Raw genomic sequence first — 57,671 nt, 5'->3', positions numbered from 1 at the left:
GGGGGCGTGAGGGGGCCGGTCCGGTCCGCCGTGCCGACGGTGACCGGGCCGTGCGGGCCGGCGCTGCCGACGGCCTCCACGGAGACGGCCTCCACGACGAGCGGCCGGTCCAGGGTGAAGGCGTATCTCGCCCGGTGAATCGCCGTGAACGCGGTTTTCATCGAGTCGGCGGCGGCGAGGTCGACCTGAAGGCTCGCGTCCGTGCCGGCGTAGCGCAGGAGCACGCGCGCGTGCGTGGTGATCGCCTCGTCGGGCACCCCGTCGGTACGCAGCTCCTCGCGGGTCCGGTCGGCGAGTTCGGCGCAGAGGGCCGTCACGCGCGGGTGGGTCCCCGGGTCGTCGAGCGCGGCCTCGACGGACCGCTCCCGCATGGCGGTGGCGTCGGCGAGCCCGATGCCGTAGGCGGAGAGCACACCGGCGAGCGGGGGGACGAGGACGGTGTCGATGCCCAGGGCGTCGGCGACCGCGCACGCGTGCTGGCCGCCGGCGCCGCCGAAGCTGGTGAGGGCGTAGCGGGTGACGTCGTGGCCGCGCTGGACGGAGATCTTCTTGACGGCGTTGGCCATGTTCAGGACGGCGATCTCCAGGAAGCCCGCGGCGACCTCCTCGGGGGTGCGGCCGTCGCCGACGTCCGCCGCGAGGGCCGTGAACCGCCGGCGTACGACGTCGGCGTCCAGCGGACGGTCGCCGGTCTCGCCGAAGACGGCGGGGAAGTGGGCGGGCTGGACCCGGCCGAGCATGACGTTGGCGTCGGTGACCGTGAGCGGTCCGCCCCGGCGGTAGCAGGCGGGCCCGGGGACGGCGCCCGCCGAGTCGGGGCCGACGCGGTAGCGGCGGCCGTCGTAGTGGAGGACGGAGCCGCCGCCGGCCGCGACGGTGTGGATGCTCATCATCGGGGCGCGCATCCGCACCCCGGCGACCTGGGTGCCGAGTTCGCGTTCGAAGGTGCCGGCGTAGTGCGAGACGTCGGTGGAGGTGCCGCCCATGTCGAAGCCGATGACCCGGTCGTATCCGGCGGCGGCCGAGGTCCGGGCCATGCCGACGACACCGCCCGCCGGGCCGGACAGGACGGCGTCCTTGCCCCGGAAGTGGGCCGCCTCGCGCAGTCCGCCGTTGGACTGCATGAACATGAGGCGGATCCCGGCGAGTTCACGGGCGACCCCGTCGACGTACCGGCGCAGCACCGGGGAGAGGTAGGCGTCGACGACGGTGGTGTCGCCGCGCGGGACCAGCTTGATGAGCGGGCTGACCTCGTGCGAGCAGCTGACCTGGGTGAAGCCGGCGGCGCGGGCGGCCGTCGCGACGCGGGTCTCGTGCTCCGGGTGGCGGTAGCCGTGCAGTAGGACCACGGCGGCGGAGCGGAAGCCGGCGCGGCGGGCGGCGGCCAGGGCCTCGGCGACCGCCGGCTCGTCCAGGGGGCGGACGACGTGCCCGTGGGCGTCGACCCGTTCGGGAACCTCGATCACGCGCGCGTACACCGGCTCGGGGAGGACGATGCGGCGGTCGAAGAGCCGGGGCCGGTTCTGGTAGGCGATGCGCAGGGCGTCGCGGAAGCCCTCGGTGACGAGGAGGACCGTCGGTTCGCCGCGCCGCTCCAGGAGGGCGTTGGTGGCGACGGTGGTGCCCATCTTGACGACGGCGATCCGGTCGGCGGGCACGGGTTCGCCGGGCTCCAGGCCGAGGAGGAGGCGGATGCCCGCGACGGCGGCGTCCTCGTGCCGCGCGGGGTCGTGGGAGAGCAGCTTGCGGGTGACGAGCCGGCCGTCGGGCCGTCGTCCGACGACGTCGGTGAAGGTGCCGCCCCGGTCGATCCAGAACTCCCAGCGCCCGTTCATCTCCCCATTGTGGCCGCGAGCGCGGCGGCGAGGGCGGCGTCCGCGCGCGCGTCGAGGGGTGCGGTGCCGGTGCCGTCGGCCCAGTGGCGCAGCTCGGCACCGGCGAGCAGGACGAGCTGCGGGAGCAGGTCGCGGCTGCGGCGCAGGACCCAGCCGGTGCCGGCGGTGGCGAGCCAGAGCAGGGCGTCGGCCCGGGTCGGGGCCGGCTCGGCCGGCTCCCGGGCGGGCGGCGTGCCGTGGGCGAGCCCCCGGGCGGCGAGCAGCTCGTGGAAGCCCGCCGCGACGGCCCGGTGGCCGCGCTCGCCGGGGTGGAGCCGGTCGGCGCTCCACAGAGTGCGGTCGTCGGTCCAGGCGGGGTCGGCGAGGTGCAGATGGACGGCTCCGTACCGGGCGGAGAGCGCGTGCACGACGGCGTTGACGGAGCGCTGGCGGCGGGCCAGCGGGCGCGCCAGGGGTGGCGGCAGGCCGAGCATCCGGCCCGGGTCGGGGAGGCAGGCTGTCAGGAGTACGGCCCCGAGGGCGTCGAGGTCGGCGCACACCCGGTCGAGCCGGCGGGCGAGGAGCCCGATGTCGAAGGTGCGGCGCAGGGTGTCGTTGACGCCGACGACGACGGAGGCCAGGTGCGGCCGGAACGCCAGGGCGCGAGGGGTCTGTTCGCCCTCGACGTCGGCGCTGAGGGCCCCGCTGACGGCGAGGTTCCGCACCTCCGTCGCCGCTCCCCCGGCCGCGAGTCCCTCGGCGAGCAGTGCCGCCCATCCCCGCCAGGCCCCGCCCACCCGGTCGCCGACCCCCTCGCTGAGCGAGTCGCCCAGGACCGCGAACCTGAGGGACCCGCCGGGTACGGGCCCCGGGACGGCGCGTGTCCCGGGGGCCGCGATCGCGGGGACGGGCAGCGGGACGACGGGGGCCGGCCCGGCAGGCACCGGGACGACGGGGACCGGCACGGCAGGCACCGGAACGGCAGGCACCGGAACGACCGGGACCGGCACGGCAGGCACCGGGACGGCGGGGATCCGCCCGGCAGGCACCGGCACGGCGGACACCGGGACGGCAGCGACTGGCGCAGCGCGCCGGATCGCCGGCGCTTCGGCCGCCGCTGCCGCCCGTGTGGGCGCGGTGGTCTCCTCCGACGCGGCCGTCCCCGCCGGGCCCGTCCCCCCTCCCGCGGACAGCGCCCCCGGCCGGGTGCCCGCGGTTCTCTCCGTCATCGGAGGGTCTCCTCGGAGCGGCGGGGCGCGGGAGCCGGGAGGGCGTCGTGGGCGCGGAGGAAGGCGGCGACGGAACGGTCCCAGGAGAAGTGCTCCGCACGCGCGCGTGCGGAGCGGCGGCGCTCGGTCTCGGGGGCGGCGAGGAGCTCCCGGACGGCGGCGGCGAAGGCGGCCGGGGTGTCGGCGGCGGAGGCCCCGGCGGTGCCGACGACTTCGGGGAGGGCGGAGGAGGCGCTGACGACGACCGGGGTGCCGCAGGCGAGGGCTTCGAGAGCGGAGAGGCCGAACGTTTCCGCGGGCCCCGGGGCCAGGCACACGTCGGCCGCCGCCTGGAGGTCCGCCAGGGTCTCGCGGTCGGCGACGTGGTCGAGGAACCGCACCGGCAGCCGCCGCTCGCGCGCCCGGCGCTCCAGGGCGCCCCGCAGGGGCCCGTCGCCCGCGACCACGAGCGCCGCCGCGACGCCCGCGGCCCGCAGCTCCTCCAGGGCGTCCAGGGCCGTGCCGGGCCGTTTCTCGACGGAGAGGCGCGAGCAGAGCAGGAGCAGCACCCGCTCTCCGTCGGCGTACCGGGCGCGGAGCACGGTGCTGCGGCGGCCGGGCCGGCAGAGGTCCAGGTCCACGCCGAGCGGCGCCCGGACGACGTTGCGGGCGCCGATCCGCACGAACTCGCGCTCCGCCCACTCCGTCGTGCAGACGATCCGCGCGAAGGCCCACGCCGTGCGGCGGTTGAGCCGGTCCGCCGCGCGGGCCGCGAGCGCGGGCGGCACACCCCAGGTGCGCAGGACCCCGTCCGCCGTCTCGTGGGAGACCATCACCGCCGGTACGCGGGCGCGTCGCGCCCACTCCCCCGTCCACCGCAGGGTGGTGCGGTCCGAGACCTCGATCCGGTCGGGGGCGAGCTCGTCGAGGAGCCGGCGCACCCGGCGCCGGTCGGCGAGGACCCGGTAGCCGCCGGTGCCGGGCAGGACGGGCCCGGGCAGTGTGATGATGCGTCCCTGGTCGGTGTGGTGGTCGCTCGCGACGTCGCCGGGGACGACGAGGACCGGCTCGTGCCCGGCCGCCAGGTACCCGCGGCCGAGCCGGTCGAGGGCGGTGCGCAGACCGCCCGAGGTGGGGGTGACGAAGTTGGCGAGCCGCACGATCCTGAGCCCGCCGCCGGTACCCCGGGCACTGCCGGAGGCACCCATGGCACCGCCCCCGGGACCCCGGGCACCCCCGAAGGCATCCGGAGGCCCGCCCCGGGCACCCCGGGCATCGCCGGAGGCACCCCCTGCACCACCGAAGGCGCCCCCGGCACCGTCGACGGCGCGTGCGCCGTCCTCCGTACGGATGCCGCTCATGCCGCCACCGCCGTCCGCTCGCGCAGGACTTCCCGGTAGTGGCCGATCAGCTCGTCGCCGAGGGCCTCCCAGGTGCGGCCCTGGACGGCGGCCCGGCCGTTCAGGCCGAAGGCGGCCCGTCGCTCCGGTGCGGCGGCGAGCGAGGCGACGGCGTCTCTCAGCGCCTCGGGGTCGCCCGGCGGGACGAGCAGCCCCGTACGCCCGTGGTCGACCAGGTCGAGGGGCCCGCCGGCGGCCGGGGCGATCACCGGGACCCCGCTCGCCATGGCCTCCTGCACGGTCTGGCAGAAGGTCTCGTGGGGGCCGGTGTGCGCGAAGACGTCGAGCGAGGCGAAGATCCGGGCGAGGTCGGGGCCGGTGCGGCGGCCGAGGAAACGGGCGCCGGGGAGCGCGGAGCGGAGCGCGGGTCCGCTCGGCCCGTCGCCGACGACCACGACCCGGACGCCGGGGAGCGCGCAGGATCCGGCGAGCAGGTCCACCTGCTTCTCGGGGGCGAGACGGCCGACGTAGCCGACGAGGAGTTCCCCGCCGGGGGCGAGTTCACGGCGCAGGGCGGCGTCGCGCAGCTCGGGGCGGAAGCGGTCGGTGTCCACCCCGCGCCCCCACAGCCGGATGCGGCCGATGCCGTGCTCCTCCAGGTCGCGCACGGCGGCGGACGAGGGGGCGAGGGTGCGGTCGGCGGCTCCGTGCACGGCGCGGAGGCGGCGCCAGGCGGTGCCCTCGCCCGCCCCGACGTACGTGCGCGCGTAGCCGGCGAGGTCCGTCTGGTAGACGGCGACGGCGGGAATGCCGAGCCGGGCGGCGGCCGTCATCCCGCGCACGCCGAGGACGAACGGCCCGGCGAGGTGGACGATGTCGGCGCGGTGTGCGGCGATGGCGGCGGCCACCCTGCGGCTGGGCAGGGCGACGCGTACCTGGGGATAGCCGGGCAGGGGCAGGGAGGGCACCCGGACGACGGCGCAGGGGGCGTCGGCGTCCTCGGCCGGGTCGGGGACGGCGGGGGCGATGACGAGCGGGGCGTGGCCCCGCCGGACGAGGTGGCGCGCGGTCTGCAGGGCGCAGTGCGCCACTCCGTTGACGTCGGGAGGGAAGGATTCGGTGACGATGACGACACGCATACGGGTGTTGTCGTCGCGCTTGGCGTGTACCCGCCGACGTCGATCTGGACGGGGAGGGAACGTCCCGTGAGCGTTTCGCCGCGGGGTGCCGGCACGACGGCCCGGCAAGGCGCCGGGGGCACCCTCGGGCCCCCGGTGGGGCACCCGGACGCCGGGCGCCGTTCGGACGCCGTACGCGGAACGCCCGGACACCCGGGGCGGGGCCACGGTCGGCGGGGTCTCCGCCGCAGGCCGCGCCGCTCCGGGGTCCGGGCAGCGGGACGGGATGGATCAGACCTGGGGAGGGGTCAGGTCTGGCAACGGGTCAGACCTGGAGGTCGGGCCCTATCCGGTTGCGTACCGCGGTCTGCACCTCGGCCTCCTCGGCCGGGTCGGCGGCGAGGCGACGGAGGCGCTCGGCGACGCGCACGTCACCGGTCTCGGCGTGCAGGGCCGCGACCTCGCGCGTGGTCTCCTCGCAGTCCCAGAGGCATTCGACGGCGAAGCCGGTCGCGAAGGTGGGGTCGGTGGCGGCGAGCGCGCGGGCCGTGCGGCCGCGCAGCTGGGAGGAGGCCGTCTCGCGGTAGACGTGCCGCAGGACGGGGGCCGCGCAGGCGATCCCGAGGCGCCCGGCCCCGTCGACCAGGACGGCGAGCTCGGGAGCGTCGGGCCCGGCGGAGCGTACGGTCCCGCGCAGGGCGCCGAGGACGAGGGTGGCGTCCTGGGCGGTGCCGCGGCAGGCGAGGACCTCGGCGGCGGCGGCACCCAGGGCGTCGGTGCGCCGGACCCACGCGCGGGCGCGGGCGACCGCGTCCTCGCCGCACATGCGCCGGTAGGCGGCGACGGCGGTTTCGGCGGCCGCGGTGGAGTCACCGTCGGCGGCGGCCTCGACGAGGTCGAGGACGGCGGGGTCCCGTGACGCGGCGAGGTGGTGCAGGGCGGCGCCCCGTGCCCCCTCGGCCCCGTTGCGGGCGGCGGCGAGGAGCTCGGGACGGTCCTCGGGCCCGGCGACGGCGGCGAGGCAGCGGGCGGCGGGCCCGGACAGCTCGGCGCCGCGCTCGTACCCCTCCTGCGCCCAGTCCAGGACGGCCCGGACGCTCCAGCCGGGGCGGGGCCCGGCGGGGCGCATCTGGCGCTGCCAGCGGTCGAAGGAGCCCTGTTCCCTGGCGGCCCTGACCCGGGCGCCGACGGCGTCGCGCGCGTCCTCGGCCCACAGGCGCCAGGGGCGGGGCTCGAAGGCGTCCCGCACGGTGGCGGCCAGCTCGGCGTCGCCCTCCGGACCGGCCGGGAAGCGGGCCAGTACGGGCAGGGCGAGCGCGCGCAGCCCGGCGTCGTCGTCGCGGAGTGCCAGCTCGTCCAGGGCCCAGGCCCAGTTGGTGCCGGTCGCGGCGTAGCGCCGGAGCAGCAGCAGGGCGTCCTGGCGCCCGTAGGAGGCGAGGTGTCCGAGGACGGCGAGCGCGAGCCCGGTCCTGGCCTCCTCGGTGTCGAGGTGGTCCTCGGCGCCGAAGAGGTGCGCCTGGATCTCTTCGAGACCTCCGTGGAGGTCCAGGTAGAGCCGGGCGTAGTAGAGGGAGCGGTTCTCGACCTGCCAGTCGTGGCGGGGGTCGTCGAGAACGCAGTGGTTGAGGGCCGCGAGGGCCTCGGCGCGTGGCGCGGCGAGCGCGTGCAGGGTGCCGTCGCCGCGGCCCCGCTGCAGCAGGCCGAGCAGGGTGCCGCTCGGCGCTATGACTGGTTCGAACATGGGAAGACGCCTCACATCAAGCTGTCGACACGACCGGGGGGTACCGGGATGACCCGGGTCAGGCTGTACATCGCTGTACGCCTAGGCCGTGCGGCGACATGTCGGGCCGCTCGTCGTCCTGCGCTTGCCAGTGACCATCTTCCTCTGCCTCTCGTCGGTGGCCCGATTTGCCGGGCCCGACGTCATGATGACCCACCCATTTCGCCGCCGCGACCACATTTACGATGCCGCTCTCACCTGGGGTTCAGCGCCCGTTCACCGGGATCCGAAGAGCTCCAGGAGATCTGCCTTGCCGAACATGCGGGCGGTGTCGACGGCGGACGGAGTCCCGGCTTCCGGATTTGCGCCGCCGGCGAGGAGCGCGCGGATCACGGCGTCCTCGCCCTTGAAGACGGCACCGGCGAGCGGGGTCTGGCCGCGGTCGTTCGCGCGGTCGGCGTCGGCGCCGCGCTCCAGGAGGGCGGAGACCGCGGCGGCGTGGCCGTGGTAGGCGGCGAGCATGACGAGGGAGTCGCCCTTGTCGTTGGTGAGATCGGCGGGCGCGCCCGCGTCCACGTAGGCGGCGAGGGTGTCGGCGTCCCCCGTGCGCGCGAGGTCGAAGACCTTGGACGCCAGCTCGATGACCTCGGGGTCCGGAGTCTCGCTCATCGGATGGTGCCGCCTCTCCTGCCGTGCCGACGTCGTGCCGCCGAGGCGGCCGCGCCGGGAATCACCGTGTTGACCTGCGCACGGCAAGCGCCGCCGTACGAGTGAATCGACAGGGTACTGCCCGTTCGGTGACATGACCGCGCCCGTCCACGGCAAAGATCACCGCAGTCCGTCCCCGGGACACCCCTAGCGCACCCGGGGCATTTCGCCACCCGGCGCGGTGCCCGGCGTCCGCCGGTCAAGTGAAATCCCCATTTTTTCACCCATATGCACCTTTAGTCACATAGATACTTGCTGTGAACTTGGAAGGACTCATGGTGACTGTCCCCTCAACCAGGAGAACAACCAATGATCCTGTCCATCTCAGGCGTGGTCCTGCTCGGCATCATCTGCTTCCTGTTCTTCAAGAAGGACGGGATGAAGGCATCACACGCCCTCGTCAGCGCGCTGTTCGGCTTCTACCTCGCAGGCACCGCCATCGCCCCGAGCATCACGGCGGGCGGGCAGAGCCTCGCCGGCCTTCTGGGCGGGATCAAGTTCTGACGCCCTTCCGTCCCTTCCACCCCTTCAGGAGTACTTCGTGGCCCGGCGACCACTCCCCCGCATTCTGAGCAGCGGCAGCGCACAGATCGCTCGTAGTCGAGAGATCGCGCGCACGGCCGCCGACAGCGCCACCGACGTGCTCCATCCACTGATCACGGTCTCCCGTGGTCTGCGGAAGCTGGCCGCGACCGCGCGCGCCAGGTGGGCCGCGACCCCCAAGGAACGGCGTGGTCCCACGTTGCTCCTGGTCGCGGCCTGCGTCCTGGTCGTCGCCCTCATGCCGTACGGGCCTCTCCTCGCCCTCGTCGCGCTCATGGGCGCGGCCGCCTGGAAGGGCCGGGAACGCCCGGTCGTCAAGACCGGCCCCGACGAGGCCGAGATCGCCCGGCTCAAGGGCCTGTACGAGGCCCTCGTGCCGTACTTCTCCGTACCCGAGGACCCCTCCCCGCTCTTCTCCCACGGCGGCGAGTGGAGCGGCGCCTTCGGGGAGTACGCCTTCGACGACGACGGGCGGCTCACCCGGCTGCGGATCGCCTACCCCCCCTACTTCACCGACGGCGAGCCGGCCGCACGCGCCCGCATCGAGCAGCTGCTGCACGCCAAGTCGGGGCGGGGCCGCGAGTACCGCTTCGACTGGGACGAGGAGGGCAACCGGCTCGTCCTGAGCGTGCTGCCCGCCCTGCCCACCACCATCGCCGCCCAGCGCTTCGTCACCGTGCCGGGCGAGACCGTCCTCGGCTTCACCGACGCGGACGCCGTGCAGCGGACCGTGCCGGTGGTCGCCTCCGACGGCACGGAGGACGCACCGGCCGTCGTCTGGCGCACCGGACCCCGCTCCACCGAGCCGCACCTGCTGGTCGTGGGCCAGCCGGGCAGCGGCACCACGTCCCTGCTGCGCTCGATCGCCCTCCAGGCCCTCCCCCACGGCGACGTGCTGATCGTCGAGGGCGCGGGCACCGGCGAGTACGCCTGCCTGACCGGCCGCGACGGCGTCCTCGCCGTCGAGTGCGGGCTCGCGGGCTCGCTGGCCAGCCTGGAGTGGGCGGCGCACGAGACGGAACGGCGGCTGATCGCCGCGAACCGGGCCCGGCAGGCGGGCCACCCGGCGCCGGAGGACACCCGGCGGCCGCTGTGGATCCTGTTCGACCGGCCCAGCGTCCTCGGCCACCTGGCCGCCGCCGACGGCCGCCCCGACCCGCAGGAGCTGCTCCAGGTGCCCCTGCGGCACGGACGCGCGGCGCACGTCACGGTGGTGGTCGCCGAGCAGTTCGACAGCACGGACTCCCTGGGCGAGGCCGTACGGGCCCACACCAGGGCCCGGATCGTCCTCGGCCCGGCCGCGCCGGAGCAGATCGCCGCCGTGCTGGGCTCCGCGCCGCACACCACGCCCACGCCCGACGTCCCGCCCGGCCGGGGCTACGCGCGCCTCGGCGCGGGCCCGGTCCTGCGCCTCCAGGTGCCGGCGACGCCCGACCCGTACGACGACGCGACGAGCGAGGCGCACCGCAAGGCGGTCCTCGACCTGCTCCCTGAGCGCGGCACGGCCGAGGTCGCCGGGACGATCCCCGGCATCGCGCCCGAACCGGCCCCGGCACCCCGCGCCGAGGCCGAACCGGCCACCGCGCCGCTGACCCGGCCGGACCCCGGCCCGGCGCCGCTGCACGCCCCCGTCCCGGCGGAGGGCTGAGCACCGCCCCCACGCGCGGGAGAGGCCGGTACGGACCCAGCGGTCCGTACCGGCCTCTCCCGCGTCGTACGCGCGCTACGCCACGAAGGACCGCGGCGACTCGGCTCCGCCGACCCCGCCCGACTCGACCAGCCGGGCCGCGGCGGCCAGCCGTGCGGCCGCCTCGTCGGCGACCGGCCCGCCGACGGTGAAGGGCAGCCGGATGAACCCCTCGAAGGCGCCGTCGACGCCGAACCGCGGACCGGAGGGGACGCGGACGCCGACCCGCTCGCCCGCCTCGGCGAGGCGGGAGCCGGAGAGGCCGCCGGTACGGACCCACAGGGTCAGCCCGCCGCGCGGCACGGCGAACTCCCACTCCGGGAGTTCCCTGCGGAGCGCGGTGACGAGCGCGTCCCGGTTGTCCCGGGCCTGGTCGCGGCGGAGGGTCACGGCCTCCTCCCAGCCGCCGGTCCGCATGAGCCAGTTCACCCCGAGCTGTTCCAGCACGGGGGTGCCGAGGTCCGCGTACGCGCGCGCGGCGACCAGGGAGCGGATGACGTCGGGGGCGGCACGGACCCAGCCGATCCGCATGCCCGCCCAGAACGCCTTGCTGGCGGAGCCGACGGTCAGGACGGTGGAGCCGGCGGGGTCGAAGGCGCAGACCCGCCGGGGCATCCGCAGGTCGTCGTCCAGGTGGAGCTCGGTCATCGTCTCGTCGACGACGAGCACGGTGCCGGCCGAGCGGGCCGCCTCCACCAGCCCGCGCCGCTGGTCCTCGTCGGCGAGCGCACCGGTCGGGTTGTGGAAGTCGGCGACGACGTACGCGAGGCGGGGCGCGGCGTCGCGCAGCACCTGGCGCCAGCGGCCCAGGTCCCAGCTGCCGAGGCCCTCGGACATGGCGACCGGCACGAGCCGGGCGCCGGCCTCCCGCATGAGCTGGAGGATGTTGGCGTACGAGGGCGACTCGACGGCGATGCGCTCGCCGCGTCCCGCGAAGAGGTGGCAGATGGCGTCGATGGCGCCCATGGCGCCGGTCGTGACCATGATCTGCTCGGGCATGGTGGGGATGCCGCGCGCGGTGTAGCGGTCGGCGAGCATCTGCCGCAGCGCGGGCAGCCCGGCCGGGTAGTCCCCGTGCGTGTGGGCGTACGGCGGCAGCTCCTCCAGGGCGCCCTGGACACCCCGGGTGAGCCAGGGTTCGGGTGCGGGCAGGGCCGCGCAGCCGAGGTCGATCATCGAGCCGAGGGCCTCCGGCGGCAGCGGTTCGAGACCGCGCGCGGGCAGCGGGTTCCCGGCCGGTACGGCGGTCCAGCTGCCTGCCCCCCGCCGGGATTCGAGGAAGCCCTCGGTGCGCAGCGCCTCGTAGGCTGCGGCCACCGTCGTACGGCTGACGGTGAGGGCGACGGCGAGTTCCCGCTCGGCGGGCAGCCGGGCGGCGACCGGGACGCGGCCCTCCAGGACGAGCAGGCGGATGCCGTCGGCCAGGGCGCGGTACGCGGGCGGCTTGCGGGCGCCGGGTCCGGCGGGCCGCGGCTGCTGCGCCTGGAGCTGCCGGGCAAGCTGGGCCGGCCCCACAGCCGAAGTCCACTGAGCCATCGAAATCAGTCCACCTTCATCGAATTGGCCATGGTTGGCACCCGATCCCCCGCCACAGAGTGTCACGAGCCAGTCCACTACCACCACCCTGGGGGGCAGTCCCTTGTCCATCGCCTCCGGCCTCCACGGCCGGCACCTCACCCGTCGGCTCGTCCAGCTGTACGTCGGGCTGACCCTGTACGGGGTCAGCTCGGCGCTGCTCGTGCGCAGCGGTCTCGGCCTCGAACCCTGGGGCGTCCTCCACCAGGGTCTCGCCGAGAAGACCGGGCTGACGATCGGTGTGGTGTCGATCGTCGTCGGGGCGGCGGTGCTGCTGCTGTGGATCCCGATCCGGCAGCGGCCGGGGCTCGGCACGGTCTCCAACGTCTTCGTGATCGGCCTGGCGATGGACGGCACCCTGGCGCTGGTCCCGGACGTCCACGGGCCCGCCGGGCGGATCGCGCTGCTCACGCTCGGCATCCTGCTCAACGGGGTGGCGACGGGCCTGTACATCGCGGCCCGCTTCGGGCCGGGTCCGCGCGACGGCCTGATGACCGGTCTGCACCGGCTCACCGGCCGTTCGATCCGGCTGGTGCGGACGGCGATCGAGATCGCCGTGGTCGCGACCGGCTTCCTGCTCGGCGGCTCGGTCGGCGTCGGCACGGTGCTGTACGCACTCGCGATCGGGCCCCTCGCCCAGTTCTTCCTGCGCTGGTTCGCCGTCCCCGAGCCGGGGTCCGTGAGCCCGGAAACCGCCCCGGAGGCGGGCTCGGAGCCCTCCGCGGTCGCCCCGGACGCGGGCTCCGCCTCCTCCCCGGCCGCCCCGGAGCCGGACGCCGGCCCCTCCGCGGTCGCCCCGACGACACCGGGACAGGCCATACTGCGGCGGTGACTCGCGTACACCACCCTTATCTCGACCATCCCTCCCCTCTCGCGTTCGCCCATCGCGGCGGCACGGCGAACGGCCTGGAGAACACCGCGGCCGCCTTCCGCCGGGCCGCCGCGGCGGGCTACCGCTACTTCGAGACGGATGTGCACACGACGGCGGACGGGGCCCTCGTCGCCTTCCACGACGCGACCCTCGACCGGGTCACGGACACCTCGGGCCGCATCCGCGACCTGCCCTGGGACGCGGTCCGCGAGGCCCGGGTGGCGGGCAAGGAGCCGCTGGCGCTCTTCGCGGACCTCCTGGAGGAGTTCCCGGAGGCCCGCTGGAACGTGGACCTCAAGGTCGAGTCGGCCCTCGTCCCGCTGGTCGAGCTGATCCGCCGGACCGGCGCCTGGGACCGGGTCTGCGTGGGTTCGTTCACCGAGTCCCGGGTGGTGCGGGCGCAGCGCCTCGCCGGCCCGCGGCTCGCCACCTCGTACGGGGTGCGCGGGGTGATCGGGCTGCGGCTGCGCTCCCTCGGCATCCCGGCGGCGCTGCGCGCCGGCGCGGTGGCGGCGCAGGTCCCGGAGCGGCAGGGCGGGGTCACGGTGGTCGACCGGCGCTTCGTCCGGGAGGCGCACGCGCGCGGGCTCCAGGTCCATGTGTGGACCGTGAACGATCCGGACCGCATGAACTCTCTCCTCGACCTGGGGGTCGATGGCATCATGACCGATCGACTGGAGACGCTGCGTTCGGTGCTGACCGAGCGGGGTGCGTGGGTCTGAGCCGCGGTCCCCGTGCCACGGGGACGGCTCACGGGGACGAACGAGGGGGCGCGGCCTTGACCGCTGACACCACCGAGCCTGCGGAGTACACCGCAGGCCCCGCCGAACGGCGGCGCGAGCAGCGGGGCTGGTACTTCTACGACTTCGCGTGCTCCGTGTACTCGACGAGCGTGGTCACCGTGTTCCTCGGCCCGTACCTCACCTCGGTGGCGCGGGCCGCGGCCGACGCCGAGGGCTTCGTGCACCCGCTCGGGATACCGGTGCGGGCGGGCTCGCTCTTCGCGTACACCGTGTCGGCGTCGATCGTGGTCGCGGTCCTGGCGATGCCGCTGGTGGGCGCGATGGCGGACCGTAGCGGCCGGAAGAAGCCGCTGCTCGCGGCGGCGGCGTACCTGGGGGCGGCGGCCACCGCGGGGATGTTCTTCCTGGCGGGCGATCGCTATCTGCTCGGCGCGTTCCTGCTGATCGTGGCGAACGCCTCGCTGTCCGTCTCGATGGTGCTCTACAACGCCTATCTGCCGCAGATCGCGGAGCCGGACGAGCGGGACGCGGTCTCCTCGCGCGGCTGGGCCTTCGGCTACACCTCCGGCGCGCTGGTCCTGGTGCTGAACCTGATCCTCTATTCGGGGCACGACTCCTTCGGCCTCACGGAGGGCGAGGCGGTCCGCATCTGCCTGGCCTCGGCCGGCGTGTGGTGGGGCGCCTTCACCCTCGTGCCGCTGCGACGCCTGCGCGACCGGCGGCTCGGGCCGGAGAGCCGGGGCGGGGACGGCGAGAGTGCGGTCGGCAGCGGCTGGCGGCAGCTGCGGGCGACCCTGAAGGACATGCGCCGGCATCCGCTGACGCTCTCGTTCCTGCTGGCCTACCTGGTCTACAACGACGGCGTCCAGACGGTGATCTCGCAGGCGTCCGTGTTCGGCTCCGAGGAGCTGGGCCTCGACCAGACGACGCTCATCACGGCGGTCCTGCTCGTGCAGGTGCTCGCGGTGGCGGGCGCGCTCGGCATGGGGCGACTCGCCCGGACGTACGGCGCCAAGCGGACGATTCTGGCGTCGCTGGCGGTGTGGACGCTGATCCTGGTGGCGGGCTACTTCCTGCCCGCCGACGCGCCGGTGTTCTTCTACTGTCTCGCGGCCGGGATCGGCCTGGTGCTGGGCGGGAGCCAGGCCCTGTCGCGTTCGCTGTTCTCGCATCTGGTGCCGCGCGGCAAGGAGGCGGAGTACTTCTCGGCGTACGAGATGAGCGACCGGGGGCTCAGCTGGCTGGGTCCGCTCGTGTTCGGTCTCGCGTATCAGCTGACCGGAAGCTACCGGGATGCCATCATCTCCCTGGTGATCTTCTTCGTGGTCGGCTTCGCCCTGCTCGCCCGGGTCCCGGTGCGGCAGGCGGTGGAGGCCGCGGGAAACCCGATTCCGGACCGTATTTAGACGTGGCATCGAAAGGGCGGTAGTGTACGCGTTTGGCCTGCCAGGCGGACCGTTACTGCGTGCTGCTTTGGTGAAGACACCGGGTCACATCTGCCGTCAGATGTGACAAAACGGGCACTGGTGGGTACAACAAGGGGCGGCACGACGGGCGACGCATGACCCGGCACGGGAATCTTTACCGCCGACCGGACGTTGACCGGATAACGACGACAGCGACACCTGTCCTGTGGGCGACAAGCCCGGGAGGCACGATTCATGAGTGAGCGAGCTCTTCGCGGCACGCGCCTCGTGGTGACGAGCTACGAGACCGACCGCGGCATCGATCTGGCCCCGCGCCAGGCCGTGGAGTACGCATGCGAGAAGGGCCATCGTTTTGAGATGCCCTTCTCTGTGGAAGCGGAAATTCCGCCGGAGTGGGAGTGCAAGGTCTGCGGAATCCAGGCACTCCTGGTGGACGGGGACGGACCTGAGGAGAAGAAGGGCAAGCCTGCGCGTACGCACTGGGACATGCTCATGGAGCGCCGTACGCGCGAGGAGCTGGAGGAGGTCCTCGCCGAGAGGCTGGCCGTCCTGCGCTCCGGCGCGATGAACATCGCCGTGCATCCGCGCGACAGCCGCAAGTCCGCCTAGCGGGCAACCGGTCGACCAAACGCCGCGGGGCCCGGTACACGATCCGTGTACCGGGCCCCGCGGCGTTTTCGCGTGCCCGGACCGAGGCGGCCTCCCGTCCGACCGGGACGGCCTCCCCTCATTTCGCGATCCGACCGGGACGGCTTCCCGCCTTCTCGCGGGATCCGCCCCCGGGACGGACCGGCCCCGGAAACGCCACCGCCCCCGGGACGGCTCCCGGGGGCGGTGGCGGACGACGGTCAGGGCATCAGGGGCGGGGCTCGTCGGCCCGCCGGGGGCCCTGCGGCGCGTCCTCGCGGATGACCTCACCCTGCACGACCTTTCCGTCGGGCCGGTGGATACGCACCTGCCGGAAGGCGTCCTGGAGGCTGCCGGAAGGCGCGGCGCTCATCCGGCGCTCGACGGCCTTCTCCGCGGTCCGGCCGAGGGCGGAGCGGACCTGCGGGATCAGCAGGAGCAGACCGGCCGCGTCCGAGATCAGGCCGGGGATCATCAGGAGCAGGCCGCCCAGCATCAGGAAGCCGTTGCGGTCCTCGGCGGCGGCCCGGTCCGGCGCCGGGGGCATCGCCCCGGTCTGCGCCGCGGCCTGGGCCTGCTGGAAGGTCGAGGTGAGGTTGCGGAAGGCCCGTCGGCCCGCCCGCTTCATGACGGCGGCACCGAGCACGGCGCCGCCGACGAGCAGGGCGAACACGGTCAGCCCGCCCGCCGCGTCCGCCACCAGCGTGAGCAGCCAGATCTCCAGGACCAGCCAGGCGGCGACGCCGAGCGGAACGAAGGTACGCGCGCGTGAGCGCTTGGGGGCGAGGGGAGGCGGTGCGCCGGTCGTCATGGTCCCCAGTGTGCCTGGAGCCCCGCCGGAACGTCGTAAAGGAAGGATCAGGACGTGCGCGACGGGGCCGGGGCGACCGGAGCGGAAGGGGAAGGGTCAGGAGGACTTGCGGCCGAGCAGCTTGCCGACCTTCTCCGCGCGCGCGGTCAGGCCCCAGCCGGTGACCCGCCACAGCGCCTCGACGACGATGTTCCGGCTCATCTTGGAGTCGCCGATCTCGCGCTCCACGAAGGTGATCGGGACCTCGACGACGTGGAAGCCGGCGGCGACGGCGCGGCGGGCCAGGTCGACCTGGAAGCAGTAGCCGGCCGAGGCCACGTCGTCCAGGCCGAGGCCCTCCAGGGTCTCCTTGCGGAAGGCCCGGTAGCCGCCGGTGACGTCGCGGATCGGCACGTCGAGCATCACGCGCGAGTAGAGGCTGCCGCCGCGCGAGATGAACTCGCGGGACTTCGGCCAGTTCACGATCCGGCCGCCCGGCACCCAGCGGGAGCCGAGGACCAGGTCCGCGCCCTTGAGGGCGGTGAGCAGCCGCGGCAGCTCCTCGGGCTGGTGGGAGCCGTCGGCGTCCATCTCGACGAGGACGCCGTAACCCTGCTCGATGCCCCATCGGAAGCCGGCCAGGTAGGCGGCGCCGAGCCCCTCCTTGCCCTTGCGGTGCAGGACGTGCACGTGATCGTCCTCGGACGCGATCTCGTCCGCGAACTTGCCCGTGCCGTCAGGGCTGTTGTCGTCGGCGACGAGAACGTGCGCCTCGGGTACGGCTTCCCGCACCCGCGCGACGATCGGCTTGATGTTCTCCGCCTCGTTATAGGTCGGAATGATCACCAAAGCCTTGCCGAGCGGGCCGTAACGCCTCTGGCCACCGTCGTTCACTACTGCCCCTTCGGATACAAACGCAGGACCCCACCATAGCGAGGTCCTGAGTGTGCTCCGCCGCGGCGGGTGGTGCGGGACGGCCGACGTGCGGTGCAGGGCCCGTCGTCCTTCGGTCCGACCTGGGATCCGCTGGCTGCGGGTCGACCGAGAGCCGTTGTCTACTGAACGTCCGGGCCCCACCCGGGTCGCACCTTCCGCCGGAGAAACCTTCCCTCGCGGCCGAGGCGCGGGCGGCGCTCGGCGACTGCGGGGCGGTCCGGACCGGTCGGACGTCCTGTGGTGGACGCGGAGAACCTACCCGCCGGTGACGGTCGACTGTCAACACCCGCTTGACCTGCGAGAACTACCCAAAAGCCCAGGCGGGAGGGGAAGATCCGCAGGTCGGGGACAAGCGTACGGAGCGGTTTGACGAGGTCTGAAATGTCCCCATATCACTCGTTCGGCCGTACGAACACCGTCTGTCCGTGCACCACCGTCCGCAGGCACACCGGGAGGGCGGCACCGGGCGACAGATCGGGCAGACCGGGCGTACCGGACCGGGGGTCGGTGGACCAGCGGGCGACCCGGTCGTCGGGCGCCTGGACGAGGAGTTCGCCGGTGCGCCAGACCGTGTAGTCGGCGGGGGCGCCGGGGACGAGGGTCCCCGCGTCGTCCCGGCCGACGGCCCGCCAGCCGCCCCGGGTGTGGGCGGTGAAGGCGGCCCGGACGGAGATCCGGTGCTCGGCGGTGCGGTGGAACGCGGCGGCCCTGACCGTGCCCCAGGGGTCGAGCGGGGTGACCGGGCTGTCGGAGCCGAATGCCAGCGGCACACCGGCCCGCAGCAGCGCCGCGTACGGGTTCAGGGTGCGGGCGCGCTCGGCACCGAGCCGGTCGGCGTACATGCCCTCCTCGCCGCCCCAGAGCGCGTCGAAGGCCGGCTGGACGGAGGCCGTCAGACCCAGCTCGGCGAAGGCCGCGACGGTCTCGGGCGTGAGCATCTCCACATGCTCGACACGGTGCCGGGCGGCCCGGATCCGCGCCAGGCCGAGCTTCTCGGCGGCGGCCCGGACGCCGTCGACGACCGCGGTCACGGCGGCGTCCCCGATGGCGTGGAAGCCGGCCTGGAGCCCCGCCTCGGTGCAGGCCACGACGTGCCCGGCGACCGCGGCCGCGTCCAGGTGCGCGGCGCCGGTGTGCGCGGCGTCGGCGTGGTCGGCGTACGGCTCGTGGAGGCAGGCCGTGTGCGAGCCGAGGGAGCCGTCGGCGAACAGGTCGCCGGCCGCGCCCAGGGCGCCGAGGGCGCGCGCCCGCTCGACGTCGAGATCGGCCCAGTAGCCGACGACCCGGGGGCCGGCCTCGTCGCGGGCGAGGTCCAGCAGGCCGGTGAAGTCGTCCTCGGAGGAGATCTGTGGTCCGCCGCACTCGTGCAGGGTGCCGATGCCGAGGGAGGCGGCGCGACCGCGGGCGGCGCGCTGCGCCTCGGTGCGCTGGAGCGGCGAGACGGCCGCGAAGGCGGCGGCGCGCACGGCGTGGTGGGCGTCACCGGTGAGCGGCTGCTGCCCGTCGTGGAAGCCGTCCAGGCCACGGACGCCGGGGACGAGGTCGAGGAGGGCGGTGGTGACGACGGCCGAGTGGACGTCGATCCGGGTGAGGTAGAGCGGGCGACCGCCGGTGAGCCCGTCGAGCTCGGCCCGGGTGAGCGGGCGGCGCTCGGGCCAGCGCGAGGCGTCCCAGCCGTGGCCGATGAGGATGCGGTCCCCCGGGCGGGCGGCGGCGTGGGCCCGGATCAGCTCCGCCGCGTCGGCGAGGGAGGCGGCCGAGGACAGGTCGAGGCCGGTGAGGGCGAACCCGGTGGCCGTGGTGTGCACGTGCGCGTCGACGAACGCCGGGGTGACGAGCGCGCCCTCCAGGTCGACCACCTCGTCCACCCCGGTGGCGAAGGCGTCGGCCGCCCCCTCCGAGCCCACCCAGGCGACGTGCCCGCGCTCCACCACCATGGCGGTGGCGAAGGGGTCGGCGGGGCTGTGGACTTCTCCACCGCGCAGCAGCACGGTGCGGTGTTCGACGGCAGACGCGGTGTCACTCATGCGACCAGGCTAGGACCTGACCGGAGCCGGTTTGTCCGGCAGGTCCCCTCCGGGTGGCGCCGGGCGCGTCAGATGCGCGGCGGCCTGGCTTCGTACGGGGTGGACAGGACGACGGTCGTCCGGCTGGAGACGCCGGCCTGGGAGCGGATGCGGCTGAGCAGGTGCTCCAGCTCCAGCGGCGTGGCGACCCGGACCTTGAGGATGTAGTTCTCGTCACCCGCGACGCTGTGGCATGCCTCGATCTCGGGGATGTCGGCGAGTCGGTCGGGGGTGTCGTCGGGGGCGCTGGGGTCGAAGGGTTTGACCGAGATGAAGGCGGTGAGGGGAAGTCCCACGGCCTCCGGGTCGACGACGGCGGCATAGCCGCGGATGACACCCCGCTGCTCCAGGCGGCGGACGCGCTGATGCACCGCCGACGTGGACAGGCCCGTGGCCTTGCCCAGGTCGGTGTAGCTCATGCGCCCGTCCTTGACGAGCAACTCGACGATCTGACGATCCAGCTCCTCCATGCGGTGACCCTATGGCCCCGGAAGGAGCGGGGCACAGCCGGGGGCGACCCGTATGCGGTGCTATGGGCGGTCACGGGGCACCTGCGACGGGCATGTGACGAACACCACAGGTTTGCGGACTGCCTGACGTATCGCCTCACGGTTATGCGGAGTTCCGCATGGGAAGTGCTTGCTGTGGTCGAGGCCGCACAGATCCGGCCGACCCAGCCGAGGGGGAGATCTCCATGCAGGAGCCTGTTGATTCGGTCGACACGTCCGACGAGCTCGACGCGTACGACACCTTTGAGATGTTCCGGGTCGTCTGCCCGGAGTGCGTGCAGCCCATCGCGCTGCTCGCGGACGAGGACGTGCTGCCGGAGCACGCGCTCTGCCCCACGCCGTGGAACCCCTTCGTCCTGACGGTGTGCCCGGGCACGGGCCTCTCGGCCTCCGTGGCGCGTCCCGCCGACGACACCCTGGAGGTGCAGGAGCAGGACACCGCGCTGCTCCTGACGCTCCCCCAGGGTCTCGACTGGCGGACGCAGCCCTTCTCGCACGTCGGCGGTCCGGGCTCGCGTCCGATCCGGGTGCCGCAGATGCGGCGCGCGGCCTGAGGCCGTCGTCTACCAGTAGCTTCCCCGCACCATCGCCGCGAGCGTGGCGTGGTGCAGGATCAGGCGGTCCGGGTCCCCGGTCGCCTCGACCTCCCCGAAGTGGGCCTGGCGGTACGCGATCCTGAGCATCACGATGGCGTGCCGCAGTGCCGCGTACAGGGTGTGGAACTCCATGTCCCGCGGGGTGTGTCCGGTCAGTTCCGCGTAGCGCCGTTCGACCGCGTCGCGCCGCAGGAAGCCGGGCAGGCCGGGCTGCCCGAAGCCGACGGTCAGGTCCTGGAAGAAGCGGTGGAGGTAGACCGTCCAGCCGAGGTCGACCTCGCGCGGGACGCAGGCGGCCATCTCCCAGTCGAGGACGGCGGCGGGTGTGAAGCCGTCGTAGACGATGTTCCCGATGCGGGCGTCACCCCAGCCGAGGACGGCGTCGCCCTCGTCCGCGGGCCAGTGCTCCTCCAGCCAGGCGAAGCCCGACTCGATGAGCGGCGACGGAGCGAGCCCGTCCACCACCCAGGCGTAGTAGGCGCGCTGGGCGTCGACGTGCCGGCGCAGGGGACTTCCGAGGCCGTCGGGCAGCAGGAACTCGGCCTCCTTCGCGGGGAACTGGTCGTGCAGCCGCGCCAGTACGGAGACGGACTCGGCCTCCAGGTGGGCGCGTTCGGCGTCGGTGGCGGCGTGCAGCCAGTTCCCCTCGTACGTGTAGGGCATGACGTCCGGCGGGACCCGGCCGTCGGCGCGGGCCATCACGAAGAAGGGGGCGCCGAGCGGTTCCGGGTCCTCCTCCAGCCAGAGCACGCGCGGCACGGGGACGTCGGTGTGCTCGCCGACCAGCCGCATGACCCGGTGCTGGCGGGCCATGTCATAGACGGGGAAGACGGTGTACGCGGCGGGGTCGGCGGCCAGCCGCAGGGCGCAGCCGCGCACCGGCGCGTCCGGATGGTCGAGCTCGAAGAGCAGGGTCTCGCTGGACATCCCATTGGAGCCGGGGACCGCGAGTCCGGAGACCCGGGCGCCGGGCAGGTGCCGGTCCAGCCAGACGGTGAGCCGGCGACCGAGCTCCTCGGGGTCGCGGGTGGTGGTGCGGGGGCGTGGCGTGGCGGTCAAGGCGGTCTCCTCAGCGCGCTGTCGACGTGTGGTCGGCGAAGCCGCTGGGGTCGTGGCGGCCGAAGGAGCCGTGCTCGAAGATGCCGTAGCCGGTGTGGCCGTCGAGGGTGAAGCGGGCCGCGTGGTCGGTGACCCCGTAGGCGGCCACGGGGTGGGCGGCGGGGTCCGAGAGGTCGTAGACCCGCCGGTCGGTCCAGCCGCGGCCCTGCCAGGTGCCGTGCTGCCAGTCGGTGGCGGGCGGGTAGCCGGCGCCGACGGCGAGCGGGGAGGAGGCGAGGATCTCCACACCGATCTCCAGGGGCTTTCCCGCGGGGTCGGTGAGGTGGACGGCGGCCCGCTCGGGGTGGCGGGTGCCGGGCCGGTAGGTGATGTCGGTGCGGGGCCAGCCGAGTTGGGTGTCGCGCCGGCCGTTCCGTACGAGCAGCGCCTCGTTGAGGGTGCGGTAGCCGTCGGCGTCCTCCTGGGCGATGACCATGAGGAAACGGTCCTGGAAGCGCATCGGTATCCAGAGCCAGTGGAAGCCCTCGGGGCGGAACTCGGCGGCGCGGCCGGGTTCCTCGCCGGGCAGGGGGCGCACTCCCCAGCTGCGGTCGCGGGTGCCGGTCCACTCCCCCGCGGTGACCGTGAACTCCTCGCCGCCGGCCCTGATGGTGCCCGCGCAGTGTCCGGCCTGGACGAAGCGGCGGCCTTCAAGGGTGAGCCGGCCGCCGTGGCGCTGGGTGTGGTGGGGCTCCCAGACGGCGGGGAAGTCGCCGGTCCAGGCGAGGTCGAAGGAGAGCCCGTCGGGGTCGTCGGGGTCGGCCGCGCAGTGCAGGGAGAGGCGCTTGAGGGGTTCGTCGACGGTGATGGTCAGCGGACCGACGGACAGGTTCATACGGTCGTCGCCGAGGGCGTCGGAGGCACGGACGGCGTGCAGCCGGTCGCCGGTGCGCAGGGTGGCGTACGCGTCGACGACCCCGGCGTTGGGGTAGACGCCGAGGCCGGCGATGAGCAGGGCGCGGCCCTGGTGGTCGAAGACGTGGAAGATGCACCGGTCGTAGGCGTTGCGGTCGCCGCTGACGTGGTGCTTCATCGAGAGCGGGGCCTGGTGCACGGGGTATTCGTCGAGGGCGACGGGCCGGTCGTCGGCGTGCCGGCGCTCGGACATGGCTGACCTCCTGGTCGGCGGACGCGCTTCCGCGAGAAGATCTGACGGTACGTCAGCTTCGTGACGCGGGGCCAGAGCCGTGCACCGGGTACCGGGCGAACTGCCGCTCGAATCCCCACAGGGGTGACCCCTGACCGCCGAGGCGCGTTGGTTCGGCATGACCACGCTGCACACGACACCCAGCGGCTACGGTCGGCACCGGCAGGCCGAACCGCGCGTGGAAGAATCGGTTCCTCGTCCGACGCCGAGCCTCACGCAGAGCCCTCCTTCCGGCCTCACGCCGAGCCCTCCCCCCGGCGGCCTCACGCCGAGCCCCGCGCCAGGCCCGATGCCGAGTCCGCTGCCGGGCCCCATGCCGAGCCCGCTGCCAGGCCCGATGCCGAGCCCGATGCCGGCCTCCACCGCGCCGCCGCCCGCCCCCGCTCCGGTCCGCGTGCCGTCTCCGGCCCCGGCTCCGGCTCCGGCTCCGGCTCCGGCCGTGTCCCCGGCCTCGGCCCCGGCCCGGACCGTATCCCCGACCCTGGCGTCCGCCCCCGCCCCGGAGACGACGACGCCGCCCGCACCCGTGCCGGTACCGGTGCCCGTGCCCGTCCCCACGCAGGCCCGGCCGCACGCTCCCGCCGACCCGCCGATCTACCGGGACGTGCTCTCGCTCTGGGCCAGTCACGGGCGCACCCTGCCGGGCCACCGCGACCAGGAGTGGGCCCGGCTCGCGGCCGGGCCGGTCTGGGCGGACCGCACCGTGCGGGTCAGCGGGATTCTGGTCCGACCAGGTGACGCGCGATGACCACCCGCTGGATCTGATTGGTCCCCTCGACGATCTGCAGCATCTTCGCCTCGCGCAGATACCGCTCCACGGGGAAGTCCGCCGTGTAGCCGTAACCGCCGAGCACCTGCACCGCGTCCGTCGTGACCTGCATGGCGGCGTCCGTGCTGAAGAGCTTGGCCATCGCCGCGTGCCGGCCGAACGGCCGCCCCTCGTCCCGGCGCCGCGCGGCCTCCAGATACAGCGCCCGGCCCGCCTCGACACGGGTCGCCATGTCGGCGAGCAGGAAGCGCAGGCCCTGGAAGTCGGCGATCGGCCGGCCGAACTGACGGCGCTCCCGCGCGTACGCGACGGCCTCGTCCAGTGCGGCCTGGGCCAGCCCCACGGCGCAGGCGGCGATGCCCAGCCGGCCCGAGTCCAGCGCGTCGAGCGCGATCGCGAACCCCTGCCCCTCCCGCCCCAGGCGCCGCGCGTCGGAGACCCGCACCCCGTCGAAGTGGAGCTGCGCGGTGGGCGAGCCCTTCATGCCCATCTTCCGCTCGGGAGGAGCCGCGGTGAGCCCCGGCGCGTCCCCCGGCACCAGGAAGGCGGAGATGCCGCGGGCCCCCGGGCCGCCGGTGCGGGCCATCACCGTGCAGAAGTCCGCGATCCCGCCGTGGGTGATCCACGCCTTGGTCCCGTCGATCACCCAGTCGCCGTCCCCGCCCTCGCGGACCGCCCGGGTGCGCAGCGCCGCCGCGTCCGATCCGGCGGAGGGTTCGGAGAGGCAGTACGCGCCGAGGAGACCGCCGCCCAGCATCGCGGGCAGATGCGCGGCCCGCTGCGCGTCGGTGCCGTAGCCCGCGAGCGCGTGGCAGGAGAGCGTGTGGACGCTGACGCCCAGGCCGACGGTGAGCCGGGCCGCCGCGAGCTCCTCCAGGACCTGGAGGTACACCTCGTACGGCTGGCCGCCCCCGCCGTGAGCGGGGTCGTAGGGCAGCCCGAGCAGGCCGGACCGGGACAGGAGCGCGAACAGCTCGCGGGGGAAGCGCCCGGCGGCCTCCTCCTCCGCCGCGTGCGGGGCGATCTCACGGCGGGCGATCTCACGGACCAGGGCGAGCAGCTCCCGGGCCTCGTCGGTGGCCAGCCGGCGTTCCACGCCGTCCGGTGTGCTCTCTGCCATGGCCGGGCGCTCCTCCCTGCCGGCGCGCGAGCGGTACGCGCGCGCGAGGTGCCGGAATCGCGGGGAGTATGCCCGTTCCGCCGCGGAGCATCACACCGTCGCCGGCGGACCACACGGTTGCCGGTCGCCCCCGCCGCCCTACATCAGGCCCGCCCTGGTGACGAGCACGGCGAGCAGGACGACCAGCGTCCACCCGAGGACGTGCTCCAGGATCTTGGGGCCGTCCTCGCGCGGACCGCCGGTCCGGGCACGGGTGAGCAGGCGGGCGTAGGTGGTGGAGGTCATGGCGACCACCTTGCGCCACGAGGGCGACCCCGCGGTAGAGACGTCGGTCACGCCCTCGGAGCCGCCCCGCCCCGTCAGACGACGCCGAGAGCCGCGAGAGCCTCGCGCTGGGCGGGCGTGGGCCGGTCCGGGAAGTAGAGGTAGCAGACCCCACCTGTGCCGGAGACCACTTTGCCGCTCGCGTTGTACCGCTTGGTGCGGAGCCAGATGTTCTCCCATTGGTGCGGCCGTCTTTCCTCACTACCGTCCTCGCGAGCAGCCGAAGCGAGCGTAGGGGGTGGCGCCCGGTAGCCGGACATGGGGAAGCCCCCGGCCGCGGGTGCGGCCGGGGGCTCCGGGGAGGGTGGGGGCTCCGGGGGTGGGGTCCGCGTCAGCCCTTGGGCCCCTGGGGGCGGATGCCCCGGTCCAGGGGGGCCACGAGGTTGATGTCGTGTCGCTCCTTATAGATCAGTTTCTGGAGGTTGAAGGTCTGAACGCGCCAGGTGCGCTTGGCTTCGCCCACCTTGACGCCCATCGTGGGCAACCACTTCGAGCCGGTGGTGACGGCGTCCTGGCGCAGGAACAGCTCGTCGCCCTTCTGGTCGATACTGAAGGTGATCGTCGAGCCGGTGTCGTCGAAGTAGTCGTCGCCCACCACCTCGAAGGCAAAGCTGGTCTTTGCGACCGTCACCCGGACATCCCCAGGGCTGCCGATGGCGTCGGTCTTCAGGTCGGTGTACCTGGGATGCAGGGTGCATGCCGCGCCCTCGTAGAACTCGTCGCACCCGGTGATGTCGAAGGGGAAGACCTTCTTGGGGTTCGCCTGGAACATGGCCATCGCCTCTTCCGGGGATCCCATGTTCGACACCAGTCCCAGGTAGTTGCTGTACGAGTAGGTGTACTTCTTCGGGTAGTTCTGGTGCGGTTCGCGGTGGTAGACCTTGTGCTTGCTGCCGCGCTTCTGGTTGTACGTGCCGTTCCGCCGCGAGTCCTCCACCATCCGGTCCGAGGACTCGCGGCAGGAGGCGAAGTTGCAGTTGTCGGAGTAGTCGCCGATCACGCCGTCGGTGTCGCCGGGGACGCCGGCGCAGATGCCGTCGGCACCGCCGCCCGGTGCGCCGTGCAGGCACATGCGGCCGTCCGGGTCGGAGTTGCCGACCGGGTTGTTGTTCCCGTAGGCGTAGCCGTTCCACTGCTGCGGGTCCATCGGCGAGATCAGCGGGTCGGGGCTGATGAAGCGGCCCGTGGTCGGCTGGTAGAGGCGGACGCCGAGGCTGGTGAGGCCGGTGACGTTGTCCTTCTGGCCGGCGACGAAGCCCTTGTTGCCGGCCCAGCCCGTGGGCTGGGTGCCCCGGATGTTGCCGAAGGCGTCGGTACGGCTGCGGGTGGCCGCCAGTGTCGACAGGTCGATGCTGAGGTTGTTGGTGCCGTGGTGGTCGGCGATCTGGACGACGAACGCCCCCGCCGCGGTACCGGCCCCGGTGCGCACGATCGTCAGGCCGCCGGGGACCGGGTAGTAACGGATATCGGTGCGGGCCTTGGTGGCGTTGTCCACGGTCAGCTCGTCGTTGCCGAGGGTGAGCGTGGTGGTGGCCGGGTTGCGGCGGATCAGCAGCTGGCCGTCCGCGTCGTAGAGGTACGTCGTGGTGGTGTCGGGGACGGTCCACTTCTGCCCGGCCGGCACGGTGGTGGCGCAGTCGCCGAGCACCAGGTCGGTGCTGTCGGTGCTGACGTCGCCGGGTACCGCGAGGCAGCGGGCGGCAGCCGGGTTGTAGAAGGTGCCGTCGGCCCGGAAGGTCCAGGTCTGGTCGGCGCCGCCGTCGCAGTCCTGGAAGGTGATCGTCGAGCCGGCCGCGGTGCCCATCGCCTGCACGCAGCGGTTGCCGCTGGAGAGGGTGTTGCCCGCGGTGGTGTACCGCTGCCCGGCGCCCGTGTTGCAGGTGTAGATCTGCAGGGGACTGCCGACCGCGGTCGAAGCGCCGGCCGCATCAAGGCACTTGCCGCCGATGCCCTTGATCTGGGTGGCGGTGGTGAGCGAGGCGGGCTTGCCCTCGCTGTTCCAGGTCAGGCTGCTGGTGCCGGCCTTGCCGGCCCGGTAGGAGGTGGTGGCGCCGGTCTCGTCGTATTGGAACCGGTCGTTGTTGGTGGCCGTGCCGGTCTTCGTGGTGGCGAGCAGCAGCGCGTGCGGGCCGCCGGTACCGCCGCCGGTGGCGGGCGCGGAGGTGGGGTTGTTCTGCTGCCCCGGGGCGCCGAAGGTCTGGGTGGTGACCGCGTCCTTGGTGGTGTCGCCGGCCGGGTCGTGGACGGTCAGCTTGGTGCGGTTGCCGGTCAGGTCGTATGCGTACTCCTGCCAGTAGGGGGCGGGGCCGCCGACGGTGGTCTTCGCCGGGGCGACGGCGCCGCTGGTCGGGGAGGTGTTCGTGCAGGAGCCCTGGTCGGCGCTCTGGTGGGTCAGCGGGTCGGGCCGGGTGATGCCGCCGGTGTCCGACCACGCCGTGGTGAGGCGGCCGAGGTGGTCGTAGTCGAAGCACTGCCGGTCGGTCTGCGCGGGGGTGTTGTCCGCGATGCTGGTGAGCGAGGTGATCCGGCCGGCCTGGTCGTAGGTGTAGCCGGTCTGCTGCACCGCGCCCGTGGTCGAGGTCTGCTTGTCGACGAAGTGGTCGCGGAGCCGGCCGGTGGCGTCGTCGTAGACGGAGGTGGCGACGACCTGGGAGGCCCACGGGTTGACGGTGGAGCGGATCACCCGGCCGTAGGCGTCGTACTCGGTCTGCGTGTCGTAGGTGGTGGCGCCGGCGAACTTGTACAGCTGGCCGTAGTCGTTGTACGAGTACGCGATGTCGTCCAGCGGCAGCCCGCCGAGGGCCGGCAGGACCGTGCCCGTGGGCTTGCCGGTGATCGCGCCGTAGGCGGTGCTGACGCTGTACGTGAAGGTGCCGGAGGTCAGACCGGCGTCGGTGCCGGGCATGGTGATGGTCGTGCCGGTGATCCGGGCCTCGTTGTCGTACCCCGTCACGGCGCTGGTGTACGCCTTGCCCGTGGCGCCGCCCACGTACCGGGTGGAGCCGGCGGGCTTGCCCTTGCCGCCCGGGACCGTGTCGAAGGTCCAGCCGGCCAGCTGCTTGGCGCCGCTCACCGAGCCGTCGTACAGGCCGGTCTTCCGTCCCAGCAGGTCATAGGTGTACAGCAGCGTCCGGTTCTTGGCGTCGGTGGCGGAGACCACCCGGGAGGCCCCGTCGTACGTCTTGCCGGTGACGCCGCGGTCCGGGTCGCTCGCACCGGTCTCCCGGCCCCGGAGGTCGTAGGTGTACGACCAGATGTTGCCCGCCGCGTCCTTGCTGGTCAGGGGCCGGCCGTCGACGGTCGAGGTGAAGCGCGTGACGGTCGCGTCCGCCGCCTGCCCGGTGGGCGCCGGCGTGGCGTACTGCCACAGCTCGGTGGTGTGGCCCAGGGCGTCGGTGAACACCGACGTGGGCGAACTGCCCTGCGGCGGCAGGACGTCGGTGCGGTCCGCGCCCGGGTAGCTGGTCGTGGTGCGGTTCTGCTCGGCGCCCAGCGACCAGTTGGAGATGACGGTCACCCGGTCGCGGCCGTCGTAGGCGATCCGCTTCTGGGACGGGACGGTGCTGTCCGCGGCGGTGACGAGGACGTCCTTCGGTCCTGAAGCGTCGTTGTACCAGGCCGCGTTGGACGTGGTCTCCCGGCCGTGCGAGTCGAAACGGCTCTCCGTCACCAGGCGGCCGGTGTACGCCGGGTTCGCCGGCGTGGACTGCGTCTGGCGGGTGTGGGTGAACCCGTCCATCAGCTGGATCGAGGTGGCGCGGACCGGGGTGCTGCCGTCCACCGTCAGCTTGGCGGTGGTGACCGTGGAGGGGACGCCCGCCGTGTTGGAGACGCGGTAGCCGAACACCACGTTCGCGTTCGGGTCGGCCTCCGGCGTGCGGCCGGGGGCCCAGACCGCGGTGCGGCGGCCCAGTGCGTCGTAGGTGCTGGTCATGGTCTTGGAGTTGGGGTCCTTGACCGTCAACGGCAGGGACCGGCGGGCGTCATAGGTGGTGACGGTGTCCCAGGTGCCGCTGGCCTGACCGGGGACGGGCGCGGAGATCGTCACCGTGCCGGGCAGCTCGCCGGTGGCGGCCGGGGTGTACACGGTGCTGGTGGTGGCGCCGCCCGGGTGCTGTGGGTCCGTGCTGTTCGGGTCGGTCTTCGAGGTGACGCGGCCGTACCCGTCGTACGTGGTGGTGTCGGTGGTGGCGAAGACGGGGGAGCCGTCGGCGGCGTACCGGTCCAGCACCTCGCTCCTGGTCGGGTCGCCGGCGGCGCCGGCCTGGCCGTACGCGAGGCCGTCGTACGAGGTGCGGGTGCGCGAAAGGGTGTTCGCGGCCGTGGCGGCCGCGGTGCAGGCACCGGTCCCCGACACCTTGAGCGCCTCGGCGACCAGATCGGTGCGCTGGGCGTCCGGTCCCGCGGCGTAGCCGGTGCGGGTGCAGACGTCCGGGACCCCGTCGGCCTGCTCCAGCAGGGTCAGCGTCCGGTTGTGCTGCGCCGGGTCGGTGACCTGGGTGCTCGTACCGGTCCGCCAGCTGCCGTCGACCAGCTTCGAGCGGTTGGTGGTGCTGAGCGTGGTCCCCGCGTAGCGGGCGACCAGAGCGGGAAGCCCGGTGCGGGTGTGGGTGGCGGTGGTGACCGGGTCGACGGAGGCGTACACCGTCTGGCTGGTGACGCTGCCACCGGCCTGGGTGAGCGTCTCGGTCTGGAGGGTCTGGCCGCCGAGCCAGTCGACGTCGGTGACGTCCCGGCCGAGCGCGTCGGTCAGGTGCACGGAGCGACTGGTGCCGTTCTTCCTGACGTCACCGTCCATGCCCTGGCGGTAGGTCGTGCTGGACTGGGACTTCGGACCGTCGGTGCCGGACCCGACGGTGTTGGTGACCTTCCCGAAGCCGCGGAAGTCGCCCCAGGTACGCGCCTTGGCCTCGGTCAGCTCGCTGTCGTCGCGGTGCCAGGCGGGGCTCTCGTACGTGTAGGAGGTGATCTTCTGCGGGGTGTCGGTGGCAGTGTCGTTCTCGGTGAGGGACTTGACCGTGTAGTGGTGGAACCAGTCCAGCACCGGATCGGCGTCGGCCACCGAGCCGGGCGGGGACCAACGGACGGGGTAGCAGGCCTTGTCGTTGTCGTCCTCGGCCGCCGGCATGACGTTGTTGACGCGGGAGCAGGCGGGCAGGTTGTAGTCGACGTTGAGGACGCCGCCGGTCTCGTTGCGGATCTGCTGGATGCGCGGCCGGTTCATAATCGGCGGGGCCGGGACCAGGTTGGTGCCGTCCACCCGGTTGGGCAGCATGACGGGGGTGAAGGAGACCGCCGGCAGGTCGATGCTCGGCGTCCCGGCCTTGCCGGTGTGCCGGACGGAGTCCAGCCACAGGGCGCGCTGGCTGCCCGCGTCCTTGGGGTCGGGGAAGGACTGCGTCAGCTGGTACGAGTCCACGTCCTGCCAGGCGTTGTTCACCCGTACCTGGGTGGTGATCAGGGTGAGGCGCTTGGTGGAGAAGTAGGTCGGGGAGTAGTAGACGCAGGTGCCGGTGCTCTTGCACTCGTTGTCCACCGGCACGTCGGGCCAGTTGGCCTTGTTCGCGACGGTCCGGTTGGCCGGGTCGCAGGCCGTGCCGGCCGCGGTGCAGCGCTCGGCGACGGTGAAGTTCACCCGCGCGGCGGGCTGCAGGGCGCCCTTGGCGGCGACCTGGTCGGCCAGCTTCTGGCCGTAGGCGATGCTCTTGAGGGTGGCGGCCCGGGTGTACTCGGTCATGGTGCCGTTGCCGCTGTTCTGGCCGGCGCCGCGTTTGTACCAGTTGGTCTCCGGAGCCCAGGAGTACGTGGTGAGGTTGTCGTGCGCGTCCACCACGTGGTCGAGGTAGAGCCGCTGCCACATGGTGCACCAGGAACCGGCGCCCTTGGCGGAGTCGTAGCAGGGCTGGCCGCTCTTCGGCGAGTACACCGGCGAGGACGACACGGAGTTGGTGGTGGGGTCGCTCTTGTCGCCGCCGGGCAGGTGGTTGACGCCGAAGTAGTACGTGGTGCCCGAGGAGTCGGTGACCTTGGCGTACGCCCCGTCCCTGACGCCGTTGGCGGCGCCGGAACCGAACTCGATCCTCGTACCGTCGTCGTTCTTCAGGCGCCACACGCCGGTGGCGGCATCGGTGGTGGCCGTCGCCGAGCCCGCGTTGTCGTCACGTACCAGGACGCCCGAGTGCGAGCCGAGCGACAGGGAGGCGTTGAAACCCGCCCAGCAGGCGTCGCCCGAGTCGGGGATGCCCGCCTTGTCGCAGGGCTTGTAGACGCGCTCGATGAAGCCGGGGTTGAAGTCCCAGCCGTCGCCGATCCAGGATGCCTGCGCGTTGGTGACGGAGGTCTTGCCGTCCACCGAGGAGGAGTTGTAGCCCAGCGAGACCTCGGGGGCCATGCCGCCCAGGGTCGGCGGAAGCTGGATGGCGTGATCGTACGTCAGCGCGCCCGAGCTGCCGCCCGAAGCCCAGCTCTGCGAGGAGTTGAGCGGAGTGGCCTCGTACGTGCCGCCGGGGCCCGAGGAGTCCGTCTCCGCGGCCAGCAGCATCGGAGCCGCGGGGGAGGCGAGCAGGAGACTGCCGGCCTTCGGCTTGCCGGCGCCCGCCACGGGGGAGGGCGCGGGGGCCGCGGCCGTCGGCAGCGCCACGTCGGCCACCAGCCGCCGCGTCGCCTTGTCGTAGCGCGTGGTCAGCGGCGTACGCACCTGGCAGGACGGCACCTTCGGCGTCGTCAGCGCGCATCCGGGCAGCGTCACCAGGCGGCCGCGGTAGGCGAACTCGCCCCCGGTGGCGGCCTGCAGGCCGGCGAGGTCAAGGCCGACCTGGACGTGGGAAGCCGTCTTGGACGTACCGGACGTACCGGAGGACTGGGCGGCGAGGCTGAACAGGGCGCCGTTGACCCCGACCTCACGCGCGGAACGGTCGTCCGTGCGGACCGCCGTGACCGTGCCCACCAGGCCCTCTGCGGCCGTGCCCGACTTGGCCGTGGTGCCCTTCGGGGAGACCCACACCGGCAGGCGGCCGGCCTGGACCGGAGTCGTGCCGGGAGCGCCCGTCAGGTCGGCGCTGCCGCTGGCCGGTGCGGGGAACGGCGTCCTCGGCTTGGCCGCGGTACGCGCGGGCACCGGGTAACGAGGCTTGACCGCCTTGGTCTTGCGGACGTCGACGTCGGTGGCCTTGACCGGCTTGGTGCCGGGCAGCGGTCGGTGCGGCGGCTTCCAGATCTTCGAGAAGTCCGCTTCGGATGCCTCGGTTCCGGCCTGCGCCGCTTGCACCGCAGGGGCGCCGAGCAGCGAGGCGGTGAGCGCCAGGATGACCGGACCGGCCACCCGTGAGCGGAACGTGCGCGTTCTTCGGCGCACGCCATCGACTGACATGAGGGTTCCTCCGTCTGTGGACAGCAGAGAGACAAGGTCCCGGCCATGCGTGCCGAGACCTTGCGGAAAATAGGTATGAAGAGGGTGATTCAGGCGGCCGGAGCGATGCGATGAAAGCCCGATTCCATTGATGCGCCGATCTAAACGGGGGAAGTTAGCAGTGAACGATCGTTGAGTCACCATCAACGGCAGTTTATGGACGGGTGGGAAAGGTCACCCTGGTGGCCAATTGGCCACGACTCCGCGCAGGGGGGGCGGAATTGACCCCTCCGCCTGTTGATCGGCTGTGTCCTCGCCTGCCACAGTGCCCCGGTCCTTGCCTGTCCGATCAGGGACTCAACTCGTCTAGAGGAGTGGGCACTCGCATGTCCAATGCACGAAGAACCGGCTTGCGGAAGCCGGTTGCCGCCAGTCTGGCGGTGGGGGTCTCGGCGGTCCTGCTGCTCGCGACGCCGTATGTCGCGCAGGCCGCGCCGGTGCCTCTGCCCGATGCTTCGCCCACGCCCGAAGCATCGGCGGAGCCCGCAGAGCCCGGCACCGCGACCAGGTCCACCGCACCGTCAGGAATGTCCGCTCGTACGGGGGTCGAGCAGGCATGGGAACGGGCGAAGAGGACCGGGAAGGATGTGCCGGTCCCGGAGCTGACCACGGAGTACGCGACCACCGTCGCCACCCCGAAGGGCACGCTCCGCTCCGAGAGCCACGTGCGGCCGCAGCGCACCAAGGACTCCAAGGGACGCTGGCTGACACTGGATGACACGCTGGCCGTCCGCGCTGACGGCACCGTGGCGCCGAAGGCGTCGAGTTCGAGCCTGGTCATCTCCGGCGGCGGCACGGGCCCGCTGGCGACGATGACGGCCGAGGACGGCAGGAAGCTGTCGGTGTCCTCGCCGTTCCCGGGCGCGCTGCCCAAGCCCGTACTGCGGGGCAACGACGCGGTGTTCGAGGACGTGGCGCCCGACACCGACCTCCAGGTGAGCGCCACCAAGTACGGCGGCTACACCACCGTGGTCGTGCTGCGCACGCCCGCGGCGGCGGCCAATCCGGCCGTGCGCGACCTGGTGTTCCCCACGGTCACCGACGGTCTGACGCTGGCCAAGGGCAAGGACGGCAGCCTCACCGCGGCCGCGGGCAAGGACACCGTCTTCCGCGCCCCCGCTCCGCTGATGTGGTCGGCCGGCGAGGCACGCAAGCCCGGTGCGCGCGGTTCCCGTTACGCCGACTTCGAGGCCGCAGCCGGCCTCAGCAGCGCCGACGGACCCGGAGCCGATGCTTCCGTGGCCCAGATCCCGGTGACCCGCGCGAAGGTGGACGCCGTGACGGCGAACGGCGCGGCGGCGAACGGCGCGGCGCGGCGCGCCACGGGTGAGATCGCCCTGGCGCCCAGCGCCGAGCTGCTCGACGGTGCCGACACCAAGTACCCCATCTACGTCGACCCCTCGTGGTCCGTGGACAGCCGGGGCAAGCAGCACCACGCCTGGGTCCAGCAGGCGTACGACGCGGGCAACTACGACCGGACGGGCGCCTCCGACCGGGACCGCCCGGGCGTCGGCTACCAGGGCTGGGAGACCAGCAAGGGCATCGAGCGCGCACTGTACGAGTTCGACCTGAACGGCTACGCCGGCGCCACCATCAACTACGCCAACCTCCGCCTGGAGCAGTACATTTCGGCGGACTGGTCGTGCACGAACAAGTACCCGGTGCACCTGTACCGGGCCGGCGCGTTCGGCTCCTCGGTCAAGTGGAGCAACCACCAGATCCGCGAGTGGATCCAGAACCAGTCCATCGGCGGCAACGGCAACAGCGGTGACTGCTACGGCAACATCCCCGTGGACTTCAACGTCACCGATGCCATGCGTGACGGCATCCGCGACACCGGCACCCCACTCGCCTTCGCCCTGACCGGTCAGGAGGGCACCGGCGACAAGATCGCCTTCAAGCGGTTCGCGTACACCGCGGTGCTCAGCGCCGAGTACGACTTCCCGCCGCGCGTCCCGGAGAACCAGCGCACCGTTCCCGCCCCGCGCCGCGTGGTCGCGGGTGACACCCAGGCATGCGGTGACATCCCCGGTGAGCAGTTCGGCTGGATCACCACCCCGACGGTCACGCTCGCCTCGAAGGTCAGCAGCCCCAATCAGGGGCAGCTCACCCAGTACGTGAACATGTGGGAGCACAACACGGGCGCGACCGTGAACACGGGCTGGTCCGGCTTCGTCAGCACCGGCACCGACGCCTCGTACACCGTGCCGCTGGGCGCCATCCAGGACGGTCACAACTACGGCTGGGCGGTACAGGGCGACGACGGCCTGCTGCGCGGTCCCTCCACCACCTCCTGCCACTTCGCGGTCGACCTGACCCCGCCGGTCCTGGAGTTCGGCCAGTTCACCGACCCGGTCACCCAGTTCCCGCCGGCCGGCAACGGCCAGATCACCAAGCTGCGCCTCGGTGACACGGGCTCCCTGCCCGTCGTCGCGTCCGACCCGAGCCCGGGCGCGGGTCTGCGCAGCTCCGGACTGGCCTGCATCCAGTGGGGCTTCAACCCGCAGCTCACCGACGCCCAGCAGCAGTGCGCGCCGGCGGGCAGCACGCTCAGCGTGAGCTCCCTCAGCGTCAAGCCCCCGCACTGGGGCACCAACATCGTCTACGCGCGGGTCCTGGACGAGGCCGGTAACTCCTCGCAGACCCAGTCGTACGCGTTCTACGTACCGTGGAAGGACGGCGCGGTCGCCTTCGGTGACACCACCGGTGACGCCCGCTCCGACATCCTCGTCCCGGACACCGCGGGCAACCTGGCCACGCACGGCCGTGCCACTGACGGTGACAGCCGGAGCATGATCCCCAGCGGTACCGCCGCCACCGCGCTCCAGGCCCCGGAGGTCTCTTCGGGCCGGACGTGGAAGGACTACCGCACCGTTCACCGCGGCTCGCTCGACCCCGGCCGCAACGTGGACGACCTCTTCGTCCACCAGGAGCCCTCCACCCCCGGCGCGCTGGGCGGATCGCAGCTCTTCGCGTACGACAACACCCTCTCCGACCCGGGCCGATTCACGCTCGGCACGAAGAGCTCGGTGGAGAAGCCGCAGTGCTCGACCGACCACACCACCGCCTGCACCGGCTACCACAACGTGACGACCTGGCAGCACTCCAGCCAGATCACCCCGACCGGCCCGGCCCGCACCACCCGCACCCCGAGCCGTCAGGTCACCGACGCCACCGGCCTACTGGCCGTGGAATCCGGCAACCTGTGGTTCTACCCGGTCAAGACCAACCAGACCCTCGCCGCGCCCACCCTGGTCGACGCGAGCGGCACCTGGGACGACAGGGACCTGATGGTCCCCGGAAACGCCCTCAACATCGGCGCCACCACCGACACCGCCCCGGCGCTGTGGGTGCGCAACCGCACCAACGGCGACATCTTCCAGTACAGGCTGACCACCGCGACCCGCGCGAGCGACCAGTACGTCGTGGTCACCGGAGTGGCGGCGCAGCCCGCGACCCGGATCGGTTACGGAATCAAGGGCACGGACTACCCGCGGGTCGGCTCCGACGGCGACGTGACCGGCGATGACATCCCGGACTTCTGGGCCGTCGGCACCGACGGGACCCTGCACGCCTGGGAGGGCACCGCCGCCGCCGGCGCGGTCAACGGCTACGCCGGCTACCACGTCCGCGGTGACGCCCAGGCCCCGACGGTGCAGTGGCGCCTGGAAGGTGACACCAAGGCCATCCCCGCCAAGAACGGCAGCGGCATCTCCAACGATGCCACCGCCACCGGCGTCACCTACGCGACCGAGACCGTCGACGGACGCGCCCGCAAGGTCGCGGTCTTCGACGACGCGGCGAAGTCGGTCGTCACCGGACCCGCCAAGTCCGTCGACACCCGCCAGTCCTTCACCATCTCCACCTGGGCGAAGATGACCGCGGCGGACGGTGTGATCGTCAGCCAGGACACCGCACACGCCTCCGCGTTCATGCTGTGGGCCGACTCGGACCACTGGCGCTTCGCCATCGCCCGTGGTGACGACGACGGCTGGCCGTACGACTACAACGCCACCGTCACCCCGGCCAACACCTTCAGGCCGGGCGTCTGGACCCAGCTGACGGCCACGTACAACGCCACCACGGGCGCCATGAGCCTCTACGTCAACGGCACCCTGGCCTCCAGCGGTTACCACAGTGCCGGCACCAGCCCCGCACCCAGCGGATCGCTGGTCCTGGGCCGGTACAAGTACGTCAGCAAGCCCAGCAACCACCTCAAGGGCGCCATCGCCGGCCTGTCCGTCTTCCAGAACTACGCACCGCCGGTCACGACCACGGACCTGCCGATCCGGTACGCCGCGTCGCCCGACTTCTGTGTCGACACCCCGCAGGGCGCCAACGGCAACGGCAATCAGCCGCAGCTGTGGGACTGCAACGGCTCCGACCCGCAGAAGTTCAGCGTCAACGCCAACGGCACCCTGACCCAGAAGGGTCAGTGCGTCGCGGTCCGCGGCAACCAGACCGGCGAGGGCACTGATCTGATCTTCTGGCAGTGTCTGGGCGAGGGCGGCCAGCAGTGGCTGCCCCGAGCCGACGGCAGTATCTACAACCCGCAGTCGAACAACTGCTTCGACCTGCCGCAGGCGAAGCGGGACTGGGGTACGAAGTTCATGATCTGGGGCTGCAACGGCACTCCGGCCCAGCGCTGGAGCATCCCGACGCTCCTGACCCCGGACCTGCCGGTCGCTCCGTGACACGGTGAGCACGACGAGGGGGCGGCCCGACCGGCGGGCCGCCCCCTCACTCCGTGCCGTCCCCTCACTTCATGGTCGAAGGCGACGGGACGGCGACCGAGCCGAGGGCCCGCGACACGGCGACCAAGAGGTCCCGGTACTCGGCCTCCGCCGCACGCAGCGCCCGGACAGCCGTCACGCCCTGCTCCTTGTCCGCCGGAACCCCCCGGGCGCGGGCGTCGGCCGCGGCCCTGAACATCGCGGCAAGGCCGGCGGCGACGCTCTCGGCCTCCGTCGCGCCGCCTCGGCGGGCCTCGGCGTAGGCGTGCGCACGCACGTCGTCCGAGCAGTACGCCCCGAGTTCCAGCATCCGGTCGTGGATGTCGGTCATCCGGTCCGTGAGGCGCCGGCCGGGACCGGCGCTCCAGGGAGTGGGGAGCCGCATCCGGTCATGGGGGGCACCGGTCCCGCATATGGTCCGCCGCAGCGGGCCCAGGGCCTGCAGCGTCCGCAGCGGCCCGAAGACCTCCGCGGCAAGCCAGGGTCCGACGATGGGGATGAGGAAGCCGGCGGCGACGAGGAGGGTGCCGAGGCAGGCGAAGGACATGGCCGCCCGGTTGAGCGGTTCCCAGTCCCGACCGCCCCAGGCGGCTACGACCGCGGCCAGCTTGGCCGCACCGTAGGTGACGTTGGTCAGGAAACCGACGGCCAGGACGGTGAGCCCGAAACGCAGCAGGCCTCCGGCCGGTGTCCTCCGCTCGGACCACTCCCTGCGGAGGTCGCGCGCCCACTTCCAGCACGCGACGGCAGCCGCGGCGGCCGCCCCGGTGACAGCGAACAGGCAGAGCAGCACCATCTCGCGCATGAAAGGGGTGTTGGCGTAGTACGTCTCGAAATCACTCTGCCGTTCGACCGGCGCCTCGCCCAGGAGGAAACAGCCGATGAGCAGGCTGATCGCCACACCGTGGCCCCAGATCCAACGCCTGACCCGACGACGGGTATGAGGGAGGACCTCCACGTCCTCGCGCCAGTTCTCCATGAGGACCCGGCTGGCACAGGCGTAGGCGCAGAGGATGCAGTAGACCAGCGCCACCGAGAAGTTGCAGACGCCGGTCAACTCGTTGACGAACCTGATCGTCGGGGGCGCCGAGAAGAAGAACGCCGATGCCTGCAGGAAGATCACTGCGTTGACGCTGCGGACCACGGGACTGTGCCGGCGCCTCACCAAGGAGGGAAGTTTGACGACCAGCACGATGCCGAGCGCGGCGGCCGGGATGTAGAGATTCACGCCTTCTCGCCCTCTAACCTCTGAGCGACGCCCAGATGCGGTCGGCCACTCCGCCGAACGGTGCCGTGCCGCGCCCACGCTCCAGGTAGGGCCTGACCCGGTCGGCCAGCATCCGGCCGAACCGCTCCGCACGCCGCTCCTCTTCGAGGTCGGGCTCCGTACGGGCGGCGGCGACGTGGGCGACCGCGTCGGCGAGGTCCCAGCGGTCACCCAGCATGCGGGCCGCGGCCGAGGCACCGGCCGCGCCGCCGTGACCGCAGTGCCCCTCCTTGAGGTGCCACAGCTCATGCCCCAGGATCACGACCTGGTGCAGGGGCGAGGTGTTCGCCTCAAGGACGATCAGGTCGTACTCCCCCATGTCCAGCCACAGGCCCGTCACCGACTCCGGCGGGAACTCCTCGAACATCAGGCGCACCTCGCGCCCGCTGCACCGTGCCGCACACGCGCAGATCGCCTGCAGCAGCTCCACCGGCTGCTCGGGAACCGGCTGGGGCAAGCCCGTGAACAGCGCGTCGCGATACCGCCTCATCTCGCGCGAGACGCCCACCCCGTGCCACCCGCCCCTCGTGCCTGATGCACGGCCCCTCATGCATCGTTCCTTGCGCGTTACCGCTGGTGGGCCGTGGTCAGGCCACCGCGATCAATCGACGTCATTGTGCACCAGGGCTGTCTCGAGGGCGGCGCGGGCCTCCCGGGCGCGCTCCTCACGGGAGCGCCGCGCGACGGATTCGATCAGGGCGATCAAGGGCTGAGCGGTGTCCTCCGGCACGTCGGCCAGGGCCCGGGCGGCGTACGCGACGACGCCGAGCGAGGGGTCCACCTCGCTCGCGGGCCCCGCGGTTCGCAGGCGCCGCAGGTCCTGGTCCTGGCGCTCCACGGTCCGCTCCAGCAGGTCCTTGTGGATCTGCTGGAGGACGCGGTCGAGCGACTCTGCCGGCTCGGCGACCAGGAACTCGATCTTCTCTCCGAAGAAACCCGCGATCCCGGCGGCGTGGTCGAGGTTCGGTGCACGGCCCGTCTTGATCATCTTGTCGAGCCACTGCGCACTCGTTCCCGCGCCGGCCGCTATCTCCGCCAGGGAGTAGGCCCGCCTGCTGCCGTCCCCGGCCGCACGCAGCCGCGTCGCGCGCAGGAAGAGGATCCGCTCGACCACGCGCCGGTGGCGCGCCTCGACGACGTCCACCTCCCGCCCGGACTCGGCGGACCGCTCACCGCGCAGGAGTTCCCGGACCTCCTCCACGGCCACCCCGGAGGCGTACGAGAGCCCGCCCTCCCCCTCCACCCGCAACACGTCGTCGCGGTTCAGTCCCATGCGGTCCAACAGCGAGTCGATCCGACGCACCGTGCCCGTCAGGTCCTGAGCAGGCCCATCACTCACAAGAACTCCCGCGGTCATCGGACGAGGCCCTGACAGGCTAGCAACCGCTGTTGATCCGCCATCACCGATCCCCCGATCACACGGGCCAGGTCCTCGATCACTCCGGCCGCGAGGACCGGTTCTTCCACCAGGGTGTGCACGTCGTCGGGTAGCGCTTCGTCGAGACGGCCGTGGGGCCGTCCACGCTCACGAGATGCCGAGTGCCTGCAGTGCGCGGTGCTGGCTTGGTGTCGGCTTGGACGGCCAGTAGAGGTAGCAGACACCTCCTGTGCCGGAGACCGTTTTCCCGCTCGCGTTGTACCGCTTCGTCCGCAGCCAGATGTTCTCCCACTCGTGGCGTCGGTAGACGCGGCGGACGGCTTGGTTGTCGGGGGAGGCGGGGTCGTTGGCGATGATGTCGCCGTCGGGGGTGAAGCCGACGACGGTCATGAGGTGGCCGGAGGTGCCGTAGCCGGCGCCGGTGAGTTCTTCCTTGCGGAAGGACTGGGACGTTATGGCCGGGATGCCGGCGCTGATCAGGGATTCGAGCTCGGTGAGGGAGCGCAGCCGGGTGACGACGGCGTTCATGTCGGGGTAGGTGGCCGCGTAGGCGGCGTTGAAGGGCCAGTTGCCGCAGCCCTGGTACTGGTGGTCGTAGGTGAAGCGGGCCGCGTGGCAGATCTGCGGGTCGGCGAAGGCGGGGTTCACCCAGGCGAGCTGCTCGGCGGAGGGGCGGCGTCCCCAGTACTCGACGATCATCTGCGAGGAGGTCGGGCTGCACCACGCCTCGCCGCCGTTGTCGTACTCGGGGTACTGCCCGACGTGGGTGTTCTGCGAGTAGCGCGGCACGGTCAGCTCGTGGGAGAGGCCGGGCTCGGAGGCGGGGACGGTGAAGCGGTCCGGGATGTCGGAGGCCATCGCGCCGATCCGCCACACGGTCGGGGTGAGGTCGCTGCCCGGGGTGCGGTAGAGCGTCAGGCGCAGGCGGTAGGAGAGGAGGCGGAGGCCGCTCGCCGTGTCGTCGATGGCGAACGTGTCGGTCCACACGGTGCTCTTGCCGTCGGTCTGGTCGTCGACCGAGGTACGCCGGATGTCGTCGTCGCCGGACGCCCAGCGGCCCAGGACGTACCAGGGGGTCGCCGTCCCGTCGGAGTAGGCGCCCGACAGTTCGACCTGGAGCCAGGTGCCGGGGGGCGTGTGGGCGTTCCAGGAGGCGATGGCCTCGGTGGCGGGCACGGTCGAGGTGTGGAGCGGGGAGGTCCAGGTCGCGTACTCCCAGGCCGAGGTCCGTCCGGTGTGCGGGTCGGTGTGGTCGATCCGCCCGACGGGCGTGGCGAGGACAAGTCCGGGGCGGTGGCCGGCGACCGCCTTCGTGCCGGCCGCCGCGCCGCACCGCCAGTCGGTGAAGGAGGACCAGAAGCGGTTGTCGACGAGGCCGGGAGCCGGGGCGTGCCCGCGGCCGGTGCCGCCGGACGCCGGGTCCGGGACGGCTCCGTCGGCGCAGTCGGCGGCGGAGCAGCCGGGGACGGCCGTGGCCGGGGCGGCGGTGGCCGCCGCCGTTCCCGCGGCGGCCGCGAGCGCCGCGGCGAGGACGGTTCTGCGCGGGGTGGAACTGGTCATGGGCGGGTGACCCCCAGTCGAGAACGGCGGGTGTACGGGCCTGCTGCGCGGGGCCCACTATCGCGGCTCGCGCGGGGCGTCCGCCAGCACTTCGCGCCGCGTCGCCGTACCAATATTGGTCTCGACCACTGGCGGCGGTACCTCCCTGACCTGCGGCGGTCCCCGCTCCCCTACCCTGGTGGCCATGAACGACCTCGACCGCGCCGCGCACGCGCTGCTCCGGCTGCCGCCCTCCTGCGGGCCGGTCCGGCTGGTCGCGGTCGACGGACACGCGGGCTCCGGAAAGTCCACCCTGGCGGCCCGCCTCTCCGCCGCGCTGGGCGACGCCCCCGTCCTCCACCTCGACGACCTCGCCACGCACGAGGAGCTGTTCGCGTGGACCGGCCGGCTGCGCGAGCAGGTCCTGGACCCCCTCTCCCGGGGGGAGGCGGCCGCCTACCGGCCGTACGACTGGCGGCTGCGGCGTTTCGGGGAGGCCCGGACGCTGCCTCCGGCGCCGGTCGTCCTCGTGGAGGGCGTCGGAGCGGGCCGGCGGGCGGTGCGGCCGTTCCTCGCGTGGCTGCTGTGGATGGAGCGGGAAGCGGAGACGTCATGGACGCGCGGCCGCCACCGGGACGGTCCGGAGCAGGCTGCCTTCTGGGACGGATGGACCGTGGCGGAGACTCGCCATTTCGCCGAGGATCCCTCCCGGCCCTCCGCCGACACCCTGGTACGGGAGTGTCCGGAGGGGTACGACTGGCTTCCCGGGCCTGCTGTGACAGCGGGCCCGGACCAGATCATCACACACCGTGACGGCTTCATGTCCGTGAACTGAGTGGCCGGAAGTCCGCTTCCGCAAGTGCCTCAACTCCGCTTGACCCAAGGGGCGTACAGGTCTTACGTTCTGAATGTGCGGCTTTTCGGAGCCGACGCGGACACGAAGCCCCCGGTTGTTCCCCCGTGATCGGGGGCTTCGTTCTGCCCCAGGAGACCGCACAAGGCACCTCCCGAGGCCCTCCAAGGCCCCTTCGCGACCCCTGATGCTCACCCAGGGTCACCGCTTCCGGATCATGCGCTTCTCCTTAAGTACGCACCCCCTGCGCAGGTACGATGCCCCCAGGTGCGGTCAAATCCCGTCCATGCGATGACGGTTGTGGGGGACCCGATGGACATCGGCACGCAGGGCTCGCAGGCCCCGGCCGAGCTCGCCTGGCTGCGCGGAGTCGACGCCTACACGATGGGCGCCTATCCGCAGGCGGAGGACGAGTTCCGGACGGCGGTACGGATCGATCCCGGGATGGCGGACGCCTGGCTCGGGCTGCACGCGCTCCGGGTCGACACCACGACCGCGCTGCTGCGCATGTACCGCAACCGCGAGCGCTTCGGCGAGCAGCGGTCCCGGTACCGGCGCACCCTGAACTCCTGGTACTGGCTGGGCTGGTGGGTCCAGCCCGTCCTGGAGAGCCCGCGCGACCTGCTCCTCGCGCACGCCTCCCACTGGCTCGACGGACGGCACGTACCCGAGCTCGACCGGGCCCTCGCGGGGCTCCCGCCGGTCGACACCGACCCCCAGGTCCGCTTCCTGCACGCCTGCCGCGCCTACCTGGTCAAGGACTGGGACCAGCTCGTGCGGCACACCGAGACCCTCGTCGACGACCCGCTGCTCGGCATCGAGGCGGGACTCTTCGGCGGGATGGCGCGGGTGCGCCTGGAGATGTACAGCCAGGCCGAACCGCTGCTCTCCGCCTCGCTGATGCGCTGCCGCAGCGAGCAGCCGCAGCGCAAGGAGCTGCGCTACTGGCTCGCCCGGGCCCACGAGGGGACCGGGCGCAGCGCCGCCGCGCTGCCCCTCTACCGGGCGGTGCACCGGATCGACCCGGCGTTCATGGACACGGCGGCGCGCCTCGCGGCGATCGCCGAGTACGACGGTTTCGAGGGCTACGACGGCGTGGACGACCCGGCCGGACTCGCGACGGTCGCCCTCGGCAGCCTCGGCGGGGGCCTGGGCCAGGACGCCGCGGACACCGTGCCGGGCGCCGAGCCCGACGCAGGCGGCCTCGGCGACGGACTGCTCCTCGCTCCCGAGCCCGCGCCCCCGGTCGTGCCGGTCGCACCGCCGGAGACCGTACGGCAGAAGGCGTCGGTGCCCCACCAGCCGGCGCCACGCTTCCCCGCCGGGCCCACCGATCCGGTGCTGCTCGCGGAGGCGCTCGCCGAACTGGAGGGCATGGTCGGCCTCGAACCGGTGAAGCGCCAGGTCAAAGCCCTCTCGGCGCAGCTGGAGATGGCGCGCCTGCGCGCCGGGCAGGGACTCCCGGTCCAGCCGCCCAAGCGGCACTTCGTCTTCTCCGGCCCCTCCGGCACCGGGAAGACCACCGTCGCCCGGATCCTCGGCCGGGTCTTCTACGCCCTCGGGCTGCTCGGCGGCGACCACCTCGTGGAGGCCCAGCGGGCCGATCTGGTCGGCGAGTTCCTGGGGCAGACGGCGGTCAAGGCCAACGAGTTGATCGACTCGGCCGTCGGCGGGGTGCTCTTCGTCGACGAGGCATACGCCCTCTCCAACACCGGCTACAGCAAAGGCGACGCCTACGGCGACGAGGCCCTCCAGGTGCTCCTGAAACGGGCCGAGGACAACCGCGACCACCTGGTGGTGATCCTGGCCGGCTACCCCGAGGGCATGGACCGGCTCCTCCACACCAACCCGGGGCTCTCCTCGCGGTTCACCACCCGAGTCGACTTCCCCTCCTACCGGCCCCTGGAACTGACCGCCATCGGCGAGGTGCTCGCTGCGGCCGACGGCGACCACTGGGACGAGGAGGCCAAGGACGAACTCCGCTCGATCAGCGGGCACGTCGTGGAGCAGGGCTGGATCGACGAACTGGGCAACGGCCGCTTCCTGCGCACCCTGTACGAGAAGTCCTGCGCCTACCGGGACCTGCGGCTCTCCGGATACTCCGGCACCCTCAGCCGGGAGGACCTCGCCACCCTCCGGCTGCCCGACCTGATGCAGGCGTACGGCGAGGTCCTGTCGGGCCGCGGTCCCGCCGACCGCGGCCCACAGCAGGAACCGCCGGGCTACTGACCCCCGACGGCGGCCGGGGCCGCCGGGGTGGCCACCGGGGCGGCCGGGGCTGCCGCCGAGGTGGCCGGGGCTGCCACCGGGGTGGCCTGACGGGCTCCCGGCCCGGGGGGCGGCTGCACCCGGTGCGCGGGGTCGCGGACCTCGCCCACCAGCATCTCCAGGACGTCCTCCAGGGCGACCAGGCCGAGGACCCGGCCGGAGCCGTCCGCGACCTGGGCCAGATGGGTCGCGGCGCGGCGCATCACGGTGAGGGCGTCGTCGAGCGGCAGCTCGGCGCGGACCGTCGCCATCGGCCGCCACAGCCGCTGCGGCACCGCCCGCTCCCGTTCCTCCAGGTCGAGGACGTCCTTCACGTGCACGAAGCCCATGAAGGTGTGGTGGGCGCCGGCGCGGACCGGGAAGCGGGAGTACCCGGTCCGTACGGTCAGCTCCTCGATCTCCCGCGGGGTCACCGACGGCGGGACCGTCACGAGGGAAGCGGAGGCGATGAGGACGTCCGTCACCGGGCGGCTGCCCAGTTCCAGGGCGTCCTCCAGACGCTCCTGCTCGAACGGGCCGAGCAGTCCGGCCTGTCCGGCGTCCTCGACGAGCCGGCCGAGCTGGGCGCTGGTGAAGACCGCCTCCACCTCGTCCTTCGGCTCGACCTTGAACGCCCGCAGGACCAGCCGGGCGCAGGCGCCGAGCGCGGCCGTCACCGGCCGGCAGAGCCGGGCGAAGCCGACCAGGCCGGGGGCGAGCCAGAGCGCGGTCCGCTCGGGCGCGGCCATCGCGAGGTTCTTCGGCACCATCTCGCCGATGACGAGGTGGAGGAAGACGACCGCGGCGAGGGCGATGACGTAGCCGAGCGGATGGATCAGCGCCTCGGGCACCCCGACCGTGTGGAAGACGGGTTCGAGGAGGTGCGCGACGGTCGGCTCGGCGACGGCGCCGAGCGTCAGCGAGCAGACGGTGATGCCGAACTGGGCGGCCGCCATCATCTGCGGCAGGTTCTCCAGTCCGTGCAGGACCTGCTTGGCCCGGGCGCCGCCGAGCGGCTCGATCTGGCTGCGGCGGACGGAGACGAGCGCGAACTCGGCTCCGACGAAGAAGCCGTTGGCGAGGACCAGGACGACGGCGAAGAGGAGCTGAAGCGTGCTCATCGGACGCCCTCCGGGACCAGCGGGGCGGCGCCGGACGCCGCGCCGACCGGATCGAGGTCCGGGTCGGGACCGGTCCGGACGATCCGGACGCGCTCGGCCCGGTAGCGGTCGACCTGGCGCACCGAGAGCCGCCAGCCGGGGAGTTCGGCCCGGTCACCGGGGGCGGGAATCCGCCCGAGGAGGTCGGCGACGAGCCCGGCGACCGTCTCGTACGGCCCGTCGGGCACGTCGAGACCTATCCGGCGCAGGGTGTGGACGCGGCAGGAGCCGTCGGCCTCCCAGGCGGCATGGCCGTCCTCGGCGGGGGCGGCGGCCAGTTCAGGGCGTCCGTCGGCGACCGTGTCGTGTTCGTCGCGGACCTCGCCGACGAGCTCCTCGACGATGTCCTCCAGGGTGACGACACCGGCCGTGCCGCCGTACTCGTCGACGACCACCGCGATCGGCTGCTCGCGGCGCAGCCGCTCCAGGAGGGTCTGCACGGGCAGCGTCCCGGGGACGAGGAGCGGCGGGACCGTGATCCGGCCGACGGGGGTGCGCAGCCGGGCGGAGGGCGCGACGGCGAGGGCGTCCTTGAGGTGGACCATGCCGACGACCTCGTCGATGCGGTCGCGGTAGACCGGGAAGCGCGAGAGGCCGGTGGCCCGGGTGAGGTTGAGGACGTCGGCCGCGGTGGCGTCCCACTGGAGGGCGCTGACCTTCACGCGCGGGGTCATGACCTGCTCGGCGGTGAGGCCGCCGAGGGACAGGGTCCGTACGAAGAGGTCGGCGGTGTCCTGTTCGAGGGTGCCGGCCAGCGCGGAGTGCCGGGCGAGCGAGACGAGCTCGCCGGGGGTGCGGACCGAGTCCAGCTCCTCGGTGGGCTCGACGCCCAGGAGCCGGACCAGCCGGTTGGCGACCCGGTTGAGCAGGGCGATCACCGGCCGGAACAGCGCGGAGAAGTGGCGCTGCGGGGTGGCGACGAAGCGGGCGACCTGGAGCGGCCGGGAGACCGCCCAGTTCTTCGGGACGAGCTCGCCGACCACCATCTGGACGGCGGAGGCGAGCAGCATCCCGATCACCACCGAGATCCCGGAGACGGCCCCTTCGGGCAGTCCGGTGGCGGTCAGCGGCCCGTGGAGCAGCCCGGCGAGCGCGGGCTCGGCGAGCATGCCGACGACGAGCGAGGTGATCGTGATGCCGAGCTGGGTGCCGGAGAGCTGGAAGGACAGCTCGCGCAGCGCGGTGACGACGGTGCGGGCCCGTCGGTCGCCGGTGGCCGCGGCCCGTTCGGCCTCGGCTCGCTCGACGGTCACGAGACCGAACTCGGCGGCCACGAAGAAGCCGTTGGCGAGGATCAGGAGAAATGCCGCGACGAGCAGCAGAAGGGAGATGATCATGCCGCCGCCTCCTGGGAGGGGGCGGCGCAGGTACTACCGGACGATCCGTCCATTGCTGGAGGGAGTCACTCCTCGGGTCGAAGGGTGGCCTCGCGGGCCGCGGCTGCGGCCCTGCACACGCGAGGCGGTGGTGCCGCTCGGCACCACCGCCTCCAGAGTAGTCACGCGAACGCCCCGAGGGGCAGGGGGTCGGCCCCGGATGGGGGACGGATCGGGGTCGTCCCCTGGTGTTCCGCCCGCCCGGATCCGGGTGTCAGGCCCCTTCCGAACCCGTCCCGCGGCTCTCGGCCAGGGCCCGCAGGGCGCGGGCGTCGCGGATCGCCGCTTCCTTGGCGATGCCGGGCTGGATGCCGAGCGCGGGCAGGCTGGTGCCGTCGCTGAGGTCGAGGAAGACCCAGGCGTCACCGGGACGGAGGTTGACCTTGAGGATCTCCGCCCAGGCGAGCCGCCGGGTCCTGGTGATGTTGACGACCGTGACGCCCTCGTCGTCGGCGACGACCTTGGGGCGGCTCAGCATGATGAGCACCCCGAAGAGGAGCGCCGCGGTGAAGAAAAAGCTGACGCGCTCCCCCGGGCCCAGCCGTTCCAGCATCAGCGCGACGGCGCTGATGACGGCGAACATCACGGCCCCCACGGTCAGCAGCACCGCCCGGGTGCGCCCCGGACGGAAGGTGACCGGAAGGGCGGGCGGCGTTGACTGGGACATCGGGTTCCTCGGTGCCTGGTGGGACGTACGGGCCGGACCGTCAGAGGCGGCAGGCGTGGATGGCGGTGGTGAGGATGGCGCGGGCGCCGATCTCGTACAGGTCGTCCATGATCCGCTGCGCCTCCTTGGCGGGGACCATCGCGCGGACGGCGACCCAGCCCTCGTTGTGCAGCGGGGAGACGGTCGGCGACTCCAGGCCCGGGGTGAGGGCGACGGCCTGCTCCAGGTGCTCGGCGCGGCAGTCGTAGTCCATCATCACGTACGAGCGGGCGACGAGGACGCCCTGGAGGCGGCGCAGGAACTGCTGGACCTGCGGGTGGTCGTCCGAGGCGCCGTGGCGGCGGACGACGACGGCCTCGGAGGTCAGGATCGGCTCGCCGATGACCTCCAGGCCGGCGTTGCGCAGGCTGGTGCCGGTCTCCACGACGTCCGCGATGACCTGGGCGACGCCCAGCTGGATCGCGGTCTCGACCGCGCCGTCGAGGTGGACGACGGAGGCGTCGATCCCCTGGTCGGCGAGGTGCTTGGCGACGATGCCCTCGTAGGAGGTGGCGATCGTCATGCCGCCGAAGTCCTCGGGGCCGTTCGCCGTGCCCGGGCGGGTGGCGTACCGGAAGGTGGAGCGGCCGAAGTTCAGCGGGAGGATCTCCTCGGCGCTGGCGCCGGAGTCCAGGAGCAGGTCGCGGCCGGTGATGCCGATGTCCAGCTTGCCGGACGCGACGTAGATCGCGATGTCCTTCGGCCGCAGGTAGAAGAACTCGACCTCGTTGTCGGGGTCGATGACCACCAGTTCCTTGGACTCCTTGCGCTGGCGGTAGCCGGCCTCATGGAGCATTGCCGACGCAGGTCCGGAGAGGGAACCCTTGTTGGGAACGGCGATGCGCAGCATGGGGTGAGCTTCCTTTGCCTGGGAGTTTTCGGAACGGTGGGGCGGTGTGCTCAGAGGTGGGCGTAGACGTCGTCGAGCGAGATCCCGCGGGCGACCATCATCACCTGGACGTGGTACAGCAGCTGCGAGATCTCCTCGGCGGCCGCGTCCTTGCCCTCGTACTCGGCGGCCATCCAGACCTCGGCGGCCTCCTCGACGACCTTCTTGCCGATGGCATGGACACCCTTGTCCACCAGTTCCGCGGTGCGGGAGGTGGCCGGGTCGCCGGTCTCGGCCTTGAGCTTGAGCTCGGCGAAGAGCTCTTCGAAGGTTTTGTTCGCCATGATGGTCCTAAGAGTACGGGGTGAGGGTCGCGTGCTCAGCGCCAGGGTTCGCTCACCGTGCGCAGTGTGGTCGCGGTGGCGACGGCGGCGGTGACGGCCTCGTGGCCCTTGTCCTCGGTGGATCCTTCGAGGCCGGCCCGGTCGAGGGCCTGCTCCTCGGTGTCGACGGTGAGGACACCGAATCCGACGGGTACGCCGGTGTCGATCGAGACCTGGGTGAGGCCGTGGGTGACGCCCTGGCACACGTACTCGAAGTGCGGCGTTCCGCCGCGGATCACGACGCCGAGCGCCACGATGGCATCGTAGCCGCGCCCGGCGAGTACCTTCGCCACGACGGGGAGCTCGAAGCTGCCGGGGACGCGCAGCAGCGTCGGCTCGTCGATGCCGAGCTCGCTCAGGGCGCGCAGGGCGCCGTCGACGAGTCCGTCCATGATCTTCTCGTGCCACTGGGCCGCGATGACCGCGACGCGGAGGTCGCCGCAGTTCTTCACGCTGAGGACGGGTGCGCCCTTGCCGCTCATGATTCTCCTAGCCGGTCGTACGTACGTGATTACTGGTTGCCGCAGGTGGAGGCCGGGGAGCCGTCCAGCCAGGGCAGGTCGTGCCCCATCCGGTCCCGCTTGGTGAGCAGGTAGCCGAGGTTGTGCTCGCCGGCCGTGACGGGCATGGGCTCGCGGCCCTCGACCGTCAGGCCGTAGCGGGTGAGGGCCTGGATCTTGTCGGGGTTGTTGGTCATCAGGCGCAGGCTGCGGACGCCGAGGTCGGCGAGGATCTGCGCGCCGGCCGCGTAGTCGCGGGCGTCGGCGGGCAGGCCGAGTTCCAGGTTGGCGTCGAGGGTGTCGCGGCCGCGCTCCTGGAGTTCGTACGCGCGCAGCTTGGAGAGCAGTCCGATGCCGCGGCCCTCGTGGCCCCGCAGGTAGACGACGACGCCGCGGCCCGCCTCGGTGATCCGGTCCATGGAGGCGTGCAGCTGCGGGCCGCAGTCGCAGCGCTGCGACTGGAAAATGTCGCCGGTCAGGCACTCGGAGTGGACCCGGACGAGGACGTCCCGGCCGTCGCCGATCTCGCCGTGGACGAGGGCCACGTGCTCGACGCCGTCGACGGTGGAGCGGTAGCCGTACGCGGTGAAGTCGCCGTGCGCGGTGGGGAGCCGGACCTCGGCCTCGCGGCGGACGGTCGGCTCGGCGGAGCGGCGGTAGGCGATCAGGTCCTCGATGGAGATGATCGTGAGGCCGTGCTTGCGGGCGAAGGGGACCAGCTCCGGGAGGCGGAGCATGACGCCGTCCTCGCCGGCGATCTCGACGATCGCGCCGGCCGGGCGCAGGCCGGCCAGGCGGGCGAGGTCGACGGCGGCCTCGGTGTGACCGTTGCGGACGAGGACGCCGCCGGTCTTGGCGCGGAGCGGGAAGATGTGGCCGGGGCGGACGAAGTCGGTGGGCTCGTGGCCGCCGCTCGCCAGCATCCGCAGGGTGGTGGCGCGGTCGGCGGCGGAGATGCCGGTGGTGACGCCGTGGGCCGGGCCCGCGTCGACGGAGACCGTGAAGGCCGTGCGCATCGACTCGGTGTTGTGCTCGACCATCTGCGGGAGCTGGAGGCGCTCCAGCTCGTCCTCCTCCATGGGGGCGCAGATCAGGCCGCGGCACTCGCTCATCATGAAGGCGACGATCTCGGGGGTCGCCTTCTCGGCGGCGATGACGAGGTCGCCCTCGTTCTCGCGGTCCTCGTCGTCGACGACGACGACGGGGCGGCCGGCGGCGATGTCCCGGATGGCCTGCTCGACCGGGTCGAGGGCGAGGTCGCCGGCGTCCCAGGGGTGAAGCGCGCTCATGCGTGTGCTCCTTCCAGAGCGACAGACGTACGGGTCCGGAGCCACCAGTCGCGCATGCCCCAGATGACGAGGGCGAAGTAGATGACGTAGACCAGGCCGGAGAAGGCCAGGCCGCTGTTGAAGGCGAGGGGGACGCCGACGAGGTCGACGAGGAGCCACGCGAACCAGAACTCGACGAGGCCGCGGGCCTGGGCGATCATCGCGACGAGGGTGCCGACGAAGATGTACGCGTCGGCCCAGGGGCTCCAGGAGAGCGACGGGTAGAGGGTGAAGAGCCCGCCGACTGCGAGGGTGCCGACGGCCGCTCCCGCGACGAGCAGGCCGCGCTCCCGCCAGGTGGCGAAGCGGACGGCGATGGAGCCGTCCTGGGCCTGCTGCCGGCCGCGGTTCCACTGCCACCAGCCCCAGGCGGCGACGCCGATGACCAGGAGCTGCTTGCCGACGCCGCCGCTGAGGTGGGCGGAGGCGTAGGCGCCGACGAGGATGACGCCGGAGAGCAGCTGGGCGGGCCAGGTGAGGATGGACCGGCGCCAGCCGAGCGCCAGGGCTATGAGCCCGATCGTGTTGCCGATCATGTCGGACCACATGATGTGCTGGTCGAGGACGGTGAACGCCTCGGAGTTGAGCCAGTTCACTTCTCGTTCTCCTTGGCGTCGGCGCCGAGCAGCCGCTCGACGTACTTGGCGATGACGTCCACTTCGAGGTTGACCGGGGCGCCGGACCGCTTGAGGCCGAGCGTGGTCAGGTCGAGCGTGGTGGGGATGAGGCTGATGGTGAACCAGTCGTCGGCGACCTCGACGACGGTGAGGCTGACGCCGTCGACCGTGATGGAGCCCTTCTCCACGACGTACCGGGAGAGGTGGGCGGGCAGGCCGACCTTGACGAGTTCCCAGTGCTCGGAGGGGGTCCGGTCGAGGATGGTGCCCGTGCCGTCGACGTGGCCCTGGACGATGTGACCGCCGAGGCGGCCGCCGACGGCCATGGGGCGCTCCAGGTTGACCCGGGAGCCGACTTCGAGGGCGCCGAGGCTGGACCGCTTGAGGGTCTCGGCCATGACGTCGGCGGTGAACTCGCCGTCGCCGAACTCGACGACCGTGAGACAGACACCGTTGACGGCGATGGAGTCGCCGTGCTGGGCGCCTTCCGTGACCAGGGGACCGCGCAGCCGGAAGCGGGAGGCGTCCTCCAGCTGCTCGACGGCGACGACCTCGCCCAGTTCTTCGACGATTCCGGTGAACACGGTCAGGCTCCCTTGAAGGTGGCGGTGATGCGGACGTCGGGGCCGATGCGGACGGTCTCGGTGATGTCGAGCCGCAACGCTTCGGTGATGGTGGTGATTCCTGCGGCGGCCAGCGCCTGGGGGCCGGCGCCGAGGAGGACCGGGGCGAGGTAGCCGACCACCTGGTCGACGGCGCCCGCGGCGACGAAGGCGCCCGCGAGGGTGGGGCCGCCTTCGAGGAGGACGGAGCGGACACCGCGCGCGTGCAGGGCGTCCAGGAGGGCGGGGACGGAGAGGCCGCGCTCGGCCCTGGGGAGGCGTACGACCTCGGCGGGCGGGGTCCCGGCTTCCCCGGTGAGCGGGATCCCCGCGTCCTCGGCGATCGCGATGAGGGTGGGGGCGGCCCCGTCGAGGACCCGGGCGCCGGGCTTCACGGCGGTCGCCTCGGTGTCGACGACGACCCGCAGCGGCTGCACGGCCTCGTCGATGCCGCGGACGGCCAGATGGGGGTCGTCGGCGCGGGCGGTGCCGGAGCCCACGACGACGGCGTCGGCCTCGGCGCGCAGCCGGTGGACGTCGGCGCGGGACTCGGCGGAGGTGATCCAGCGGGAGGTCCCGTCGGCGGCGGCGATCCGGCCGTCGAGGGTGGCGGCGTACTTCCAGCGGACGAAGGGGCGGCCGTGGCGTACGGAGGTGAGCCAGGCGATGTTGACGGCCTCGGCCTCGTCCTCCAGGAGGCCCTGGGCTACCTCGACACCCGCGGCGCGCAGGGTGTCGGCACCGCCGGTGGCCTGCGGGTTCGGGTCGCCGACCGCGTACACGACCCGGCTGATCCCGGCCTCGATCAGGGCTTGGGCGCAGGGGCCTGTGCGGCCGGTGTGGTTGCAGGGTTCGAGGGTGACGTAGGCGGTGCCGCCCCGGGCCAGGACACCGGCCTCGCGCAGGGCGTGGACCTCGGCGTGCGGGCCGCCGGCGCGGCGGTGCCAGCCTTCGCCGACCTGGTGGCCGGAGGCGTCGGTGACGACGCAGCCGACGACGGGGTTGGGGCTGGTCGCGCCGAGACCGCGTGCGGCGAGCTCGACGGCGCGTCGCATGGCGGTGATGTCGGCCTGCTGGGCCACCGGGTCCTCCTGCCTCTTCGGGCACGGACTCCGGGGCCTGTCGATGACGACAGAGAGCGGGAGAAACGCCTTGCGCAGGGTGCGCCGGGGCCGCTGCCTGCGGGTACGCCGAGGGGTTGTGCCACGGCGACCAGCGGACGTACGGCCGGCACACCCCTGGAAGGGGTCACCCGCCGCGCACTGCCTCCCATCCGGACTTTCACCGTCGGTCCAGGAATTTCACCTGGTCAACCGGCCGCTGGCTGCGGACGGGTCGCGGACTATACCGCCGGTTCGGAATTACACCGACCCCGGAGTGCGCTGCTGCTGATACAGGGCCAGTGTGCCACGGACGCCGTGGGGCGATGCGGCCGAGTCCCTGTGGTCTGGCTCACAGAGTCCCACACAACTCCAATATGGTCCAGACCTATTGACGCACTGGTCTAGTCCTCTTAATCTCCGTGTCACCTCAGAGGTTCCGGTCCGACGGCGTGCGCACTCCACGGGCCCAACACGACCCACCCCCTTGTTCGTTGTGTTCACTCTCCCCCTACGCCCAGCGGCGTGTGGTGCCCCCACCCAGGAGGAACCGATCGTGTTGTCCCCCACGACCAAGAGAGCCTCGCTGCTCGCTTCCGGCGCGGCCGTCGCCGGGCTGCTGCTCAGCTCCCTGGCCGGCGGCGTCTCGTACGCGGCCGACAACGAGTCCTGTCGCCCCGACGGGCTTTACAAGACCCCCGGCGTCGACGTCCCGTACTGCTCGGTCTACGACACCGAGGGCCGCGAGAAGATGGGCGCCGACCACCAGCGCCGCGTCATCGGCTACTTCACCGGCTGGCGGACCGGCAAGAACGGCCAGCCCGCGTACCTGGCCAAGGACATCCCGTGGGAGAAGATCACCCACATCAACTACGCCTTCGGCCACATCGGCGGCGACAACAAACTGTCCGTGGGCACCGACGGCCCGGACAACGCCGCCACCGGGATGACCTGGCCCGGTGTCGCGGGCGCCGAGATGGACCCGGCCTACGCCTACAAGGGCCATTTCAACCTGCTCAACAAGTTCAAGAAGCAGCACCCCGACGTCAAGACGCTGATCTCGGTCGGCGGCTGGGCGGAGACGGGCGGCTACTTCGCGGACAACGGCGACCGGGTCAACTCCGGTGGCTTCTATGCGATGGCCACCAACGCCGACGGTTCGGTCAACCAGGCCGGGATCGACACCTTCGCCACCTCGGCCGTCGACTTCATCCGGAAGTACGGGTTCAACGGCGTCGACATCGACTACGAGTACCCGACGACCATGAAGGACGCCGGAAACCCGCTCGACTGGCAGCTCGCCAACGCGCGCCGCGCCGGTCTGGTGCAGGGGTACGCGGCCCTCATGAAGTCCCTGCGCGAGAAGCTGGACACGGCCGGCGCCACCGACGGCAAGCACTACATGCTGACCGTCGCCGCCCCCTCCTCCGGCTACCTGCTGCGCGGCATGGAGACCTTCCAGATGCAGAAGTATCTGGACTACGTCAACATCATGTCGTACGACCTGCACGGCGCCTGGAACGAGTACGTCGGCCCCAACGCCTCGCTCTTCGACGACGGCAAGGACGGCGAGCTCGCCGCCGCCAACGTCTACGGTTCCTCGCAGTACGGCAACATCGGCTACCTCAACACCGACTGGGCGTACCACTACTTCCGCGGCTCGATGCCGGCCGGCCGCATCAACATCGGCCTGCCGTACTACACCCGCGGCCACAAGAACGTGCAGGGCGGCACCGACGGCCTGTGGGGCAAGGCATCCGCGACCACCTGCCCCGCCGGCGCCGGTCTGACCAAGTGCGGTGACGGTGCCACCGGCATCGACAACCTCTGGCACGACAAGGACACCAACGGTGTCGAGTCGCCCGCCGGCTCCAACCCGATGTGGCACGCCAAGAACCTCGAGAAGGGGATCGTCGGCGACTACGTCACCCAGTACGGCTTCCCGGCGAACACCACCCTGACCGGCACCTACGCCCGCAAGTACGACGCGACCCTGGTCGCGCCGTGGCTGTGGAACGCGCAGAAGAAGGTCTTCCTCTCCACCGAGGACGAGCAGTCGGTGGCCGCCAAGGCCGACTACGTGGTCAACAAGGGCATCGGCGGCACCATGGTGTGGGAGATGGCCGGCGACTACGGCTGGAACGCCACCAAGGGCCAGTACGAGATGGGCTCCACGCTCACCTCGGTGATGTACGACAAGTTCAAGGCGGCCGCCCCGTACGGCGCGAAGAAGTCCAACGCGGCCCTGCCGACCCAGGCCGTGAAGATCGACACCCAGTTCACCGAGTTCAAGCTGGGCGACTCGAACTACCCGATCACGCCGAAGATCAAGATCACCAACAACACGGCGGCGACGCTGCCCGGCGGCACGGAGTTCCAGTTCGACTACGGCACGTCGGCTCCGGCCAACGCCTCCGACCAGTCCGGCTTCGGCACGAAGGTCATCAGCAGCGACCACACGGGCAGCAACGTCGGCGGCCTGAAGGGCGACTTCCACCGCGTCTCCCTGAAGCTCCCGGCCTGGCAGTCGCTGGCCCCCGGCGCGACCGTCGACCTGGCGTTCAACTACTACCTGCCGGTGTCCACCCCCTCCAACTGGACGGTGAACATCAACGGCACGACGTACGCCCTCGCCGGTGACCTGGCGCGCGGCACGACGGTCGTGGAGCCCGGCTCCACCACGCCGCCGACCACCCCGCCGACCACGCCGCCCACCACCCCGCCGACGACTCCCCCGACCACGCCTCCGACGACCCCGCCGACGACGCCGCCCACCACGGGCTGCACCACCGCGGCGTACGTGGCCGGCACCGTCTACAACGCGGGCAACGAGGTCTCCCACAAGGGCCACAAGTGGAAGGCCCAGTGGTGGACCCAGAACGAGGAGCCGGGCACGACCGGCGACTGGGGTGTCTGGAAGGACCTCGGCGCCTGCTGATCCCCACCCCCTGAAACCCCCCGGCGGCGGACGCTCACGGCCCTTGCCCGCCGCCGGGCTCCCTCTCCGCGCCGCGCCCCCCCTGTCCGGGGCGCGGCGCGGACGCGTTCCCACGCCCCGGCGGCCGGGCCGAAGACAGGAGCACGATCCTGGTGACCGACGGCACGGGGACGCTCGGACGAGCACGACATCCGTGGGACGGATTCCGTCACACGACATTCGGGTGACGGAATCCGTCGTCGGTGGTCTCCGACGGGGTGGCGCGGCCGGACTCCGCCGAAGCCGGATAGCGTTCCCGCGTCAGTGCAGTGAGCTCGGTTCGACCGCATCCAGCATCTCGCCCCCGTCGCCGACGTCGTGGAAATGCCGTCGCCACATGCTCGCCGAAAGGTTCTGCGCGATGACCATCATGTCCTCGACAGCACGTTGTCTCGGGTTGGTGATGCTGGTGCTGGGAATGACCACACCGGCCGCCGCGGCACCGGCGCCCCCCGACCTGGGACACGCGGGCCGCTGGCTCACCGACGACCAAGGCCGGGCGGTCACCGTGCACGGCGTGAACATGGTCTACAAGAAACCGCCGTACTTCCCCGCGGCCGGAGGATTCGGCGAGAAGGACGCCCAGTTCCTGGAGGACAACGGGTTCAACGCGGTGCGGCTGGGTTTCGCGTGGAACGCGGTCGAGCCGCAGCCCGGCGTCTACGACGACGCCTACATCGAGCAGATCGCGCAGACCCAGCGACTGCTGGCCCGCCACCACATCTACAGCCTCGTCGATTCCCATCAGGACGCGTACAACGCGTCGGTGGGAGCGAGCTGGAGCGGGTTCCCTGCCTGGGCGACCTACTCGGACGGTCTCCCGGTCCAGCCGAATCCGGGCTTTCCGCTGGTCTACTTCACGAGCCCCGCACAGAACCAGACGTGGGCGAACCTGTGGCGCGACCGCGCGGCGCCCGACGGCGTGGGACTGCAGGAGCACTACGCGGCCATGTGGGCGCACGTCGCGCGACACTTCGTGGACCAGCCGTACGTCCTGGGCTACGACCTGATCAATGAGCCGTGGCCCGGCTGGGAATACCCGACGTGCTTCCCGAAAGGCTGCCCCGGATTCGAGACCGGTGTGCTCGCGCCGTTCGAGGCGAAGGTCATGAACGCCATCCGCCGGGTCGACGAGAACCACCTGCTGTTCTACGAGCCCTCCCTGACCAACGACTTCGGTACGCCGAACTGGATGCCGAATCCGACCGGTGATCCGAAGGCGGGGATGAGCTTTCACGACTACTGCCTCGGCAAGGTCGACACCTGTGTGACCAACGGACTGGATCGCTCGGCCGCCGAAGGCGTCGTCGGGGTGGTGACCGAGTTCGGCGCGACGACGAACGCGGCGAAGCTGACCACGCTCGCCGACCGGTTCGACGCCGACATGGTGTCGTGGATGTTCTGGTCCCAGCCGCAGGATCAGACGCCCGACCATCCCCAGGAACCGCCGACCGGGCCGAATCTGATGGACCCGTCGATCGTCCGCCCGTATCCCCGCGCCGTCGCCGGCACCCCGCAGCAGTGGCATTACGACAGCACGACCGGGACGTTCACCCTCCGGTACAGCACCCGCCGCGCCGATTCGGGGCAACCGTTCGCCGACGGCGCCCGCACCGAGGTGTTCCTGCCGGAGAGCGGCTACCCCGGCGGCTACCGGGTCGAGAGCCAGGGGGCCGACGTCGTGTCGGCACCCGACGCCCGAGTGCTTCAGCTCGCCACCGGCCCCGGGCAGGACACGGTGCAGGTCACCGTGACCCGACGGTGACCGGCACCTGCGGCAGGCATGTCGTCACCTTCCCGTCCGCCCCACGACGCGCAGGTGACGACAGGCCCTAGATATAAAACTGCCGGACGTTGGTTACACATGGGTCTCCGAACAGACGGAGATCTGCCATGCCCCCTTCGCTGGAACAGCAGCGGGACCGTCAGGCC

44 protein-coding genes, 1 pseudogene and 1 riboswitch (1 of these 46 running past the window's edge) are annotated in these 57,671 nt (G+C 72.4%); of the genes and pseudogenes, 13 read left to right on the top strand and 32 right to left on the bottom strand.

The features are described 5' to 3' along the window. The 6 genes from ACFVZH_RS32200 to ACFVZH_RS32175 form a co-directional block, all read right to left on the bottom strand. Positions 1 to 1,835: the 5' portion of a hydantoinase B/oxoprolinase family protein gene (locus ACFVZH_RS32200; RefSeq protein WP_384902889.1), read on the bottom strand. 1,777 nt of this gene lie to the left of the window's left edge; 1,835 of the gene's 3,612 nt are visible here — the first part of the coding sequence; the start codon lies at positions 1,833 to 1,835; its stop codon lies beyond the left edge, outside the window. Then, positions 1,832 to 2,713: an SGNH/GDSL hydrolase family protein gene (locus tag ACFVZH_RS32195; RefSeq protein WP_384902909.1), complete on the bottom strand. Its 882-nt coding sequence runs from the start codon at positions 2,711 to 2,713 to the stop codon at positions 1,832 to 1,834. The genes ACFVZH_RS32200 and ACFVZH_RS32195 overlap by 4 nt, the downstream gene beginning before the upstream one ends. A gap of 326 nt (positions 2,714 to 3,039) precedes the next feature. Then, complete coding sequence (locus ACFVZH_RS32190; protein WP_384902887.1) at positions 3,040 to 4,230, bottom strand: glycosyltransferase; 1,191 nt, start codon at positions 4,228 to 4,230, stop codon at positions 3,040 to 3,042. Positions 4,231 to 4,379: 149 nt separating this feature from the next. Then, the gene (locus ACFVZH_RS32185) at positions 4,380 to 5,501 is read right to left on the bottom strand and encodes a glycosyltransferase family 4 protein (RefSeq protein WP_384902885.1); all 1,122 of its coding nucleotides are present in this window, start codon (positions 5,499 to 5,501) and stop codon (positions 4,380 to 4,382) included. Positions 5,502 to 5,805: 304 nt separating this feature from the next. Next, positions 5,806 to 7,221: a HEAT repeat domain-containing protein gene (locus ACFVZH_RS32180; protein ID WP_384902883.1), complete on the bottom strand. Its 1,416-nt coding sequence runs from the start codon at positions 7,219 to 7,221 to the stop codon at positions 5,806 to 5,808. 255 nt (positions 7,222 to 7,476) lie between these two features. After that, positions 7,477 to 7,869, bottom strand: a complete 393-nt coding sequence (locus ACFVZH_RS32175) for an ankyrin repeat domain-containing protein (protein ID WP_384902881.1) — start codon at positions 7,867 to 7,869, stop codon at positions 7,477 to 7,479. Positions 7,870 to 8,217: 348 nt separating this feature from the next. Here ACFVZH_RS32175 and ACFVZH_RS32170 point away from each other — a divergent pair, with 348 nt between their 5' ends. Then, on the top strand, positions 8,218 to 8,412 hold the full coding sequence (locus ACFVZH_RS32170) for a hypothetical protein (RefSeq protein ID WP_015032212.1): 195 nt from the start codon (positions 8,218 to 8,220) through the stop codon (positions 8,410 to 8,412). A gap of 37 nt (positions 8,413 to 8,449) precedes the next feature. After that, entirely contained in the window at positions 8,450 to 10,099 is a 1,650-nt protein-coding gene (locus ACFVZH_RS32165) for a hypothetical protein (RefSeq protein ID WP_384902880.1), read from the top strand. Positions 10,100 to 10,174: 75 nt separating this feature from the next. Here ACFVZH_RS32165 and ACFVZH_RS32160 read toward each other — a convergent pair whose 3' ends face one another. Then, the gene (locus ACFVZH_RS32160) at positions 10,175 to 11,674 is read right to left on the bottom strand and encodes a PLP-dependent aminotransferase family protein (RefSeq protein ID WP_384902878.1); all 1,500 of its coding nucleotides are present in this window, start codon (positions 11,672 to 11,674) and stop codon (positions 10,175 to 10,177) included. Between the two features lie 103 nt (positions 11,675 to 11,777). On the opposite strand from ACFVZH_RS32160, the gene ACFVZH_RS32155 reads away from it, so the two are divergent. The 4 genes from ACFVZH_RS32155 (at position 11,778) to ACFVZH_RS32140 (ending at position 15,363) form a co-directional block, all read left to right on the top strand. Next, complete coding sequence (locus ACFVZH_RS32155) at positions 11,778 to 12,545, top strand: hypothetical protein (protein ID WP_384902876.1); 768 nt, start codon at positions 11,778 to 11,780, stop codon at positions 12,543 to 12,545. Then, on the top strand, positions 12,542 to 13,306 hold the full coding sequence (locus ACFVZH_RS32150) for a glycerophosphodiester phosphodiesterase (RefSeq protein WP_384902875.1): 765 nt from the start codon (positions 12,542 to 12,544) through the stop codon (positions 13,304 to 13,306). The genes ACFVZH_RS32155 and ACFVZH_RS32150 overlap by 4 nt, the downstream gene beginning before the upstream one ends. Positions 13,307 to 13,362: 56 nt before the next feature. After that, entirely contained in the window at positions 13,363 to 14,733 is a 1,371-nt protein-coding gene (locus ACFVZH_RS32145) for an MFS transporter (RefSeq protein WP_384902874.1), read from the top strand. A 255-nt stretch (positions 14,734 to 14,988) separates the two neighbouring features. After that, positions 14,989 to 15,363, top strand: coding sequence for an RNA polymerase-binding protein RbpA (locus ACFVZH_RS32140; protein WP_015032218.1), 375 nt, complete (start codon positions 14,989 to 14,991; stop codon positions 15,361 to 15,363). A gap of 247 nt (positions 15,364 to 15,610) precedes the next feature. Here the strand turns inward: ACFVZH_RS32140 and fxsA are convergent, their stop codons facing one another. The 4 genes from fxsA to ACFVZH_RS32120 all read right to left on the bottom strand — a co-directional run bounded on the left by fxsA (position 15,611) and on the right by ACFVZH_RS32120 (position 19,643). Beyond that, positions 15,611 to 16,192: an FxsA family membrane protein gene (gene fxsA, locus ACFVZH_RS32135; RefSeq protein ID WP_384902872.1), complete on the bottom strand. Its 582-nt coding sequence runs from the start codon at positions 16,190 to 16,192 to the stop codon at positions 15,611 to 15,613. Positions 16,193 to 16,288: 96 nt separating this feature from the next. After that, positions 16,289 to 17,065: a polyprenol monophosphomannose synthase gene (locus tag ACFVZH_RS32130; RefSeq protein ID WP_384902871.1), complete on the bottom strand. Its 777-nt coding sequence runs from the start codon at positions 17,063 to 17,065 to the stop codon at positions 16,289 to 16,291. Between the two features lie 434 nt (positions 17,066 to 17,499). After that, on the bottom strand, positions 17,500 to 19,134 hold the full coding sequence (locus ACFVZH_RS32125) for an amidohydrolase (RefSeq protein WP_384902869.1): 1,635 nt from the start codon (positions 19,132 to 19,134) through the stop codon (positions 17,500 to 17,502). Between the two features lie 68 nt (positions 19,135 to 19,202). Then, complete coding sequence (locus ACFVZH_RS32120) at positions 19,203 to 19,643, bottom strand: Lrp/AsnC family transcriptional regulator (RefSeq protein ID WP_017242178.1); 441 nt, start codon at positions 19,641 to 19,643, stop codon at positions 19,203 to 19,205. A gap of 224 nt (positions 19,644 to 19,867) precedes the next feature. On the opposite strand from ACFVZH_RS32120, the gene ACFVZH_RS32115 reads away from it, so the two are divergent. Next, complete coding sequence (locus ACFVZH_RS32115) at positions 19,868 to 20,236, top strand: hypothetical protein (RefSeq protein WP_384902867.1); 369 nt, start codon at positions 19,868 to 19,870, stop codon at positions 20,234 to 20,236. Positions 20,237 to 20,245: 9 nt separating this feature from the next. On the opposite strand, the gene ACFVZH_RS32110 is transcribed toward ACFVZH_RS32115, so the two are convergent. Then, positions 20,246 to 21,337, bottom strand: a complete 1,092-nt coding sequence (locus ACFVZH_RS32110; protein ID WP_384902865.1) for a phosphotransferase family protein — start codon at positions 21,335 to 21,337, stop codon at positions 20,246 to 20,248. Positions 21,338 to 21,347: 10 nt separating this feature from the next. Then, the gene (locus tag ACFVZH_RS32105; protein WP_384902863.1) at positions 21,348 to 22,484 is read right to left on the bottom strand and encodes a hypothetical protein; all 1,137 of its coding nucleotides are present in this window, start codon (positions 22,482 to 22,484) and stop codon (positions 21,348 to 21,350) included. Between the two features lie 388 nt (positions 22,485 to 22,872). Between ACFVZH_RS32105 and ACFVZH_RS32100 the strand changes: the two genes are divergently transcribed. Further along, complete coding sequence (locus tag ACFVZH_RS32100) at positions 22,873 to 23,271, top strand: hypothetical protein (protein ID WP_384902861.1); 399 nt, start codon at positions 22,873 to 22,875, stop codon at positions 23,269 to 23,271. On the opposite strand, the gene ACFVZH_RS32095 is transcribed toward ACFVZH_RS32100, so the two are convergent. The 4 genes and pseudogenes from ACFVZH_RS32095 to ACFVZH_RS32080 form a co-directional block, all read right to left on the bottom strand. After that, positions 23,234 to 24,412, bottom strand: a complete 1,179-nt coding sequence (locus ACFVZH_RS32095; protein WP_384902859.1) for an acyl-CoA dehydrogenase family protein — start codon at positions 24,410 to 24,412, stop codon at positions 23,234 to 23,236. The two genes, ACFVZH_RS32100 and ACFVZH_RS32095, sit on opposite strands and share 38 nt — an antisense overlap. 138 nt (positions 24,413 to 24,550) lie before the next feature. Further along, positions 24,551 to 24,697 carry an SCO1431 family membrane protein gene (locus ACFVZH_RS32090; protein WP_384902857.1) on the bottom strand — a complete coding sequence of 49 codons (147 nt, stop codon included), beginning with the start codon at positions 24,695 to 24,697 and terminating at the stop codon, positions 24,551 to 24,553. Positions 24,698 to 24,771: 74 nt separating this feature from the next. After that, positions 24,772 to 24,918: pseudogene (locus ACFVZH_RS32085) on the bottom strand (peptidase C39 family protein); the annotation flags it as partial. Positions 24,919 to 25,067: 149 nt separating this feature from the next. Next, positions 25,068 to 32,105, bottom strand: a complete 7,038-nt coding sequence (locus ACFVZH_RS32080) for a ricin-type beta-trefoil lectin domain protein (protein ID WP_384902855.1) — start codon at positions 32,103 to 32,105, stop codon at positions 25,068 to 25,070. A 566-nt stretch (positions 32,106 to 32,671) separates the two neighbouring features. On the opposite strand from ACFVZH_RS32080, the gene ACFVZH_RS32075 reads away from it, so the two are divergent. Next, complete coding sequence (locus ACFVZH_RS32075; protein WP_384902853.1) at positions 32,672 to 36,838, top strand: ricin-type beta-trefoil lectin domain protein; 4,167 nt, start codon at positions 32,672 to 32,674, stop codon at positions 36,836 to 36,838. Between the two features lie 64 nt (positions 36,839 to 36,902). Here ACFVZH_RS32075 and ACFVZH_RS32070 read toward each other — a convergent pair whose 3' ends face one another. The 4 genes from ACFVZH_RS32070 to ACFVZH_RS32055 all read right to left on the bottom strand — a co-directional run bounded on the left by ACFVZH_RS32070 (position 36,903) and on the right by ACFVZH_RS32055 (position 41,082). Next, positions 36,903 to 38,105: a DUF6545 domain-containing protein gene (locus ACFVZH_RS32070; RefSeq protein ID WP_384902851.1), complete on the bottom strand. Its 1,203-nt coding sequence runs from the start codon at positions 38,103 to 38,105 to the stop codon at positions 36,903 to 36,905. 13 nt (positions 38,106 to 38,118) lie between these two features. Then, entirely contained in the window at positions 38,119 to 38,511 is a 393-nt protein-coding gene (locus ACFVZH_RS32065) for a toxin-antitoxin system, toxin component (protein WP_384902849.1), read from the bottom strand. 234 nt (positions 38,512 to 38,745) lie between these two features. Continuing rightward, a complete protein-coding gene (locus ACFVZH_RS32060) occupies positions 38,746 to 39,417 on the bottom strand; it encodes a hypothetical protein (protein ID WP_384902848.1) in 672 nt (223 codons plus the stop codon). A gap of 252 nt (positions 39,418 to 39,669) precedes the next feature. Next, positions 39,670 to 41,082 (bottom strand): peptidase C39 family protein, encoded by a 1,413-nt coding sequence (locus ACFVZH_RS32055; protein WP_384902846.1) that lies wholly within the window; start codon positions 41,080 to 41,082, stop codon positions 39,670 to 39,672. Positions 41,083 to 41,266: 184 nt separating this feature from the next. Between ACFVZH_RS32055 and ACFVZH_RS32050 the strand changes: the two genes are divergently transcribed. Together ACFVZH_RS32050 and ACFVZH_RS32045 are read left to right on the top strand one after the other, a co-directional pair. Beyond that, positions 41,267 to 41,896, top strand: a complete 630-nt coding sequence (locus tag ACFVZH_RS32050) for a uridine kinase (RefSeq protein ID WP_384902844.1) — start codon at positions 41,267 to 41,269, stop codon at positions 41,894 to 41,896. Between the two features lie 330 nt (positions 41,897 to 42,226). Further along, positions 42,227 to 44,143 carry an AAA family ATPase gene (locus ACFVZH_RS32045; RefSeq protein WP_384902907.1) on the top strand — a complete coding sequence of 639 codons (1,917 nt, stop codon included), beginning with the start codon at positions 42,227 to 42,229 and terminating at the stop codon, positions 44,141 to 44,143. Here the strand turns inward: ACFVZH_RS32045 and ACFVZH_RS32040 are convergent. From ACFVZH_RS32040 to ribD, 10 genes are all read right to left on the bottom strand, one after another. Then, positions 44,137 to 45,282, bottom strand: coding sequence for a hemolysin family protein (locus ACFVZH_RS32040; RefSeq protein WP_384902843.1), 1,146 nt, complete (start codon positions 45,280 to 45,282; stop codon positions 44,137 to 44,139). The genes ACFVZH_RS32045 and ACFVZH_RS32040 overlap by 7 nt on opposite strands. After that, positions 45,279 to 46,658, bottom strand: coding sequence for a hemolysin family protein (locus ACFVZH_RS32035; protein WP_384902841.1), 1,380 nt, complete (start codon positions 46,656 to 46,658; stop codon positions 45,279 to 45,281). Before ACFVZH_RS32035 ends, ACFVZH_RS32040 begins: the two co-directional genes overlap by 4 nt. A gap of 253 nt (positions 46,659 to 46,911) precedes the next feature. Then, positions 46,912 to 47,364, bottom strand: coding sequence for a PH domain-containing protein (locus ACFVZH_RS32030; protein WP_384902839.1), 453 nt, complete (start codon positions 47,362 to 47,364; stop codon positions 46,912 to 46,914). A gap of 40 nt (positions 47,365 to 47,404) precedes the next feature. Then, the gene (hisG, locus tag ACFVZH_RS32025; protein WP_017242191.1) at positions 47,405 to 48,253 is read right to left on the bottom strand and encodes an ATP phosphoribosyltransferase; all 849 of its coding nucleotides are present in this window, start codon (positions 48,251 to 48,253) and stop codon (positions 47,405 to 47,407) included. Between the two features lie 50 nt (positions 48,254 to 48,303). After that, positions 48,304 to 48,576, bottom strand: a complete 273-nt coding sequence (locus tag ACFVZH_RS32020) for a phosphoribosyl-ATP diphosphatase (RefSeq protein ID WP_366303489.1) — start codon at positions 48,574 to 48,576, stop codon at positions 48,304 to 48,306. Positions 48,577 to 48,611: 35 nt separating this feature from the next. Further along, positions 48,612 to 49,097, bottom strand: coding sequence for a 6,7-dimethyl-8-ribityllumazine synthase (gene ribH, locus ACFVZH_RS32015; RefSeq protein WP_015032243.1), 486 nt, complete (start codon positions 49,095 to 49,097; stop codon positions 48,612 to 48,614). A gap of 29 nt (positions 49,098 to 49,126) precedes the next feature. After that, positions 49,127 to 50,404, bottom strand: coding sequence for a bifunctional 3,4-dihydroxy-2-butanone-4-phosphate synthase/GTP cyclohydrolase II (locus tag ACFVZH_RS32010; protein WP_384902837.1), 1,278 nt, complete (start codon positions 50,402 to 50,404; stop codon positions 49,127 to 49,129). Then, positions 50,401 to 50,991 carry a nicotinamide riboside transporter PnuC gene (locus tag ACFVZH_RS32005; RefSeq protein ID WP_384902905.1) on the bottom strand — a complete coding sequence of 197 codons (591 nt, stop codon included), beginning with the start codon at positions 50,989 to 50,991 and terminating at the stop codon, positions 50,401 to 50,403. Before ACFVZH_RS32005 ends, ACFVZH_RS32010 begins: the two co-directional genes overlap by 4 nt. Before the next feature lie 44 nt (positions 50,992 to 51,035). Then, complete coding sequence (locus tag ACFVZH_RS32000) at positions 51,036 to 51,644, bottom strand: riboflavin synthase (RefSeq protein ID WP_384902835.1); 609 nt, start codon at positions 51,642 to 51,644, stop codon at positions 51,036 to 51,038. A 2-nt stretch (positions 51,645 to 51,646) separates the two neighbouring features. Next, the gene (gene ribD, locus ACFVZH_RS31995; protein ID WP_384902833.1) at positions 51,647 to 52,744 is read right to left on the bottom strand and encodes a bifunctional diaminohydroxyphosphoribosylaminopyrimidine deaminase/5-amino-6-(5-phosphoribosylamino)uracil reductase RibD; all 1,098 of its coding nucleotides are present in this window, start codon (positions 52,742 to 52,744) and stop codon (positions 51,647 to 51,649) included. 173 nt (positions 52,745 to 52,917) lie between these two features. Next, positions 52,918 to 53,047, bottom strand: a riboswitch (FMN riboswitch). A gap of 271 nt (positions 53,048 to 53,318) precedes the next feature. Between ribD and ACFVZH_RS31990 the strand changes: the two genes are divergently transcribed. After that, positions 53,319 to 55,700, top strand: coding sequence for a chitinase C-terminal domain-containing protein (locus tag ACFVZH_RS31990; RefSeq protein WP_384902831.1), 2,382 nt, complete (start codon positions 53,319 to 53,321; stop codon positions 55,698 to 55,700). A 300-nt stretch (positions 55,701 to 56,000) separates the two neighbouring features. Here ACFVZH_RS31990 and ACFVZH_RS31985 read toward each other — a convergent pair whose 3' ends face one another. Beyond that, the gene (locus ACFVZH_RS31985; protein ID WP_384902829.1) at positions 56,001 to 56,165 is read right to left on the bottom strand and encodes a hypothetical protein; all 165 of its coding nucleotides are present in this window, start codon (positions 56,163 to 56,165) and stop codon (positions 56,001 to 56,003) included. Between ACFVZH_RS31985 and ACFVZH_RS31980 the strand changes: the two genes are divergently transcribed. Beyond that, positions 56,158 to 57,504, top strand: a complete 1,347-nt coding sequence (locus ACFVZH_RS31980) for a cellulase family glycosylhydrolase (RefSeq protein WP_384902827.1) — start codon at positions 56,158 to 56,160, stop codon at positions 57,502 to 57,504. The two genes, ACFVZH_RS31985 and ACFVZH_RS31980, sit on opposite strands and share 8 nt — an antisense overlap. Positions 57,505 to 57,671 lie beyond the last annotated feature (167 nt).

Source organism: Streptomyces sp. NPDC059534 (assembly GCF_042743475.1).
Classification (GTDB): Bacteria; Actinomycetota; Actinomycetes; order Streptomycetales; family Streptomycetaceae; genus Streptomyces.
This window is presented reverse-complemented; position numbering and strand designations above follow the sequence as displayed.

Coding starts and splice junctions, on each gene's coding strand:
- fxsA (WP_384902872.1), bottom strand. CDS start 16,192: ATGACGACCGGCGCACCGCCTCCCCTCGCCCCCAAGCGCTCACGCGCG.
- ACFVZH_RS32190 (WP_384902887.1), bottom strand. CDS start 4,230: ATGGGTGCCTCCGGCAGTGCCCGGGGTACCGGCGGCGGGCTCAGGATC.
- ACFVZH_RS32075 (WP_384902853.1), top strand. CDS start 32,672: ATGTCCGCTCGTACGGGGGTCGAGCAGGCATGGGAACGGGCGAAGAGG.
- ACFVZH_RS32005 (WP_384902905.1), bottom strand. CDS start 50,991: ATGTGGTCCGACATGATCGGCAACACGATCGGGCTCATAGCCCTGGCG.
- ACFVZH_RS32170 (WP_015032212.1), top strand. CDS start 8,218: ATGATCCTGTCCATCTCAGGCGTGGTCCTGCTCGGCATCATCTGCTTC.
- ACFVZH_RS32140 (WP_015032218.1), top strand. CDS start 14,989: ATGAGTGAGCGAGCTCTTCGCGGCACGCGCCTCGTGGTGACGAGCTAC.
- ACFVZH_RS32065 (WP_384902849.1), bottom strand. CDS start 38,511: ATGTTCGAGGAGTTCCCGCCGGAGTCGGTGACGGGCCTGTGGCTGGAC.
- ACFVZH_RS32180 (WP_384902883.1), bottom strand. CDS start 7,221: ATGTTCGAACCAGTCATAGCGCCGAGCGGCACCCTGCTCGGCCTGCTG.
- ACFVZH_RS31980 (WP_384902827.1), top strand. CDS start 56,158: ATGACCACACCGGCCGCCGCGGCACCGGCGCCCCCCGACCTGGGACAC.
- ACFVZH_RS32045 (WP_384902907.1), top strand. CDS start 42,227: ATGGACATCGGCACGCAGGGCTCGCAGGCCCCGGCCGAGCTCGCCTGG.
- ACFVZH_RS32060 (WP_384902848.1), bottom strand. CDS start 39,417: ATGGGACTGAACCGCGACGACGTGTTGCGGGTGGAGGGGGAGGGCGGG.
- ACFVZH_RS32010 (WP_384902837.1), bottom strand. CDS start 50,404: ATGAGCGCGCTTCACCCCTGGGACGCCGGCGACCTCGCCCTCGACCCG.
- hisG (WP_017242191.1), bottom strand. CDS start 48,253: ATGCTGCGCATCGCCGTTCCCAACAAGGGTTCCCTCTCCGGACCTGCG.
- ACFVZH_RS32035 (WP_384902841.1), bottom strand. CDS start 46,658: ATGATCATCTCCCTTCTGCTGCTCGTCGCGGCATTTCTCCTGATCCTC.
- ACFVZH_RS32095 (WP_384902859.1), bottom strand. CDS start 24,412: ATGGCAGAGAGCACACCGGACGGCGTGGAACGCCGGCTGGCCACCGAC.
- ACFVZH_RS32105 (WP_384902863.1), bottom strand. CDS start 22,484: ATGTCCGAGCGCCGGCACGCCGACGACCGGCCCGTCGCCCTCGACGAA.
- ACFVZH_RS32090 (WP_384902857.1), bottom strand. CDS start 24,697: ATGACCTCCACCACCTACGCCCGCCTGCTCACCCGTGCCCGGACCGGC.
- ACFVZH_RS32055 (WP_384902846.1), bottom strand. CDS start 41,082: ATGACCAGTTCCACCCCGCGCAGAACCGTCCTCGCCGCGGCGCTCGCG.
- ACFVZH_RS32100 (WP_384902861.1), top strand. CDS start 22,873: ATGCCGGCCTCCACCGCGCCGCCGCCCGCCCCCGCTCCGGTCCGCGTG.
- ACFVZH_RS32175 (WP_384902881.1), bottom strand. CDS start 7,869: ATGAGCGAGACTCCGGACCCCGAGGTCATCGAGCTGGCGTCCAAGGTC.
- ACFVZH_RS32050 (WP_384902844.1), top strand. CDS start 41,267: ATGAACGACCTCGACCGCGCCGCGCACGCGCTGCTCCGGCTGCCGCCC.
- ACFVZH_RS32040 (WP_384902843.1), bottom strand. CDS start 45,282: ATGAGCACGCTTCAGCTCCTCTTCGCCGTCGTCCTGGTCCTCGCCAAC.
- ribH (WP_015032243.1), bottom strand. CDS start 49,097: ATGAGCGGCAAGGGCGCACCCGTCCTCAGCGTGAAGAACTGCGGCGAC.
- ACFVZH_RS32080 (WP_384902855.1), bottom strand. CDS start 32,105: ATGTCAGTCGATGGCGTGCGCCGAAGAACGCGCACGTTCCGCTCACGG.
- ACFVZH_RS32125 (WP_384902869.1), bottom strand. CDS start 19,134: ATGAGTGACACCGCGTCTGCCGTCGAACACCGCACCGTGCTGCTGCGC.
- ACFVZH_RS32030 (WP_384902839.1), bottom strand. CDS start 47,364: ATGTCCCAGTCAACGCCGCCCGCCCTTCCGGTCACCTTCCGTCCGGGG.
- ACFVZH_RS32120 (WP_017242178.1), bottom strand. CDS start 19,643: ATGGAGGAGCTGGATCGTCAGATCGTCGAGTTGCTCGTCAAGGACGGG.
- ACFVZH_RS32020 (WP_366303489.1), bottom strand. CDS start 48,576: ATGGCGAACAAAACCTTCGAAGAGCTCTTCGCCGAGCTCAAGCTCAAG.
- ACFVZH_RS32185 (WP_384902885.1), bottom strand. CDS start 5,501: ATGCGTGTCGTCATCGTCACCGAATCCTTCCCTCCCGACGTCAACGGA.
- ACFVZH_RS32115 (WP_384902867.1), top strand. CDS start 19,868: ATGCAGGAGCCTGTTGATTCGGTCGACACGTCCGACGAGCTCGACGCG.
- ACFVZH_RS32160 (WP_384902878.1), bottom strand. CDS start 11,674: ATGGCTCAGTGGACTTCGGCTGTGGGGCCGGCCCAGCTTGCCCGGCAG.